The sequence below is a fragment of the Faecalibacterium gallinarum genome (genome assembly GCF_022180365.1).
GTDB classification, from domain to species: domain Bacteria; phylum Bacillota; class Clostridia; order Oscillospirales; family Ruminococcaceae; genus Faecalibacterium; species Faecalibacterium gallinarum.
On the sequence record NZ_BQKV01000034.1, the window covers coordinates 1 to 48,929 of the forward strand.

Consider the following 48,929-nt stretch of genomic DNA (forward strand, 5'->3'; position numbering starts at 1 on the left):
CATTCCCTGGCTGCGAAGCTCTATTATTTCCTTCTCGTGTTCCTGAATGTGGCTGTATTTTCTGGGCATAGCAAAGACCTCCTGTAGTAGTTTTATTCTACCACAGGAGGCCTTCTTTTTTCACTGTCTACTTTTACTGGAGCGGTTCAGTGTGGGGAGGCTCCCTTTGGTTTTTAGAAGAAGATTTTGGCTTACAGACCCATCCGGGGACGGCCGGCGGCTTCCCGGGTGGCCAGGCTGGCGGCAATAAAGGCCTTGAACAGAGGGTGGGCACGGTTGGGGCGGCTCTTGAATTCGGGGTGGAACTGGGCCCCCAGATGGAAAGCCCGGCCCGGGATCTCCACCGTCTCCACCAGACGGCCGTCGGGGCTGGTGCCCGAAATCACCAGCCCGGCGGCTTCCAGCTCGGCGCGGTATTGGTTGTTGAACTCGTAGCGGTGGCGGTGCCGCTCCGAGATCATCTCGGTGCCGTAGCACTCGGCCATCTTGGTGCCGGGCAGAACCTTGCAGGGGTACTGGCCCAGCCGCATGGTGCCGCCTTTGGGGATGTTGCCCTGCTGGTCGGCCATCAGGTCGATGACGTTGTGGGCCCCCTCGGGGGTGAACTCGCTGGAATTGGCATCGGGGTAGCCCAGCACGTTCCGGGCGTACTCCATCACCATGATCTGCATCCCTAAGCAGATGCCGAAGTAGGGCAGGTTATTCTCCCGGGCATACTGGGCGGCCTGGATCATTCCCTCGATGCCCCGGCTGCCAAAGCCGCCGGGCAGGATGACACCGTCCACGTCCCCCAGAACCTTGGCACAGTCGGCCTGGGTTTGCAGCTCCTCGCAGTCCACCCAACGGATCTCTACCTCAGAGTCGTTCTCAAAGCCGGCGTGGTAGAGACTCTCCATCACCGAGAGATAGGCGTCGTGGAGCTTGACGTATTTGCCCACCAGGGCAATGGTGCAGGTGCGGCTCCGGCCGGCGATCCGGGCCACCACCTCTTTCCACTCGGTCAGGTCGGCGGGGGGAACATCCAGCTGCAATTTCTGGACCACCACCTCGTCCAGCCCGTTGGAGTGGAGCATCAGCGGGCACTGGTAGAGGCTGGGCATGGTCAAATTCTCGATGACACACTCGGGCTTTACGTTGCAGAAGGTGCTGACCTTCCGGCGGATCTCGCTGCCCACGCTGCCGTCCGCCCGCAGGATGATGATGTCCGGTGCGATGCCCATGCCCTGGAGCTCTTTCACCGAGTGCTGGGCGGGCTTGGATTTGTATTCGTTGGAACCCGAGATATAGGGTACCAGCACCACATGGATGTAGCAGCAGTTCTCATGGCCCTGTTCGATCCCCACCTGGCGGATGGCCTCCAGAAAAGGCTGGCTCTCGATGTCGCCGGTGGTGCCGCCGATCTCGGTGATGACCACGTCCGCCTGGGTGGAGGCGGCCAGGTTGTAGATATAGCTCTTGATTTCGTCGGTGATGTGGGGGATGATCTGGACGGTCTGGCCCAGATAGGCTCCCTGGCGCTCCTTGTTCAATACGTTCCAGTAGACCTTGCCGGTGGTCAGGTTGGAGTATTTATTCAGATCTTCGTCGATGAATCGCTCATAGTGGCCCAGGTCGAGGTCGGTCTCGGTGCCGTCGTCGGTGACGAACACCTCGCCGTGCTGGAGGGGGCTCATGGTTCCGGGGTCAACGTTCACATAGGGGTCCAGCTTTTGGCTGGCCACCTTCAGGCCGCGGCATTTGAGCAGACGGCCCAGCGCCGCCGCGGTGATCCCTTTGCCCAGACCGGAGACAACGCCTCCGGTCACAAAGATATATTTCGTTGCCATTTTACATTCCTCCCTCATAGTACAAAAAACAAAAATGGAAGGCACGCGGGGTCTGCGTCTGACAGACCGGCGCGCCGGGTCCATCCAAAACTAGTATGCGCCGTCCTCTTCCCAGGCATTAAGAATTTCCTGGGCCACTTCGGCCAGGCTGCGGCGGCTGTCCATGGCCTGCCGCTCGATGGCGTGATGGGCCTCGGCCTCGGTCATGCCCTGGTGCTCGATCAGGCAGCATTTGGCCTGGCTCACCAGCCGGAGCAGGGCCAGCTTTTCCTGCAAGCGGTGGTTTTCCTCCTGCAAATGAAGCAGCCGGTGATTGCCGGCGGCCGCCATCTGGACAGCCTGTAAAAACAGCTGGTTGGTAAAAGGTTTGCTCAGCAGAAGAACCCCCTGGCGGCTCAGACCCTCGGCCAGCTGTTCGGCGGCGGCTGCCTTGGCCAGCAGCAGAACCCCGGCGCTGGTTTTTTCCACCGCGCAGGCGCAGAGCTCGTGGCCGAACTCGTCGGGCAGAGGGGCATTGACGATAATCAGTTCAAAATCCGTTTCCAGAATCCGGCGCCGGGCCTCGGTGCCGCTGGGCACCATCAGGGGGTGGGGGTAGCCCATCTCGGCCAGCCGGGTGGAAAGATATTCGTTGGAGTTTGCGCCTGCACTGACGATCAGAGCACGTCCCATAGCATCCACTCCTTTCCCGCAGTTTGCTCAGATGGTGCAGAAATATCTTGTCCGCTCAAATTCGGCCGGGTCGGCGGCCTGGCGTAGCTCCTCACAGCGGTGAAGCGCCTCGGAGAAATAGCGGCTGGCCAGCCCCTCGGGCAGGCACCGGGCCAGAAACTCGCTCTCCTGGGCGACACGGACGGCCTCTTCCAGGCTTTCGGGCAGGGTTTCCAGCCCCAGGCCCTCGGCCGCCGCCGGGTCAAAGAGATTATTGTTGACGGGGGCGGGCAACTCCAGACGATTCCGGATGCCGTCCAGCCCCGCCGACAGGATCAGCCCGAAGGCCAGATAGGGGTTGCAGGCGGGGTCGGGGCTCCGCAGCTCCATCCGGCAGCTGTCCCCCTGGGCCTGGGGGATCCGCACCAGCTGGCTCCGGTTCTGGCGGCTCCAGCTCACATACCGGGGCGCCTCGTGGCAGCCGAACCGCAGGTAGCTGTTGGGCAGGGGGTTGGTGAAGAGGGCCAGCTCCCGGCTGTGGGCCAGGATGCCCGCCATGAACTGGCCCGCCACGGTGTCCGAGGTGAGATCCCCCTCGAAGAGATTTTTGCCGTCCCGGTAGAGGGAGAGGTTGACATGGAGGCCGCTGCCGGCCTGGTCGGCCAGGGGTTTGGGCAAAAAGCTGGCGTGGAAGCCGCTGCGGGTGGCCACTGCCCGGACCACCTGCTTGAACATCATCACATTGTCGGCGGTTTTCAGGGCCCCGGCGTGGCAAAAGTCGATCTCGTTCTGGCCGTGGCCGCTCTCGTGGTGGCTGTGCTGGGGGACGATGCCCATCCGCTCCATGGTCAGGCAGATGTCCCGCCGGAGGTTCTCGGCGGCGTCCAGGGGGGCAACATCAAAATAGCCGCCCTGGTCCATGGGCACCCGGGTGGGGCGGCCCCGGTCGTCGGTCTCAAAGAGATAGAACTCGCACTCGGCGCCCACGTTGCACTGTAAGCCCAGCTGGTGGAACTGGCGCCCTACCTCCCGCAGGAAACCCCGGCAGTTGCCCCCGAAGGGCTGGCGGCCGGGCCGCTCCACGTCGCAGAAAAACTGCATCACCCGCCCCTCGGTGGGGCGCCAGGGCAGGATGGTGATGGTGGTGGGGTCGGGCCGGAGCACCAGGTCGCTCTCCTCCACGTGCATAAAACCGGGGATGGCGCTGCCGTCAAAGCTGACCCCTTCTTCCAGGGCCTGGGGCAGCTGGCTGGCCAGCACCGCAATGTTCTTCTGGGTGCCGAAGATATCGCAGAAGGCAAAGCGGACAAATTTAACGTCGTTTTCCTCCACAAAGTCGAGGATATCGCGTCGGGATGAATAACTCATAGGGCACCTCCTGGTCCAGAGAGAAAGTTGAAATCAAAAAACCCAAAGGCGCGCTCGCAGACGCGGCGGCCTTTGGGGCAGGGTACAGATTCAATCAGGGGAAAAGGGGCAATAACCCCTTGGTGCTCTTAGACGTAGTAGAGCATCTTGCTGTAGCTGGGCAGAGGCCAGTAGTCCTCGCCGCAGATGGTTTCGGCGTCATCGGCTGCAGCCCGAAGAGCCTCCATCAGGGGCACCACCTTGTCGTGGAAAGCGTTGGCCTTGGCTGCCTGGTCGGGCAGGGCCTGGGCGGCCCGCTCGGCGGCGGCCAGGGCGTCGATGGCGTCGCTCATGTCGTCGGCGTCCTTGGACAGCCGGGCCAGGGTCTTGGTCTCGCTGCGGACGCTCAAACTCTCGCTGACGGCCATCTTGGTGGCGGCGGTGTTGGCCAGCTCGCTCATATAGCTGTTGATGGCGGGCAGCAGCTGTTTGCGGGCCATTTCCAGCATGGTCAGAGCCTCGATGTTGATGATCTTGGCGTAGTGCTCCATCTCCACCTCGTAGCGGCTCTCCATCTCCACCTTGGTCAGAACACCGAACTCCTCCATCAGAGCGATGTTCTTGGGGTCGATCAGAGCGGGCAGGGCGGCGGGGGCGTATTTCTTATTGGGCAGGCCCCGGCGCTCGGCTTCCTGCTCCCACTCGTGGGAGTAGCCGTTGCCGTTGAAGATGACCCGCCGGTGATCCCGGATGGTCCGCTTGACCAGGGCGATGGCAGCCTTGGTGAAGTCCTCGGCGCCTTCCAGCTCGTCGGCGTAGCCCTTCAGCTCCTTGGCCACAGCGGTGTTCAGGATGGTGTTGGCGTCGCTCACGTTCTGGGAGGAGCCGGGCATCCGGAACTCGAACTTATTGCCGGTAAAGGCGAAGGGGGAAGTCCGGTTGCGGTCGGTGGTGTCCTTGCTGAGCTTGGGCAGGACGTCCACGCCCAGATCCATCTTCATCTTGACGGGGCCGGCGTAGGGGGAGTCGGAGGCGATGGCGTCGATGACGGCCTCCAGCTCCTCGCCCACAAAGATGGAGATGATGGCCGGGGGTGCCTCATCGGCGCCCAGGCGGTGGTCGTTGCCCGGAATGGCCACCGAGGTCCGCAGCAGGTCGGCGTACTCATCCACCGCTTTAATGACGGCGGCCAGGAAGATCAGGAACTGCAGGTTCTCCATGGGGGTGTCGCCGGGATCCAGCAGATTCTCCTTGGGGGTGGACATGGACCAGTTGTTGTGCTTGCCCGAGCCGTTGACCCCCTCGAAGGGCTTTTCATGGAGCAGACAGACCAGGCCGTATTTGGGGGCCAGCTTCTTCATCATCTCCATGGTCAGCAGATTGTGGTCGATGGCCACGTTGGTGGTGTCGTAGATGGGGGCCAGCTCATGCTGGCAGGGGGCCACCTCGTTGTGCTTGGTCTTGGCGGGGATGCCCAGCTCCCAGAGCACGCTGTCCAGCTCTTTCATGAAGGCCGAGACCTCGGGGCGGATCACGCCGAAGTAGTGCTCCTCCAGCTCCTGGCCCTTGGCGGCCGGCGCGCCGAAGAGGGTGCGGCCGGTGAGGATCAGGTCCTGGCGGGCCTCGTAGTCCTCTTTCTTGATGAGGAAGTATTCCTGCTCGGGGCCCACGGTGGTGGAGACGTAATCGTCGTCCTTGCCGAAGAGTTTCAGGATTCGGACAGCCTGGTTGGACAGAGCCTTCATGGAGCGGAGCAGGGGGGTCTTTTTATCCAGGGCCTCGCCGGTGTAGCTGACGAAAGCGGTGGGGATGCAGAGCACGTCATCCTTGACGAAGGCGTAGCTGGTGGGGTCCCAGGCGGTGTAGCCCCGGGCCTCGCAGGTTGCCCGCAGGCCGCCCGACGGGAAGGAAGATGCGTCCGGCTCGCCCCGGACGAGCTCCTTGCCGCTGAACTCCATGATGGCGGTGCCGTCGCCCACCGGGCTCAAAAAGCTGTCGTGCTTCTCGCTGGTGATGCCGGTCAGGGGCTGGAACCAGTGGGTGTAATGGGTCGCGCCCAGCTCCATGGCCCAGCGCTTCATGACGCTGGCCACCACGTTGGCCACCTCAAGATCCAGAGGCGTGCCCTTGTGCAGGGTATTTTTCAGGCTCTTGTAGGTAGCGCTCGGCAGGCGTTCCTTCATCACATATTCGTTGAAGACTTTGCTGCCGTAGATTTGCATAACATTGGCTGCCATAAATCCTACTCCTTAACTTGTTTTATAGATACAAAACACAGATCCCAAAGCTGTATTTCCCGGTTTTATCCCGTCCTGGCTATTCAAACGCAAACGGCGCTGCGAGTCAGGAGGTGACCCACAGCGCCGTTGCTGTCTATGGTCTGATTATAGCCCGGCGGGCCCCAAAATGCAATTGACAAATTTTACGATTTTGTCCCGGCGGCATTTTGGAATTTTATTCTAAACGCATTGATGGGACGGAAAAGTACGATTCCACGCGGAAAAGTATGACTCTTGCTCTTTTAAATCACCTGGAAGAGGAAGAATTTCAGGTAATTGGTCTCGGGCACACCCCAGAGGATGGGGTGGTCGGGGGCCTGCTGGCGCACCTCGATCTGGCGCAGCTGGCGGCCGGCATCCCGGGCAGCGGAGCGGAGCATCTTGATGAAGAGCTCCTCGGTGGCGAAGTGGGAACAGCTGGCGGTGGCCAGGTACCCGCCCCGGGGCAGCAGCTTCATGGCCCGGTAGTTGATCTCCTTGTAGCCCCGCATGGCATTTTCCACCGTGCGGCGGGACTTGGTGAAAGCCGGCGGGTCCAGAATAATGAAATCGTAGGGGCTGCCCTCTTTTTCCAGCCGGGGCAACAGCTCGAAGGTGTCCTCGCAGAGGAAGTCCATGTTGGTCAGGCCGTTCCGGGCGGCGTTGCGCTGGGCCATGGCGATGGCGTCGGCGCTGATGTCGGCGGCGGTCACCCGGGCCGCGCCGCCCTTGGCCGCATTGAGGGCGAAGCTGCCGGTATGGGTGAAGCAGTCCAGCACGGTATGCCCGGCGGCCAGCCGGGCCACTGCCTGGCGGTTGTATTTCTGATCCAGGAAAAAGCCGGTTTTCTGCCCGTTTTCAAAGTCCACGTGGTAATATACGCCGTTCTCGCAGATCTCGGTCTGGGTAGAGGCGGGAGGCTCTTCCCCGGGCAGGACAAACCAGCCCTTGTTCTGTTCCAGACCCTCTTTGGCCCGCAGAGCCTCGTCGTTCCGCTCGTAGATGCCGTCGATGGTCTGTCCGTCGGCCCGGAGCACCTCGGCCAGCAGAGGGAAGAGGATCGGTTTCAGCCGCTCCATCCCCACGCTGAGGGTCTGGGTTACCAGAATGTTGTTGAACCGGTCCACCGTTAGGCCGGGGAACTGGTCCGCCTCGCCGAAGATCACCCGGCAGGCGGTCAGGTCCTGGGGCTGGAGAACGGTTTTTCGGTAGGCCCAGGCGTATTCCACCCGCCGCCGCCAGAAGGCCGGGTCAAAGGTGTCGTTGGCGTTGCGGGAAATCAGCCGCACCCGGATCTTGCTGTGCAGCGAGAGGAACCCGGTGCCCAGGTAAGAGCCCTTGGGGCTCACCAGGTCCACCAGGGAACCGTTCTCGGGGGTCTCGTCGGGCTGGGCGAGGATATCGTTTTCGTACAGCCAGGGGTGGCCCCCCGCCAGGGTGGCAGCGGCTTTCTGGTTGACGGTGTAGCAGGGGTAGCTGCGGGATGCTTTCATAGAATTGCTCCTGACATTTTTGTTCCTGTGACCGGGGGAATCTCCGGCGTTTGCGGATTTATTGTATCATAAATCTGTGCTATAATAAATAGCATGCAGCGCCCGCTTTGGGCGTTTTTGCGCACTAAATCGGGGGATGGAGGAAGACAGAATGGAAATTGAACGCAAATGGATGGTGGCCGGCTGGCCGGAGGGCCTGCCTCTTGAGGAAGAATTTTTCATGCGGCAGGGGTATATCAGCGTGCGGCCCACCGTCCGCATCCGGGAGGAAGCCCTCACCGGCGGCAAGACCCAGTGGATTCTCTGTTTCAAATCCGGGGGCGGGCTGGCCCGGGAGGAGATCGAGCGGCCCATCGACCAGACCCTTTTCGAGGAGCTGGCAGCCAAGATCATTGGTAAACCCCTGATCCCGAAGCTCCGCCGCTCCTACCGGCTGGCGGATGGGTGCGTGCTGGAAGTGAACCATGTGGACGAGGGCCAGCCCGGGGAGTTCTGGTACGCCGAGATCGAATACCCCACCATTGCGGCGGCCGAGAATTGGGCCCCCGGGGCGCTGGGCCTCGGGGAATATCTCGCGGACGAGGTGACCGGCCAGCCCGGCCAGAGCATGGGCGAATATTGGGAGCGGACCCGGGGCTGACCGGGCAGGGGAGGAAGTATGAAACGGACGGTTTTTCAGCTCCGGCTGCAATACAATGCGCCGGTGATTTTGACCTTTTTTCTCCTGTCCCTGGGGGCGCTGCTGCTGGACGGGGCGACCGACGGCTGGACCACCACCCACCTGTTCTGCGTCTACCGGTCCTCCCTGCGGGACCCGCTGTTTTATTTCCGGCTCTTTGGCCATGTATTGGGTCACGCGGATCTGGAACACTTTATGGGCAATATGCTCCTTTTTCTGGTGGTGGGCCCGCCCATGGAGGAAAAATACGGCAGCATCCCCCTGCTGAAAGGAATCCTGCTGACGGCCTTTGTATCGGGGGTGCTCCAATGCCTTCTCTTCCCCCAGACAGCTCTGCTGGGGGCCTCGGGCATCGTCTTTATGCTCATCATGCTGGCCTCTCTGGCGGGCGGGACAGGGGGCATCCCTCTGACCATGCTGTTGGTGGCGGCCCTCTATCTGGGGGATCAGATCTACGATGCCCTCTTTGTGCGGGATAATGTGGCCAACTTCATGCACCTTGTGGGCGGCGTCTGCGGCACCGTCTTCGGCTTTGCAGCGGGAGGCCGCCGCCGGGGCCGCCGGTAAAGGTTTCCGGCACACCTTTCCCCCTCTTTGGCATACAAAGGGGGGGAGGAGGAATGCCATTTGGAACAGATTCTTTTGACCGCGGGCCTGATTTTGCTGCCCGCGGCCTGTACTTCTCTGGGGGCGGCGGGGGTGTTCCTGCTGCGCCGGCCCGCCGGGCTGCGGCTGGAGCGGACCCTCACCGGCTTTGCGGCGGGGATCATGCTGGCCGCCAGCGTCTTTAGTTTGCTGCTCCCGGCGGTGGAACGGGCCTCGGCCCAGGCCCTGCCCCCCTGGCTGCCGGCCTCGGCGGGGCTCTGCCTGGGGGCTTTGGGGCTGCTCTGGCTGGAAGAGGCCGCCGGGAACCTGCTGGCGTCGGGGCCGGGGCGGGGCGGCCGGATGATTCTGGCCGTCACCCTTCACAACCTGCCCGAGGGGATGGTGACCGGCCTGGCGGCGGCCCTGGCCCTTTCCGGCACAGGGGATGCGGTGAGCGGGGCTCTGGCCCTGAGCCTCGGCATCGGGCTCCAAAACATCCCCGAGGGGGCGGCCATCAGCCTGCCCCTCCGCCAGCGGGGCCACAGCCGGTTGGGGGCTTTTGGGGTGGGGGTGGCCTCGGGCCTGGTGGAACCCCTGGGGGCCCTGGCTGCCCTGGCCCTGGCGGGCTGGGTCCAGGCCGCGCTGCCCTGGCTCATGAGTGCGGCGGCGGGCTGCATGGTCTGCGTCACCGCCCAGGAGATGATCCCCCAGGCGGTGGCCGAGGACGAACCCGCCGGGGTGGTGAGCATCGTTTTGGGCTTTGCCCTGATGATGGCCCTGGATCTGGCCCTCTAATTTAAAACGACGCGCAGAAAAGCGCCCGGAGCGTTCGGCTCCGGGCGCTTGTGCTTTATGGCTTATTCGTACAGGGGGAACTGCTGGGTCAGGGCCAGAACCCGGGCCGCGATCTCGTCCTTCTTTTCATCGAAGTGCCAGATGCAGTCGGCGATGCAGTCGGCGATGATCTTCATCTCAGCGGGGCCCATGCCGCGGGTAGTGACCGCCGGGGTGCCCAGACGGACGCCCGAGGTGACAAAGGGGCTGCGGGTCTCGCCGGGGACGGTGTTCTTGTTGGCGGTGATGTGGACGGCATCCAGCCGGGCTTCCAGCTCCTTGCCGGTGCACTCTTCTTCCCGCAGATCCACCAGCATCAGGTGGTTGTCGGTGCCGCCGGACACCAGCTTGACCCCGCGGGCCTGGAGGCCGGCGGCCAGGGCCTGGGCGTTCTCCACGATCTTGTGGGCATACTCTTTAAACTCGGGTTTCAGGGCCTCGCCGAAGCAGACGGCTTTGGCGGCGATGACGTGCTCCAGCGGGCCGCCCTGGGTGCCGGGGAAGACCGCCGAGTTGATCCGCTTGGCAAGAACGGCGTTGTTGGTCAGGATCAGGCCGCCCCGGGGGCCCCGGAGGGTCTTGTGGGTGGTGGTGGTCACCACGTCGGCGTAGAGCACCGGGTTCTGGTGGCAGCCGCCCGCCACCAGGCCCGCGATGTGGGCCATATCCACCATCAGGTAGGCGCCGTAGCCGTGGGCGATCTCGGCCAGCTTCTCGAAGTCGATGGCCCGGGGATAGGCCGAGGCCCCCGCCACCAGCATCTTGGGACGGACCTTCTTGACGGCCTTTTCCAGCTCCACATAGTCGATGACGCCGTTTTCGTTAACGCCGTAGGAGGTGAAGTGGTAGTTTTTGCCCGACATATTCACGGGGGAACCGTGGGTCAGGTGGCCGCCCTGGGACAGATCCATCCCCATGACGGTGTCCCCCACATCCAGCAGGGCAAAGTAGACGGCCAGGTTGGCCTGGGCGCCCGAGTGGGGCTGCACGTTGGCGTACTTGGCGCCGAACAGGCGGCAGGCCCGCTCAATGGCGATGTTCTCCACCTGGTCCACATAGACGCAGCCGCCGTAGTACCGCTTGCCAGGCAGACCCTCGGCGTACTTGTTGGTCAGCACGCTGCCCATGGCCGCCATGACGGCGGGGGAGACGATGTTCTCGCTGGCGATCAGCTCGATGTTCTGGCGCTGGCGGGTCAGCTCACGGCTCATGGCTGCGGCCACTTCCGGGTCGAACGCCTGGACCAGCCCGATGGAATCCTGCATTTCCTGATACATATACGAAACCCCTCTCTTTTTAAACTAGAGCGGCATATTCCGCTCTATTGCTTTATCATAGCAAAAAACCGCCGCCCCCACAAGGCCCCGGCGTATTGCAATTTGGCCGCGTTCCGTTTAGAATAGATGAATCAAATGCAAGCAAGGAGGGATTCTGTGACCCTGGAAGAGGAAAAACAGGCCCAGCGCCGCCAGGGGATCGCCGCCCGCCGGGCTCTGACGGACGCCGAGCGGGCCGCCGCCAATGGGGCCCTTTGCGCCGCGCTGGAAGCTCTGCCGGTCTGGCAAAAAGCGAAAACCATCCTCGCCTATGCGGCCTGTGGGGGCGAGGCGGATCTCTCGGCCCTGCTGGAAGCTGCTGCCCGGGCGGGCAAGGCCATCGCCTACCCCCTCTGCGGGGCGGGATACACCATGGAGGCAGCCCAGCCCCTCGGCCCCGAGGGCTGGGAGGTGGGGATGTATGGCATCCGCACCCCCATCCCGGAGAAATCCCGTTTCCTGCCCCCGGAACAGCTGGACCTGATTCTGGTGCCCTGCACCGCCTTCGACGAAACTTGCCGCCGGGTGGGGATGGGCAAAGGCTACTACGACCGCTACCTGCCCCGCTGCCCCCGGGCGTTCAAGCTGGGGATCGCTTTTGAAGTACAAAAAACCGCCCGGGCCGCCGTGGAGCCCCATGACCAGCGGCTGGATGGTTTCCTGACCGAAAGGAGTTTTTATCCATGGAAAAAATGATGGAAAAGCCCTGCACTGAATTTCTGTCTGTCCTGGCCTCCAAAGCCGCCGTCCCCGGCGGCGGGGGCGCCGCGGCCCTGGTGGGGGCGGCGGGGGTGGCCCTGGGGAATATGGTGGGCTGCCTCACCGAGGGGAAGAAGAAATACGCCGCCGTGGAGGCGGACATCCAGCGGCTGAACGCCCGGGCCGGGGAACTGCGCCGGGAGCTGGAGGGATTAGTGGAAGCGGACGCCGAGGCCTTCGCCCCCCTGGCCAAGGCCTATTCCATCCCTAAAGACGACCCCGCCCGGGCTGAGATCATGGAAAAAGCGCTGGACGCCGCCTGCGCGGTGCCCCTGGAAATTTTGGAAAAATGCGCCGAGGGGGTAGCCCTGGCGGAGGAATACGCGGCCAAAGGCAGCGTGCTGGCGGTCTCGGACGCAGGCTGTGCGGCCCTCTTCTGCAAAGCGGCCATGCAGGCCGCCGGGCTGAATGTGGCCATCAACACCCGTCTGATGGCCGACCGGGAGAAGGCCGCCGCCCTGGACAAAAAGGCCGGGGCCCTGCTGGCGGAATATAGCCCCCGCGCCGATGCGGTCTACACCCAAGTGAACGGACAGCTGAAAGGAGAATAAACCCATGGCACAGCTTTTGAAAGGTGCGCCCGTCGTGGCCGCCATGAACGAGAAAAATGCCGCCCGCTGTGCGGCCCTGGCCGCCCGGGGGATCACCCCTACCCTGGCGGTGGTCCGGGTGGGCCAGCGGGAGGACGACTTGGCCTATGAGAAGGGGGTTCTGGCCCGCTGCGGGAAAGTCGGGGTGGCGGTGCGGCCCTTCGTTCTGCCCGCCGAGGCCACCCAGGCCCAGCTGCTGGAAGCGCTGGCCGGGGTGAACGCCGACCGGACCATCCACGGCTGCCTGCTCTTCCGGCCCCTGCCCGCCGGGATGGACGACCGCACCATTCGGGCAGCTCTCGCCCCCGAAAAGGATGTGGACGGCATCACCGACGGTTCCCTGGCCGGGGTGTTCACCGGGACGGGGGAGGGTTTTGCCCCCTGCACGGCCCAGGCCTGCATGGAAATTCTGGATTACTACGGCATCCCCCTGGAAGGCAAACGGGTGGTGGTGGTAGGCCGGAGCCTGGTGGTGGGCAAACCCGCCGCCATGCTGCTGGACCGGAAAAACGCCACCGTCACCCTCTGCAATTCCCGTACCCAGAACCTGCCCGCCCTCTGCCGGGAGGCGGATGTTCTGGTGGTTGCTATGGGCAAACGGGGCTTCATCGGGGCAGACTGCATCCGCCCGGGCCAGGTGGTGGTGGATGTGGGCATCCACGTGAACGAGGAGGGCAAGCTCTGCGGCGATGTCCGCTTTGCCGAGGCGGAGCCTTTGGCCGGGGCCATCACCCCGGTGCCCGGCGGGGTGGGCACCGTGACCACCTCGGTGCTGGTAGAGCATGTGGTTGACGCCGCCCAGCGGGCCAGCGAAAAAGAATAAAACCAAAACAAACAGCGGCTCCCGCTCCAGATCGGAGCAGGGGCCGCCTTATCGTTTATTCGAGTTACAGTTTGCCGATCAGCACCAGAAGCACCGCCGAGGCCATACACTGGAGGATGACCCACCGCATAACCACCTGCTCATCGCTCCAGCCCAGATTTTTCCGGACGTGGTCGTGGAGCGGGGTGCGGGTGTTCTTCAGGATGGAGATGTGCAAAAAGCGCTTGAGGCTGATTTTCAAAATACCCAGGCTGCCGTCTACAATGAACACCAAAGCTGCCAGCAGGAAAGCAAAGGGGTGGCCGCACTTGAGGGCCAGCAAAGCCAGGAAGAAGCCCATAGCCCGGCTGCCTGCGTCTCCCATCAGGATACTGGAGGGCTTGGCGTTGGACCACAGATAGGCCAGCAGCGAACCCGCAAAGACCGCCGCCGCCGTGACATAGTCCCCCAGCTCGTCCGAGTAGGCCAGAGCAAAGGTGCCGATGCTCACCACCGCCAGGCTGGCCGAAAGGCCGTCCACGCCGTCGGTGCAGTTGACCACGTTGATGCTGGCCCAGAACAGGATGACAATCAGCAGCAGATAGATGGGATAGGGGATCTCAAAGCTCCATTCCAGGAAAGATACCCCGCAGCCGTTGAAATTGAGGTATGTAATGCCCGCCAGCGCCGCAATGGCGAAGTCGATCAGGCCTTTTTTGTATTCGTTCCAGGCCTGTTCGGCGGCGTCGTCCAGGTAGCCCGAGAGCATCGAGGCGATGAGCAGGGCCGTGTAGATGACGAATTCGGGCTGGAAGGGCAGGAACGCCAGAGACACCAAAGCGATGCAGAGCACGAAGATCAGCCCCGCGCCCCGGGCTTTGCCCCGGGACTGTTCGCCGTTGACGGCGTAGGCCCGGCCGTGGTCCTGGGGCAGCCGGTCCCGGAACAGGGCGGTCATCAGGGCCGTGAGCACAAAGGCTAAAACAAACGCCAGAGCCTCGACGCCCCGGGGCCCGACGAGGGAGAGCAGCAATGTAACCATCTTCTAAATTCCTCTTTCTGATTGCAGTCTTTCAGGTCTTTACACTGGGCAAAGTGTATCACGCCGCCCCGAAAAAATCAATCCAATCCGCCCGAAAGACCGCTGCTTCCCCCTCATCTGCCCAAAAGCGGCAGAAATTTACCGCCGGCCGTGGAGAATGGGGGAGAGGGATTTATAGATCAGCATGCAGAGCACGGCGTCCAGCAGACCTTTCACCAGGGTGAAGGGCATGTTGAAGATGATCAGGCACTTGATCAGGCTGTCCGCTGCGGGCAGCAGAGCCTGGTACATCCCCAGAATGGCCTCCAGGGGCAGGTTATAGAACTTGACGTAGGCGGGGTAGGTGATAAAGTAGTTCACCGGCACGCTGAGGATGGCCATGGCCACGGCGCCCGCCACCGCGCCCAGGATGGCGGTCTTGCGGGTCTTGTTCCGCTGGTAGATAAAGCCCGCTACATAGGCGAAGATGGCCCCCAGCAGGAAGTTGCACACCTCGCCCACCCCGGCGGTGGAGGTGCCGGGGATGATCAGGTGGAGCAGGTTTTTCACCAGGCTGATGACAATGCCGTACACCGGCCCCAGGGCGAAAGAGCCCAGCAGGGCGGGCAGATCGGAGAAGTCCATCTTGACGAAGGACGGGATGAACATGGGCAGGGAAAAGTCCAGGAACATCAGCACGAAGGCCACGGCCGACAGCATGGCCGCCACAGTGAGATTGCGGATCTGGTTTCTTTGATTCATAAAAAATACCTCCCGGGGCGCTGGGGGCCCCTGATAAAATAATCTGGAAAGCCCTTTTCGTGCGCGATGGAAGGAGGACAAATGATAAAGCGCCCTGCTGCAAAAGCAACAGGGCGCATTGGGACAAACTTGTCTCTCGTCTCTTTCATCCGGACTATACCGTCGGCCCCGGAATCTCACCGGGTCAGCGCCTGCCCTGGGGCAGACGGTCGCGGGCTGTACCGCCGGTGGGGAGTTGCACCCCGCCCTGAAACGAACTTTCTGGCTAACAGGATAGCACATTTTTTCAAAAAATCAAGCCCCCGCCCGGGGCTGATTTGCCCCGGTGTCGAAACTGTGGTACAATGGTCACAGATTGTCGCAGGAGGTAGACCTATGATTTTTACGATCCACGAACTGACCTTTGCGGTTGGTTCTTTTGAGCTGGAGGGCTGGGCAGCCTTTGCGGCCCGGTGCGTCTGCGGGCTGCTGATTTTGCTGGCCGGGTGGCTGGTGCGGCGATGGCTGATGAACCACGCCTTCCCCAAACTCCAGGCCCGCCGGAGGAAAGGGCCTGCCGTGCCCATCCTGCTGCGGGGATTCGCGGCCCCGCTGGGGCGGCTGGCGCTTTTGACGGGGTTGTATCTGGCCCTGGTGACCCTGCCCTGGAGCGTCGCGGTCATCCCGGCCTTTTTCCTCAAACTTTACCGCATCGGGGTGATCGCCTGCCTGTGCCATGGCATGTACAGCGCGTCGGACCTGACGGCTCTGCTGCTCAAGTCCTTCAGCCCCGAGATCCGGGGCAGCGCCACCCTCCAGTCGGTGCTGGTCAAAATCTACAAACTGATGGTGCTGATTCTGGGCGGACTGATGATCGCCCAGGAGAGCGGGCTGCCTGTCTCGGGCCTGCTCACCAGCGCGGGGCTGGTCGGTCTGACCATCTCCCTGGCGGCCCAGGACTCGGCCAGCAACCTCTTCAGCGGGATGGTGATTCTGCTGGAGCGGCCCTTCCACATCGGGGACTGGATCATCGTGGAGGACGTGGAGGGCAAGGTGGAGGACATCAACTTCCGCTCCACCAAGATCCGCGCCCTGGATAACTCCCTCTACATCCTCACCAACAGCAAGGTATGCAGCTCGGTGATCAACAACTGCGCCGAGCGGCAGAAGCGGCTCTATCGCTTTACTCTGGGGGTCACCTACGACACCACCCGCCCCCAGATGGAAAAACTGATGGCCGATCTGACCGATATGCTCAAGGGCTGCCCCGACCTCTACGAGGACTCGGTGATTGTCCGGCTCACCGGGTTTGGAGCATCCAGCATTGACCTTTTGGTCTCGGCCTACGCCCGGACGGCAGAGGTGGAGGAATTCCTGCGGATTCAGAACAGCCTCAACCTCTCCCTGATGGATGTCATGAAGAAGAACGGGGTGGACTTCGCCTTCCCCTCCACCAGCGTCTACGTCGAAAAGATGCCGGCGAAATAACTCCCCAAAACCAAAAAAGACACGGTCCCGGCCCCAGCGGCCTGCTGTGTCTTTTTGTTTGTCTGAGATTATGCCAGGGGTTTCAGATTCTCGTTCAGGGCCACGATGGCGCAGAGGGTGTCCCCGCAGTAGAGGGAGGTGACCCAGCCGCCGTTGGCCCGCCCGCCCCGGAGCTGGACGGCGTCGCCGTATTTCAGCGGGTGGCGGTAGACGATCCGGAAGGAGCGGATCCCCTCTTCTAAAAGGGAGTCGGGCACCAGCTCCAGCGCCAGGTCGAGATAAGCGGTGTTGTGGACATGGCCGTTGTAGTCGATGTCGCTCCGCCGCAAAGCCAGGGGCATCTCGCAGCTGTATTCACTGGGGGCCCGCAGCCGGGGCAGCCGGTTGTCAAAGACTGTCTTCTGTTCGGGCTGATAGCGCTCGGCTTCTTCGGGGCTGGCCTTGGCCACCAGGTTGGTCCGCAGATCCACCAGGGCAAACCGGCCGCTGCCCCGGGCCAGAATGTTGCCCGCGCCGTCCTTCATTTGCAGCTCCCGGCTGGTCCGGCTGGAAGAGTTGGGCCGGAACAGCCAGGTTTCCACCAGCAGTTTGTCCTTGTGGGTGGGGGTTCGCAGAATCTCCACCCGCCAGTCGGTCAGCATCCAGGCGGTGCCGTTGTTAATGCTCCGCTCCATCACCGAAATACCCACCTGTTTGGCGTGGTGGGAACTCACGTTTTCAAAGGCTTTGAGCAGGGCCGAGGGGGTCATCTGACCGTGAAAGTCAAAGTCCTCCACGCGGGGGTAAACAGTCTCGGTAAAAATCATGATATCCTCCTGAAAATAGGGTTGTCACAGGGGCATTCCGGCCCAGGCCAAAAGCCCCTGGATGGCGGCCCAGAGGGGCGGTACCAGAAGCCCGGGCAGGAAATTGGCTACCTTAATGTGGAACTTGTCGCTCATGAAATTGACGCCGATGCAGCCCACCAGCACAAAGCCTGCGGCGCAGATCTGGCGCAAAAGCTCCCCTTGCAGCACCGGCTCCAGCAGCCCGGCGCAGAGGGAGAGCCCGCCCTGGTACAGCACCACCGGAATGGCGGAGAAGAGAACCCCCGGGCCCATGCTGGCCGCCAGCACAATGCTGGTGATACCGTCCAGAACACCCTTGGTGATCAGGGTGCTGGGGTCCCCCAGAAGGCCGTCGTTGATGGCCCCCACAATGGCCATGGCCCCCACGCAGTAGATCAGGGTGCCGTTGACAAAGCTCTGGGCGAAACCCGAGAGGTGGAGCCGCTTCTCCACGAAATCCCCCAGGTGGTTCAGGTGTTCCTCGATTTCCAGGCTCTCGCCCACCAGGCCCCCGAGGATCAGGCTGAACACCAGCATCAACTCCCCCGAGGAGCTGATGGCTCCGGTGGCGGGGTCGGCGGCCAGCATGTTGGACAGCGCCCCATTCAGCCCGATCATAATAACAGCCAGGCCGGTGGCCTGGTGGATGGCGTGTTCCAGCTGGGGGCGCAGGCCCTTTTTCAGGACCAGGCCCACGCAGCTGCCCGCCACAATCATTCCAGCGTTGACAAGTGTACCGATCATGCAGTTTGTTTCCTTTCTCCGCCCCGAAAACCGGGCGGGTGGTTTTTTCTCTCTTTTTCTTTTTTAGTTCATGGCCCCGGCCCGGCGGAACATCTGTTCCACCTGCTGGGCCAGCAGGGCGTGTTCGGGTTGGGTCAGCAGGGGGTCGGCGGCCAGGAGATTCTGAGCCTCCCGCTGGGCGGCGTGGAGGGTGCGGGTATCGTTCATCAGGTTGGCGATTTGCAGCGCGGGCAGGCCGTGCTGCCGGCTGCCGAAAAAGTCGCCGGGGCCCCGGGTTTCCAGGTCGTACTGGGCTACCGCAAAACCGTCGTTCGTGGAGCAGAGGAACCGCAGCCGCTGGCGGACGGCCTCCCCCTCGTGGTCGCTGACCAGGAAACACCAGCTCTCCGCCGCGCCCCGGCCCACCCGGCCCCGCAGCTGGTGGAGGGCGCTCAGGCCGTACCGCTCGGCGTTTTCGATCACCATCACTGTGGCGTTGGGCACGTCCACCCCCACCTCGATGACGGTGGTGGAGACCAGGGCGTCCAGCCGCCCGGCCTTGAAGTCCTCCATGACGGCGGCTTTTTCCTTGGGTTTGAGTTTGCCGTGCATCAGCCCCACCCGGCGGCTCGGCAGCAGGGCTTTGGCGGTCTCTTCGTAGTAGGTTTGGACGGCGTTCAGCTCCCCGGTGGGGCTGTCCTCGATGGCGGGGCAGACGATGTAGACCTGCCGCCCGGTGCCGATTTCCCGATCGAGAAAGCCGTAGAGGTCCCGCCGCTTTTTCCCGGTGAGGCACCGGGTTTTGACCGGGGTGCGGCCGGGGGGCAGCTCGTCCAGGATGGAGATATCCAGATCTCCGTAGATCAAAAGCCCCAGAGTCCGGGGGATGGGGGTGGCGCTCATCACCAAGAGGTGGGGGTTGACGGCCTTTTCCGCCAGGGCGCCCCGCTGGCGCACCCCGAACCGGTGCTGTTCGTCGATGACCGCCAGCCCCAGCCGGGCGAAGTTCACCCCGCTGCTCAGGATGGCGTGGGTGCCCACCACCAGATCCGCCTGGTCGGTCTCGATGGCGGCCAGGGTGGTGCGGCGGGCGGCGGCCTTCATCCCGCCGGTCAAAAAGGCCACCCGAATCCCGAAGGGCTCCAAAAGCCGGTTGAGGGTCTCGGCGTGCTGGGCGGCCAGGATCTCGGTGGGGGCCAGCAGGGCGGCCTGGTAGCCGCTGCGGATGCAGGCCCAGATGGCGGCGGCGGCCACCAGGGTTTTGCCGCTGCCCACGTCGCCTTGCAATAGGCGGTTCATGGAGGTTTCCCCCGCCATATCCGAGAGAATTTCCTCCACCGCCCGCCGCTGAGCTCCGGTGGGGGAGAAGGGGAGGCTATCCCAGAAAGGCCCCGGGTCCACCCGGCGCATGGGGGCGCCGGTGGCGGCGGTGCCCCGGTTTTTCATCCGGCCGATCCCCAGCTGGAGCAGCAAAAGCTCCTCGTAGATGAGCCGCCGCCGGGCCCCGGCGGCCTCCTCCTCGCTGGCGGGGCAGTGGATGGCCCGCACCGCCTCGGCTTTGCCGGGCAGGCGGTATTTTTCCAGCATGGCGGGGGGCAGGGGATCGGCCAACAGTTCCGCATGGGGCAAAAGCTGCCGGATGCACCGGGCAATCACCCCGCTGGAAAGGCCGTCGGTCTGGGGGTAAACCGCCTCCAGCGGCGCGGCGGTGATTTGGGCCTCGGTCCGCACCTGGGGGTTTACCATCCGGCGTTCCAGCATCCCGCCGGTGACAATGCCCTGGAAATAATAAGCCTCGCCTAGTTTCAGCTTGGGGGCTACATAGGGGTTATTGAACCAGACCAGTTCCAGCGTGGAGACATCATCCCCAGCGGTGACCCGTTCCAGCTGCCGCCCGCCGGTGATCCGCCGGCCGCCGGGCTTGGCCAAAACCTCCGCCCGGACGACGCATTCGGTGTCCAGAGGCGCCTCGGCGATGGAATAGGGCCGGCTGAAATCCAGATACCGGCGGGGATAATGGCAGAGCAGGTCGGCTAGGGTGAGGATGCCCAGTTTCTCGAACCGCTGGGCGATCTTGGGGCCTACCCCTTTCAGGTAGCGCACCGGGGTGTCTGGGGTGAGGGTGGTATGATTTTCCGGTTCCATGGGGCGGCCTCCCTTCGTCGGATGGATTTTTGCAGGGCTATTTTGTTATTTTATCACCGGCAGACGGGTTTTTCAACGGAACACCGCCGGACAAAAACAAAAAACCCTCATGCAAATGCATGAGGGTTCTTGGAGGTGGCGACCAGATTTGAACTGGTGGATGAAGGTTTTGCAGACCTTTGCCTTACCACTTGGCCACGCCACCATAATAGGAGCAGAATACCTGCTCCTTATGGAGCGGCCGACGAGGCTCGAACTCGCTACCTCCACCTTGGCAAGGTGGCGCTCTACCAGATGAGCTACGGCCGCATATTTGACGCATTTATCCCTGCGTCCACTCCGGCGGGGAGTGCCCTGAACCAGAAGTTCAAAGTAGGCGGGAGGGGTCAATCTCCCATGTTGGCGACCCGGATCGGGCTCGAACCGACGACCCCCAGCGTGACAGGCTGGTGCTCTAACCAACTGAGCTACCGGGCCATACAGGAACGGCGATTGCCGTTCCAAATGGAGCGGCCGACGAGGCTCGAACTCGCTACCTCCACCTTGGCAAGGTGGCGCTCTACCAGATGAGCTACGGCCGCAAAAAATGGTGCCTCCGATCGGAATCGAACCAATGACACGGGGATTTTCAGTCCCCTGCTCTACCGACTGAGCTACAGAGGCGCACCGGACGCTAGTTATTATACCGCAAAATCCGATTTTGTAAAGGGGGAATTTCAAATTTTTTTGAAAAAATTTGCCTCCCTGCCTAAACCTACGTGCCTGCGCCAAAATGAAAAGCGTTTGACTTTTAGAGCGGCGTTATGGTTAAATTATCTTTTAGAGACTGACAGCACAAGGCCGCCGCCAAATGCGGGCGGCGGGCAGGTCTGGAGGATAGACATGGCAAGAAAAAACGAATATGGAAACGAGAGCATTACCTCTTTAAAAGGGGCAGACCGTGTGCGCAAGCGGCCGGCCGTCATCTTCGGCTCGGACGGAGTAGAGGGCTGCGCCCACTCGATCTTTGAAATTATCTCCAACTCCATCGACGAGGCCCGGGACGGTCACGGCAATGTGATCAACGTCACCCGCTGCAAGGACGGCAGCGTCCAGGTGGAGGACTTCGCCCGGGGCATCCCGGTGGACTGGAACAACGGCGAGAACCGCTACAACTGGGAGCTTTTGTTCTGCGAGATGTACGCGGGCGGCAAATACGGCGAGGGAGCCGACAACTACGAGTTCAGTCTGGGTCTCAACGGCCTGGGCCTGTGCGCCACCCAGTACGCTTCGGCCTGGATGACCGCCGACATCTACCGGGACGGCACCCACTACCACCTGGATTTCGCCAAGGGCGAAAACGTGGGCGGCCTGAAAAAAGAACCTTACAAAGGCCGGCGCACCGGCAGCATCATCCACTGGATGCCGGACGACGAGGTGTTCACCGACATCGACGTGCCCGCCAGCTATTATAAAGATGTGCTCCGCCGCCAGGCGGTAGTCAACGCGGGGCTGACCCTCAATTTCATCGACGAAAAAGAGAAAGACCCCGCCACCGGCAAACCCTGGAAGGAGAGCTACTGCTACCAGAACGGCATCTCCGACTATGTAAAGGAAGTTGCCGGGGAGGACACCCTGACCCCCGTTTTCTCCTGCGAGTCGGAGGCGGTGGGCCGGGACCGGGAGGACCAGCCCGATTATAAGGTAAAGATGAGCGCGGCGTTCTGCTTCTCCAATAAGGTGCAGATGCTGGAATATTACCACAACTCCTCCTGGCTGGAACACGGCGGCAGCCCTGAGCACGCGGTCCGCACCGCCTTTGTCTACCAGATCAATAAGTATCTGAAGGAGAAGAACCTCTATAAAAAAGGCGAGAGCTCCATCAGCTTCCAGGATATCCAGGACTGTCTGGTCTATGTGTCCTCCAGCTTCTCCACCCGCACCAGCTACGAGAACCAGACCAAAAAGGCCATTACCAATAAATTTGTCTCCCAGGCCATGACCGACTTCCTGAAACATTATCTGGAAGTCTACTTTTTGGAAAAACCCGACGAGGCCCAGAAGCTCTGCCAGCAGGTGCTGGTGAACAAGCAGAGCCGGGAGCACGCCGAGAAAACCCGCCAGAGCATCAAGAAAACCCTCTCCACCCAGATCGACCTGGCCAACCGGGTGCAGAAGTTTGTGGACTGCCGCACCAAGGACCCCGCTCGCCGGGAACTGTATATCGTGGAGGGCGACTCGGCTATGGGCGCGGTCAAGACCAGCCGGGACAGCGAGTTCCAGGCCATCATGCCGGTGCGGGGCAAGATTTTGAACTGCCTGAAAGCCGACTACGCCCGGATTTTCAAGTCGGACATCATCGTCGATTTAATTAAGGTTATGGGCTGCGGCATCGAGCTGGGGGGCAAGTACAATAAAGAGCTGGCCACCTTCAGCCTGGATAATCTGCGGTTTAATAAGATCGTCATCTGTACCGATGCCGACGTGGACGGCTACCAGATCCGCACCCTGGTTTTGACCATGCTCTACCGGCTGACCCCCACCCTGATCGAAAAGGGGTATGTCTACATCGCCGAGTCGCCGCTGTATGAGATCAATACCAAGGACCGCACCTATTTTGCCTACACCGAACCCGAGAAGGCGGCCTTTTTGCAGAAAATCGGGAACCAGAAATACACCATCCAGCGCTCCAAAGGTCTGGGCGAGAATGACCCCGAGATGATGTGGCTGACCACCATGAACCCGGACAGCCGCCGTCTGATCAAGGTGATGCCCGCCGATGTGGAGGAGACCGCCCGGGTGTTCGACATCCTGCTGGGGGACAACCTCCAGGGGCGGAAGGATCATATCGCGGCCCACGGCGCGGAATATCTGGACGATTTGGACCTGTCGTAACAGGAGAGAAAGAGAATGGCAAGAAAAACAACCAAAAAAAGTTCGGCGCCGGTGCGCCCCCAGCTGGGGGAGGGGGTGGAGATCCTCAACGCGGGCAGCGTATTGGAGGACCCTATCACCCGCACCCTCGAGACCAACTATATGCCCTATGCCATGAGCGTCATTGTCAGCCGGGCCCTGCCCGAGATCGACGGCTTCAAGCCCGCCCACCGCAAGCTGCTCTATACCATGTACGGCATGGGCCTTTTGAAGGGCGGGCGGACCAAATCCGCCAACATTGTGGGCAGCACCATGCGGCTCAACCCCCACGGCGACGCGGCGATTTATGATACCATGGTCCGAATGGGCCGGGGCAACGAGAGTTTGCTGGTGCCCTTTGTGGACAGCAAGGGCAACTTCGGCAAGGCATACAGCCGGGATATGTCCTATGCGGCGGCCCGTTACACCGAGGCCAAGCTCGACCCGGTCTGTGAGGAGCTGTTCCGGGACATCGACCGGGAAACGGTGGATTTTGTCCCCAACTACGACGGCACCACCACCGAGCCCACCCTGCTGCCGGTGACCTTCCCGACTATCCTGGCCAACAACACTCTGGGCATCGCCGTCGGCATGGCCTGCAACATCTGTTCCTTCAACCTGGCGGAACTGTGCAACACCACCATCGCCCTGATGAAGGATGAGAACCACGACATCGCCACCACCATGCCCGCGCCGGATTTTGCGGGGGGCGGCCAGATCCTCTACAACGAAGCCCAGATGCGGGAGATCTATGAGAATGGCCGGGGCAGCGTCCGGGTGCGGGCCCGGTACAACGCGGTGCCCGGCGAAAATATGATCGAGATCACCCAGATTCCTCCCACCACCACGGTGGAGGCCATCATGGACAAGATCACCGAGCTGGTCAAGGCCGGCAAACTGAAAGAGATCAGCGATATGCGGGACGAGACCGACCTGAACGGCCTGAAACTCACCCTCGACCTCAAGCGGGGAGTGGACCCGGAGAAACTGATGGCCAAGCTCTTCAAGTCCACCCCGCTGGAAGACAGCTTCAGCTGCAACTTCAACATCCTGATTTCGGGCCAGCCCCGGGTGATGGGGGTGCGGGAGATTCTGAAGGAGTGGACTGCCTTCCGGATGGAGTGCGTCCGCCGCCGGACGTATTACGACCTTCGCGGCAAGGAAAAGCGGCTCCACCTCTTGCAGGGTCTGGCCGCCATCCTGCTGGACATTGACAAGGCCATCCACATCATCCGCCACACCGAGGAGGAAACCGAGGTGGTGCCCAACCTGATGATCGGTTTCGGCATCGACGAGGTCCAGGCCGATTATGTGGCCGAGATCAAGCTGCGGCACCTGAACCGGGAGTATATCCTCAAGCGGACGGGCGAGATTGAACAGCTGGAAAAGGACATCGAGGACCTGAACGACATCCTCAAAAAGCCCGCCCGGATCCGCCGGATCATCATCCACGAGCTGGGGGATGTGGCCAAGAAATACGGCGCCCCCCGCCGCAGCGAGATCCTCTACGACCTGCCCGAGACGGGCGCCGACGAGGAGGAGAACAACATCCCCGACTACCCGGTGACCGTCTTCTTCACCCGGGAGGGTTACCTGAAAAAGATTACCCCCCAGAGCCTGCGGGGCACCGGCGCCCACAAGCTGAAAGAGGGAGACGAGATCATCCGCCAGCTGGAAACGAGGAACAACGTGGAGGCCCTCTTCTTCACCGACCAGCACCAGGTCTACAAGAGCCGCCTGAGCGAGTTCGAGGACGGCAAAGTGGGCCAGATGGGCATCTATCTGCCCGGCAAGCTGGGGATGGACGAGGGGGAGAACATCGTCTGGATGCAGCTTACCACCGATTATTCCGGCTGGATGCTCTTCTTCTTCGCGGGGGGCAAGTGCGCCAAGATCCCCCTGGCCTCCTATGCCACCAAGCAGAACCGCCGCAAGCTTTTGAACGCTTACAGCGACAAGGACACCCTGGCCAAGATGCTCTATATCCCCGAGGAGACCGAGATCGCCATCCGCACCTCGGCCGGGCGGCTGCTCCTCGTGGGCACCGCCCAGATCGCCGAGAAAGCCACCCGGGACAGCCAGGGCGTGGCGGTGGTCACCCTGAAAAAGAATCAGAGCATCCTCTCGGTCCAGCCCGCCGATACCCTGGAGCTGGCCAACCCCCACCGCTACCGGGTGCGGAGTCTGCCCGCCACCGGCGCACTGCTGCGGGAAGAGGACGCCGGCGAGCAGCTGAGCCTTTTGTAAGGGGGAGAAAATGCAGAACATCGATTTAATCTGTGTGGGCAAACTCAACGCCAAATACTTCGCCGAGGGGGTGGCCGAGTACCAGAAACGGCTGGCCGCCTTTGCCAATTTCCGGATCATCGAGCTGCCGGAGGAAAAAATCGAGGAGAAAAACGCCTCGGACGCTCTGGTCCGCCGCGCCCTGGAAAAAGAGGGCAAAGCGATCCTCGCCAATGTCCGGAAAGGCGCGGCCCTGGTGGCCCTCTGTGTGGAGGGCAAACAGATCTCCAGCGAGGAGCTGGCGGACTTTCTGGCCCAGCGGGCCGGCAGCGGGGCAGGGGACGTGGCCTTTGTGATCGGTTCGTCTCACGGCCTGGCGGAGGAAGTCAAGCGGGCGGCGGTGCTCCGGTTCAGCATGGGGCGGATCACCCTGCCCCACCAGCTGGCCCGGCTTGTCCTCACCGAGCAGATTTACCGGGCCTGCACCATCAACAGCGGGCTGAAATACCACAAATAAGCGCCCCGCCGCTTGATAATTCGGCCAAAACATGATAGAGTAAAGACACTGCGGCCCCGGTGCGGGGGCGCGCCCGCCGGGAGGGAACACACCGCCGGGATACTATCACAACGACGCGGCAAACCAGCCGCGGACGGAAAGGATGTAACAGTTATGGAACAGAGCGAAAAGACCCTTGATATGATCGTCAATCTCTGCAAGAACCGCGGCTATATCTTCCCCGGTTCCGAGATTTACGGCGGTCTGGCCAACAGCTGGGACTACGGCCCCCTGGGCGTGGAGTTCAAGAACAACGTCAAGAAGGCCTGGCTGAAGAAGTTTGTGCAGGAGAGCCCCTACAACGTGGGCCTGGATGCTGCCATCATCATGAACCCCCAGACCTGGGTCACCACCGGCCATGTGGCCAGCTTCTCCGACCCGCTGCTGGACTGCAAGGCCTGCAAGTCCCGCCACCGCGCCGACAAGCTGATCGGGGATGTGCACCCCGAGGTCAACGTGGACGCCATGAGCTTTGACGAGATGGATGCGTTCATCGCCGAGCACGAGGACGTGGTCTGCCCCATCTGCGGCAAGCACGACTTCACCCCCATCCGCAAGTTTAACCTGATGTTCAAGACCGCCATCGGCGTCACCGAGGACAGCTCTTCCACCTGCTACCTCCGGCCCGAGACCGCCCAGGGCATCTTTGTCAACTTCGCCAACATCCAGCGCACCACCCGCCGCAAGCTGCCCTTCGGCGTCTGCCAGGTGGGCAAGGCCTTCCGCAACGAGATCACCCCGGGCAACTTCACTTTCCGGACCCGTGAGTTCGAGCAGATGGAGTGCGAGTTCTTCTGCAAGCCGGGCACCGATCTGGAGTGGTTCGCCTACTGGAAGGACTTCTGCAAGAACTGGCTGCTGAGCCTGGGCATCAAGGAGGAGCACCTCCGCCTGCGTGACCACGAGCCCGCCGAGCTGGCCTTCTACAGCCGCGCCACCACCGACATCGAGTACGCCTTCCCGTTCACCGAGTGGGGCGAGCTGTGGGGCATCGCGGACCGCACCAACTACGACCTGGGCCGCCATCAGGAGGCCTCTGGCAAGAGCCTGGAGTACTATGACTCCGAGACCAACGAGCACTACATCCCCTACGTCATCGAGCCCTCTCTGGGCTGTGACCGTGTGGCCCTGGCCTTCCTCTGCGAGGCCTACGACGAGGAGCACCTGGTTGACTCCAAGGGCAAGGAGGATGTCCGCACCGTCCTGCACCTGCACCCGGCTCTGGCTCCTTTCAAGTGTGCTGTCCTGCCCCTGAGCAAGAAGCTAGGCGACAAGGCCATGGAGATCCGCAACGAGCTGAGCAAGTACTTCATGGTGGACTACGACGACACCGGTTCCATCGGCAAGCGTTACCGCCGTGAGGATGAGATCGGCACCCCCTACTGCATCACCGTGGACTTCGACACCATCGGCGACGAGGCCAAGGGCATTGTGGCCGACAACTGCGTCACCGTCCGCGACCGCGACACCATGGAGCAGGTCCGTATGCCCATCAGCGAGCTGCGCGCCTGGCTGGAAGAGAAGATCGCCTTCTAATCCTGACCCCGGCAAAAACCTGTATCCTTCCCGGCCCCTGCTGCGTTTGCGGCGGGGGCCGTTTTTATCGCAGTTTGTACACAGAAAATTCGGATTTGCCCGGTGGACAAGGGGATACTACTTGCGCTATACTGGGACCAGAATTTACAGGATGCCGCCCCGGCGGCAGAAAGGAATGATATACCCATGGAAAACTTTGATGTTTTGCTGAAGAAATATGCCGATTTTATCGTCCGTGTGGGCTGCAACGTCCAGCCCCAGCAGACGTTGATCATCAACGCCTCTCTGGAGGCTGCCCCTCTGGCCCGCCTGTGCGTCCGCAGCGCCTTTGAGGCCGGCGCCCGGGACGTCCGGGTGGACTGGTCGGACAGCGCCGTCTCCCGCGCCCGGATGGAGCTGGCCAGCGAGGAGACTCTCTGCGAGGTGAAACCCTACGTCCTGCGCAGCTATCTGGACTACGCCGAGAGCGAGGGCGGGGCCTGTGTGCTCCACCTGCTGGCCGACGACCCCGAGAGCATGGCGGGTCTGGACGGCGGCAAGATCAGCCGGGTGAACGCCGCCCGCCGCAAGGCCCTGATGCCCTGGCGGGAGTACACCATGAACGACCGGATTCAGTGGTGCATCGCCGCCATGCCCAGCAAGCCCTGGGCCAAGAAGATCTTCCCCGAACTGAGCGAGGCAGATGCCGTCGAAAAACTCTGGCAGCTGATCTTTGACGTCTGCCGGGTCTCCGGCGGCGACCCCGTCACCGAGTGGCAGAGCCATCTGGCCCGCCTGGATGAGCTGGGCAAGAAGATGAATGCCCTGGACCTGGAGAGCCTCCACTTCACCAGCTCCAACGGCACCGACCTGACCGTGGGTCTTGCCGACGGCGCCATCTGGGAGAGCGCCGGCAGCAAGAACGAGAAGGGGGTGCCCTTCCTGCCCAACATCCCCACCGAGGAGGTGTTCACGGCCCCCCACAAGGATCGGGTGGAGGGCATCGTCTACGGCACCAAGCCCTATAACTACAACGGCCAGCTGATTAAAGGCTTCCATGTTACCTTCAAGAATGGCCGGATCGAAGAATACGGCGCCGAGGAGAACGAGGCGCTGCTGGGCGAGCTGCTGAACACCGACGAGGGCGCCCGTCACATCGGCGAGGTGGCGCTGGTCCCCGCTTCCAGCCCCATCAACCGGAGCGGCGCGCTGTTCTACAACACCCTGTTCGACGAGAACGCAGCCTGCCACATTGCCTTTGGCGCCAGCTACCCCGGCACCACCGCAGGGGGCACCGCCCTGTCCAAAGAGGAGCTGGAGGCCCGTGGCATGAACCAGTCCACCCTCCACGAGGACGTGATGGTGGGCGCCGAGGACACCGAGATCACCGGCCTGTGCCGGGACGGCCGCACCGTCCAGATCTTCAAGGGCGGCGAGTGGGTGCTCTGATTAGAACCCCATTTTGGGCAAAAATCCTGCCGCAGGCGACCGAATTTCGGGCCTGCCTGCGGCTTTTTGGCCCAAAACGCTTGCATATTTCCGCACGGTGTGGTATATTCTAATAGTACGAATACACGAATTTGGAAAGTGGGCCGCAAGGTCCGCTTTTCTTGTTTCTTTGGAGGTTTTTGGATGGCGAAGCAGTCGGGCGGCAATACCGCGCAACGGGTCGAAGCACTGGTCCGCCCCATCGTTGAGGGGATGGGCCTTCGGCTTTGGGATGTTGTCTTTGAGAAGGAGGGGCCGGACTGGTACCTGCGGGTGCTGATCGATCGGGACGGCCCCATGGATACCGACATCTGTGCAGAGGTCTCTCATGCGCTGGACCCCGTTCTGGACGAGGCCGACCCCATCGAGCAGAGCTACTACCTTGAGGTGGGCAGCCCTGGCTTGGGCCGCCGTCTGACCAAACCCGAGCACTACGACGCGCTCACCGGCCAGAAAATCCGGGTCCGGCTCTACCGCGCCAACGCCGCGGGCCAGCGGGAGTTTGCCGGGATTCTGACCGGCCGGGAGGGCAGCACCGTCACAGTCGAGACCGAGGCGGGCCCCGCATCCTTTGAGCTTCAGGCCGCCAGCATGGTGCGCCTGTGCGACGACGAAGATCTTTTCGGCTGACAAGCCTTTGATTTTGGATCAGAAAACATTGCAGGAGGAATAGACAAAAATGGCAGGCAACAACGAGTTTTTTGAAGCGCTCACCATGCTGGAGCACGAGCGCGGCATTACGGCCCAGTATCTGCTGGAGAAGATCGAGGCCGCGATTGTGATCGCAGTCAAGAAGAACTATGAGGTGGAGGACGACAACGTCCTGGTGGAGATCGACCCCGCCACCGGCAAGTTCAATGTGGCTCTGGTGCAGGACATTGTCCCCGACGAAGAGCTGGAGAACGAGCACACCCAGGTGGCCGAGAGCGATGCCCAGAACATCCGCAAGACCTACAAGGCCGGCATGCGTCTGGTGACCCCCCTCAAGACCAAGGAGTTCGGCCGGATCGCTGCCCAGACCGCCAAGCACGTCATCCGTCAGGGCATCCGGGAGGCCGAGCGGAGCCAGCAGCTCAGCGAGATCCAGTCCAAGAGCCATGACATCGTCCAGGCCACCGTCACCCGGATCGATCCCGAGAAGAAGATCGTCTCCCTGGATCTGGGCAAGGGCGGCGAGGCCATTCTGCCCCGGAACGAGCAGGTGCCCGGCGAGACCTACACCGAGGGCCAGATCCTCCAGGTGTATGTGGTGGACGTTCTCACCGGCGAGCGCGGCCCCCGGGTCATGATCAGCCGCACCCACCCCGGCCTGGTCAAGCGCCTGTTCGAGCTGGAAGTCCCCGAGATCTTCGACGGCACCGTCGAGGTCAAGGCCATCAGCCGGGAGGCTGGTGTCCGCACCAAGATGGCCGTTTGGTCCAAGGACCCCAACGTCAACCCCGTCTCGGCCTGCATCGGCCCCCACGGCGACCGTGTGGCCGCGGTTGTGGAGAAGCTGGGCGGTGAGAAGATCGACATCGTCCGCTGGAGCGAGGATGTCACCGAGTTCATCTCGGCAGCTCTCAGCCCCGCCAAGGTCCTGAAAGTCGAGCTGCTGCCCGGTGAGACCCGCTCTTGCCGTGTGACCGTGCCCGACCAGCAGCTGAGCCTGGCCATCGGCAACAAGGGCCAGAACGCCCGTCTGTGCGCCCGGCTGACCGGCTACAACATTGATATCCGCCCTGAGAGCGGCTACTACGGCGAGGAGGAAGAGAAGCCCGCCGCCGAGCCCGCCGAATAAGTCTCAAATAATCCACGCCAAGGGAGGGAAAACGGATGGCACAGAAAAAGATCCCCATGCGCCAGTGCATCGGCTGTCAGGAAAGCCGGCCCAAAAAAGAGCTGGTGCGGGTGGTTCGGGCCCCTACGGGGGAGATCAGCATCGACGCTGTGGGCAAAAAACCGGGCCGCGGGGCGTATCTCTGCCCCGACCCCGAGTGCCTGAAAAAGGCCCAGAAGAAAAAGGCGCTGGAACGCAGCTTTGAACAGCCTGTTCCCGCCGAAGTATATGAGGCGCTGGCCCTTCAGCTGAGCCAGACGGCCGGAAAGGAGGCGCAGGATGCCCAAACAGAATAAGCCCCAAAAACCTGCCCCCAACCCCGAGCAGGCGCTGTATCAGGCGCTGTCCCTCTGCCGCAAGGCGGGCCAGCTGACCATGGGCTTTGACGCGGTGGAAGAAGCCTGCGTCAAGGGCAAGGCCTGGCTGGTGCTGACGGCATCGGACGCGAGCCCCAAGACCGTGCAGCGGATGAAGAACGCCGTCGGCGATCTGGTCGACGTGCTGCCCATGCCGCTGACGCAGGACCAGCTGGCCGCGGTCTGCCACCGGGCGGTGGCGGTCTATGCGGTAACCGACCGCAACCTGGCGAAGCTCTGTTTCGACCGGCTGACCGACTGCGGCATTATCATGAATGAGGAGGAATTGAGCGAATGATCGTAAAATATAAAGTTGTCGATTTTGCAAAAGACATCAATCAGCCCGTCAAGAAGATCCTGGAGGAGCTGGCCGCCATGGGGAGCACCGGCAAGAAGAACAGCTCCCCCCTGGAGGAGAACGAGCTGAACTACCTGCTGGAGAAGTTCAGCCGCGCCAACAGCGAGACGGATCTGAGCGACTTTTTGAACAGCGGCAAGGCCCAGCCCGCCGAGAAGAAGCCCGAGGCCAAGAAGCCCGCCCAGGCGGAGAAGAAGGCTGCCCAGCCCGCTCCCAAGGCCGAGCAGGCCCAGCCCGCCGGCAATAAGGACGCCAAGCGCGGCCAGAAGAACGACCAGCCCCACAAGAAGCGGGAGGAGAAGACCGTCTCCTTCAGCGAGCTGGCCCGTCAGACCGGCGCCCAGGCTCCCAGCGCTTCCGCCCAGGCCGTGGAGGTTAAGCGGGAGAACAACCAGGTCATGGTGGACACCCGTACGGTGGATATGAACGTGGATCGCTTTGACGCCCGTTACGACGATCTGGCTTCCACCAAGAACACCGAGAACCGCCGCAAGCCCACCCCCCAGGGCAACAAGCAGAAGTTCACCCAGCGCAGCCAGCGCCAGCGTCAGCAGTTCCAGAAGGGCAAGCGGGAGAGCGAGTTCGAGCGTCTCCAGCGTCTCCAGCTGGAGAAGGCCCGGAACGCCCAGCTCAAGGTCATGATCCCCGACGAGATCACTGTGGGTGAGCTGGCCGCCCGCCTGAAACAGCAGGCCAACAAGGTCATCGCCAAGTTCATGCAGCTGGGCGAGATGCACGCCATCAACGACGTGGTGGACTTTGATACCGCCTCTCTGGTGGCCGAGGAGTTCCACGCCAAGGTCGAGCACGAGGTCCATGTGACCATCGAGGAGCGGCTGTTCGTCCAGGAGGAGGACGCCGCCGAGGATCTGGTGGAGCGTCCGCCGGTCGTCTGCGTCATGGGCCACGTCGACCACGGCAAGACCAGTATTCTGGACGCCATCCGCAAGACCAACGTCACCGCGGGCGAGGCCGGAGGCATCACCCAGGCCATCGGCGCTTACCAGGTCAAGATCAACGACAGCGTCATCACCTTCCTGGACACCCCGGGCCACGAGGCTTTCACCTCCATGCGTGCCCGCGGCGCCAACATGACCGACATCGCCGTGCTGGTGGTGGCCTCGGACGACGGCATCATGCCCCAGACTGTTGAGTCCATCAACCACGCCAAGGCCGCCGGCGTCAAGGTGATTGTCGCCATCAACAAGATGGATAAACCCACCGCCAACCCCGAGCGGGTCAAGGAGGGTCTGACCCAGTACGGCCTGGTGCCCGAGGACTGGGGCGGAGACGTGGCCTGCATCCCCGTCTCGGCCCTCACCGGCATGGGCATCAACGACCTGCTGGAGCGGATCGCTCTGGAAGCTGAGGTCATGGAGCTGAAGGCCAACCCCAACCGCCGCGCCAAGGGCGCCGTGGTGGAGGCCCGGCTGGATAAGGGCCAGGGCCCCGTGGCCACCATTCTGGTCCAGAACGGCACCCTGCACACCGGCGACGTCATCATCGCCGGCACCGCCGTGGGCCGTGTCCGCACCATGCGGGACGACAAGGGCCGCAACATCGCCGAGGCGACTCCCTCCACCCCCGTGGAGATCACCGGCCTGACCGCCGTGCCCGAGGCCGGCGACCTGTTCGAGGCCGTCGAGGACGAGCGCCTGGCCCGTGAGCTGGCCGAGAAGCGCGCCGCCGCCGCCAAGGAGAAGCAGTTCTCCGCCTTCCAGAAGGTTACTCTGGATAACCTGTTCACCCAGATGGCCCAGAACGACATGAAGGAACTGGCCATCATCGTCAAGGCCGACGTCCAGGGCTCCGCCGAGGCCGTCAAGCAGAGCCTGGAGAAGATCTCCAACGACGAGGTCCGGGTCCGGGTCATCCATGCAGGCGTGGGTGCCGTCAACAAGTCCGACGTGGACCTGGCCGACGCATCCAACGCCATCATCATCGGCTTCAACGTCCGCCCCGACAACGTCGCCAAGGAAGCCGCCGCTGCCACCAAGGTGGAAATGCGGATGTACCGCGTCATCTACGACGCCATCAACGATGTCACCGACGCTATGAAGGGCATGCTGGCACCCAAGTACCGCGAGGTCGCCCTGGGCGAGCTGCAGGTCCGCCAGGTGTACAAGATCAGCAACGTGGGCACCGTCGCCGGCTGCCGCGTGACCAACGGCAAGATCACCCGGGACAGCAAGGTCCGGGTTGTTCGCGACGGCATCGTGCTGGCCGAGGACGAGATCGCCTCTCTGAAGCGCTTCAAGGATGACGCCAAAGAGGTGGCCGAGGGCTTCGAGTGCGGCGTGACCCTGGCGAAGTTCAACGACGTCAAGGAAGGCGACGTGTACGAAGCATTCAAGATGGAGGAGTACCGCGACTGAGTTTGCCCCCTCCTCCCTAAAGGCTAAAGGAGATAAAAAATGTCGCAGAAGAACATGGGACGGCTGTCCCAGGATATGAAGCGTGAGCTGATCGCCATCATCGGCAAGCTCAAGGACCCTCGGCTGGAGGGCGGCCTTTTGACCGTCACCCGGCTGGATGTGACCCCCGACCTGGATGTGGCCAAAGTCTACGTCAGCGTTATGGGCCGGCCCGATGGGCCCGCCCCGGCCATTGAGGCGCTCAACCGCGCCGCGGGCCACGTGCGTACCGAGGTCAGCCGCAAAATGCACATCCGCAAGGCCCCCCGCTTCATCTTCATCGAGGATGACGGCGCAGCTTATGCGGCCCATATCAATGCGCTTCTCAAGGAGCTGAACGTGGAGAGCACCACCGAGGATTCGGCCGATCAGCCGGAGACCGGGGACGCTGAGTAACAGCTCCGCCTGAGAGGAAAGGATGGAATCGTGGCATGACAGAACAGCTGACTGTGCAGCAGATGGCCGAGCGCCTGCTGGCTGCGGACAACATTTTGATTCTGTGTCATAAAAACCCGGATGGGGATACTCTGGGCTGCGGCGGCGCTTTGTACTATGCGCTGCGGGCGCTGGACCGGACGGCAGGGGTGCTCTGCTCCGATCCGATCCCCCCGCAGTATGCGTACCTGAACCTGCATCTGTACAAAGGGGAGTTTGAACCCTCGCTGGTGGTTGCGGTGGATGTGGCGGGCATCCAGCTTTTTGGCGAGAACAACCGGGTGCCGGAGTTCGCCCGCCATGTGGACCTGTGCATCGATCACCACGCCGGGAACAACGGCTACGCCGAGTACACCCTGCTGGACGCGGGCGCGGCCGCCACGGCCGAACTGCTCTGCGAGGTGATCGAGGCCATGGGGGTGGCCCTCACCCCCCATATTGCGGATTGCCTCTATACCGGCTTGGCGACGGATACTGGCTGCTTCAAATTCTCCAGCACCACGGCCCGGACCCATCGGGTGGCGGCCAAGCTGGTGGAAGCCGGGGCGCACCTGGAAGAGCTGAACACCCTGCTCTTTGACAACAAGTCCCCCGAGCGGATGGAGGCCGAGCGGATCGCCCGGAACCATCTGGAATACTATCTGGATGGCCGCTGTGCTCTGATTTACCTCACCCGGGATGAGATTGCGGCCACCCGGGTGGACCCCGCTGATCTGGAAGAACTCACCAGCCTGCCCATCAGCATTGCGGGGGTCAAGGTGGGGCTGACCCTCCGGCAGCAGCCGGGGGGCAGCTACCGGATCAGCGTCCGCACCGCCAAAGGGGTGGACGCCTGCGCCATCGCCCGGCGCCTGGGGGGCGGCGGCCACGGCCGGGCTGCCGGCTGTGAGCTGCTGGGCAACCTGGAAAACGCCAAGAGCGCCATCCTCGCCGAGGTGGAAGCGGAACTCAATGCCCGGGAGGAAGGCTGATGCAGGGAATCCTGATTGTTGATAAACCCCAGGACTGGACCAGTTTCGATGTGATCGCAAAGCTCCGGGGCGTTTTGGGCACCCGCAAGCTGGGCCACAGCGGCACCCTGGACCCCATGGCCACCGGCGTTCTGCCCGTCTTTTGCGGCGGAGCCAGCAAGGCGGTGGACCTCCAGCTCAACCACGACAAAACCTACCGCGCCGCCCTCCGGCTGGGGGCTCGCACCGACACCGGCGACATCACCGGCCAGGTGCTGGAAACGGCCCCCGTCACCGCCGGGGAGGCGGAGCTGAAAGCAATTTTACCCCAATTCATCGGGCCCCAGATGCAGATTCCGCCCATGTATTCGGCGGTGAAAATCAACGGCCAGCCCCTCTATAAAGCGGCCCGCCAGGGCATCGAGGTGGAGCGGCAGCCCCGTCCCATCGAGGTCTATTCCATCGAATACGAGGGCAGCCCTGCCGCCGATACCTACGAGCTGACGGTCCGCTGCTCCAAGGGTACCTACATCCGTACCCTGCTGGAGGATATCGCCGCGGCCATGGGCCAGAAGGGCACCATGAGCGCCCTGCGGCGGATCCAGGCCGGGGTGTATGGAGAGGCCGACGCCCACACCCTGGAGGAGATTTTGGCCGCCAAAGCGGAGGGCCGGCTGGAGGAGCTGCTGCTGCCGGTGGAGAGCGTTTTTGAATCGCTGCCCCTCTTGACAGTGGCGCTCCGGGTGGAACAGCACCTTTACAACGGCTGCCCCACCAGCCGCTACCCGGCCGCCGACGGGCGGTACCGGGTGCGGAATGAGGCCGGCCAGTTTTTGGGCCTGGCCCGGGTGGTGCAGGGGGTTCTCCGGGTGGAAAAGCTCTTTGTGGAGCGCAGTGCCGGATAAATTTTAAAGGAACAGAAAACCAATGCAGATTTATTCAGAACTTTCGCCCCTTGCCCTGGGCGAGAAACAGGGTGCGGCGGTGGCCATGGGCTACTTTGACGGCATCCACATCGGGCACCGGTCGGTGATCGGCGGAGCGGTGGAGTGGGCCAGAGCCCACAACGCCGCGCCGGTGGTCTTTACCTTCCACCTGCCGATGGAGAACAAAATGAAGGGCAAACGGCTCATCTCCACGGCGGACAAACACCGCCTGATCGAGAGCCTGGGGGTGGAGCACTACCTGGTGCCCGATTTCGAGGCCATCAAGGGACTTTCGGCGGAGGAGTTTGTCCGGGGGATCGTCAAGGACTGCCACGCTCGGGCTTTGTTCTGCGGCGAAAACTTCACCTTTGGGGCCCGCGCTGCGGGCACTCCGGAGATGCTGCGGCAGCTCTGCGCCCCCCTGGGGGTGGAGGTGGTGGTCCTGCCCATGGCCCAGTTTGAGGAAAAACCCGTTTCCTCCACTCGCATCCGCACCGCACTGGAAGGGGGCGACATCCCGGCGGCCAACGCCATGCTGGGCATGCCCTACGCCATCCGGTTCTCGGTCCAGCACGGCAAGGGGCTGGGCCGTACCCTGGGGGTGCCCACCATCAACCAGATCTACCCGGCGGGCTACCAGCTGCCCCGGTACGGCATCTATATTACCCGCACCTGCATCGACGGGGTGTGGTATCCCTCGGCCACCGGCCTGGGCACCCGCCCCACCGTCAACGACGACATCACTCAGGTGACCTGCGAGACCTTTATCCCCGATTTCAAGGGGGATCTCTACGGCCAGGACCCGGTGGTGGAGTTCCACGCCTATCTGAGCCCCAGCAAGAAGTTCGACAACCTGGACCAGCTGCGGGATTGCATCCAGAATGCAGCCCGCCGCGCCCGGGAATATTTCGGCCAGGGCTGAGCACCCCCCGACCCAATAAATCAACAGGCCCGCACCCCGGAGAGCATTGCTCCCCGCTGGTGCGGGCCTGTTTTTATGGAAATGACAGTGGGCTTAAAGGGGAGTCAAAAGGGGAGAGAACTTACTTCCAGAGGGTGGGGTTGCCGTAGCGGGCATCCAGGGCGGCGCTGAACCAGCGGCCGTTCATCACGTTGCGGATCACGCCGGTCTTGACCTCGGCGGGGATGGTGGCGTCGGCGTCCATCCGGTCCATGATGGCGTCGTAGGTGGTGGAGACATCCTTCATGGCCAGAACGTCGTTCAGGGCATCGGCATCCATCACCAGGCTCAGCTTGTTCTCGGGAGTCCAGTTCTGCCAGACCAGGTCGGGGCTCTTGGCGCCGGAGAACAGGGTCTTGATGCCGAAGAGGGAGCCGTCGCTGTTGGGGTTGCCCGAGACCAGGAAGTTCTTTAAGTAGAGGTTGAACTGCTCGGCCATGGCCTGGTAGCCCGCCTGGCTGAAATCGTACATCCCTGCATAGTTGTGGACGGAGGAGAGCATGGGGACAAAGATGCCGTGGAAGGAGCCCAGCACCGGAATGGTGGACAGGCTGGCGTCGGAACCATACTCCACCTGGCACAGGTAGATGTTGGCGTCGTAGTTCTGGTACATGGTCTCGGCGCTGCACTGGGCGTTGAAGATCCGGTACATATCGGAGCCGTACTTGCAGCCGAAATTGTTGGCCGCCTGGACGATTTCGGCGCTCAGACCGGCCATGGCGTCGCTGGAATAGTAGGGGTCGAAGTTATTGAACATGCTGAACTCGGTACTGCCGGTGAGCATGATCAGGGGCACGCTGTTGTACTGGGTGGTGGCAAAACCCTCTTTCGGCAGGGTGACGCCGTCGCCGTACAGATGGGGGAAGGCGCTCATCCGGATGCCCGCGTTGCCCATCAGGGCGCAGAGCCGGGCGGAATCCAGAGAGTAGAGCCAATCCTTCACGTCGGCGCCGGAGGTCATCAGCCAGGCTTTGGCGGAAGCCTCGTCGGCAAACAGGCCATCCTCCACTGCCAGGGGGGCGATGGCCCAGGCAATCTGGCTGGCGCTGGCGGCCTCGTCGGCGATGGTCATGCCGCCCGAGAAGGCAATGGCTTTCTGGAACCGGCCGGTGAACAGGGGGCTCACCAGCATGGCCATGACGTCACGGCCGCCCGCCGAGAAGCCGGAAATGGTGATGTTGTTGGGGTCGCCGCCGAACTGGGCGATGTTCTCCTTGACCCAGTCCAGAGCCTTGGAGATGTCCAGCAGGGTATAGTTGCCAGTGTCATCGGCACCCGTCTGGAGGGCGGGCAGGCAGTTGAAGCCGAACAGGCCCAGGCGGTAGTCCAGGGTGACAAAGACGCAGTCATCCTTCACCACCAGCTCGCTGCCCAGAACCTCCTTGGTGTTGCCGGTCTGGTTGTTGCCGCCGTGGATAAAGACCAGCACCGGCCGCTTATAGGCGTCGGGGGTGGCGTAGACATCCAGCTTGAGGCAGTCCTCGGTGCCGATGGGCCCGTTGCTGTACTGATAGGCCACCTCGCTGGCGGCGGTGCAGTCCTTGGTCTCGGACCAGGGGGCGGGGTCCTGCGGGGGGCACCAGCGCAGATCGCCCACCGGGGCGGCGCCATAGGGGATGCCATACCACACCAGATGGTCGCCGTTGTCCTTGCCCAGAATGGGGCCGAAGCTGGTGTTCCGCAGGGCGGTGATGTCGGGGCGCAGCAGGCCCAGGCAGTTCTCCTCCGGCCCGGCGGCGGAGGCGCTCAGGCTAAAGCCGGCGGCCATGGTGGCGGCCGCAGCCGCTTTTAGGAAATTGCGGCGGGTGATCTTTCTTGCAGTGTTCATAATACGTTCCTCTTTCTCTCTCTTGCCAAGCCGAAACCGGCTTGTGATTTTTTTTGCACAATCTCTCAAAATTGTGCACTCTACATAATGATTATACTATTTGTTCACGACTTTTCAAGATGTTGTGGGAATTTTGCGGAAAAATATAAAATTAACAAAGGCGGGGAACACGCTTGCTTTTTCCTCGGACTTTTGATATAATACATCTGTTACCGTGGCGAGGTTCTGGGGGTATGCCCTGCAACAGGGAAGACCGGTCCCCATTGCTGCGCCGCCGGCAAATAATATTTTATAAAGAGGTACTGTAACATGAACAAGCAGGAAGTTATGGCCAAGGTCGCCCTCACCGAGAAGGACACTGGCTCCCCCGAGGTCCAGGTCGCTCTGCTGACCGCTCACATCAACGAGCTGAACGAGCACCTGAAGAAGAACCCGAACGATCACCACAGCCGCCGTGGTCTGATGAAGATGGTTGGCCGCCGCCGCAATCTGCTGGCCTACCTCCAGAAGAAGGACATCGAGCGTTATCGTGCTCTGATCGCTACCCTGGGTTTGCGTAAGTAATTCAACAAAGAGGGGGCAGGTACCGGTTTTTGGGTGCCTGCCCTTTTGGCTATTCTCCACCAGGAACAAAAAGCCCTCTGCTGCGTGTTGCAGCAGTAAACCGAGCGGCCGGGCGATGCACAGCCGTTGGGTTTATTGCTATAGCTCGCGGCGGCGGCTTTTGGGATAAAACGCGGCGCCCCGGCAGGGCGGCGCTTGATAAAGGACAAGGAGGCAAAAACAATGGCAATCGAATTTGGTTCCCGCAAAGAGACCTTCCCGAACTACAAGGTCTACGAGACCATGCTGGCCGGCCGCCCGTTCAAGGCCGAGATGGGCAAGATGTGCGGCCTGTCCAATGCCAGCGCGATGATCCGCTACGGCGAGACCGTCGTGATGTGCAACGTCACCATGAGCCCCAAACCCCGCGAGGGGGTGGACTTCTTCCCCCTGAACGTGGAATACGAGGAGAAGCTCTACGCCGCAGGCCGCATCCCCGGCAGCTTTATGCGCCGTGAGGGCCGCCCCGGCGAGCGGGCCATCCTGACCAGCCGTGTGGTGGACCGCCCCATGCGCCCCCTCTTCCCCAAAGAGATGCGCAACGACGTCTGCATCACCATGACGGTTATGAGCCTGGACCCCGACTGCAGCCCCGAGATCGCCGGCATGATCGGCGCCTCTCTGGTCACTGCCGTGTCCGAGATCCCCTGGAACGGCCCCATCGGCGGCGTCCAGGTGGGCCTGGTGGACGGCGAAATCGTCCTGAACCCCACCTATGAGCAGCGCCGCCAGAGCGATCTGGCCCTGACCGTTGCCGCCACTATGGACAAGATCGTCATGATCGAGGCCGGCGCCAACGAGGTGGACGAGGATACCATGCTCAAGGCCATCAAGACCGCCCACGAGGAGATCAAGAAGATCATCGAGTTCATCAACCGGATCGTGGCCGAGCGGGGCAAACCGAAGATCGAGTTCCAGACCGTGGGCCTGGATATGGATATCTTCCACGCCATCAAGGAGCAGTATCTGGACGACTTCAAGGCCGCCATGGACACCGACGACAAGAACGTCCGGGACGCTGCCCTGCGGCCCATCATGGACAAGATCGCCGAGCAGTACCCCGACCTGTCCGACGCCGACCTGGAGCTGGTCAGCTATAAGATGCAGAAGTTCGTGGTCCGCCGCTGGCTGCTGGACGAGGGCAAGCGTGTGGACGGCCGCGGCATCAACGAGATCCGTCCCCTGGCCGCCGAAGTGGGCATCCTGCCCCGGGTCCACGGCTCCGGCATGTTCACCCGCGGCCAGACCCAGGTTCTGACCACCTGCACCCTGGGCAGCACCAAGGACAACCAGCTGATGGACGATCTGACCGACGAGCAGACCAAGCGGTATATCCACCACTATAACTTCCCGCCCTACTCTGTCGGCGAGGCCCGTGCACCCCGCAGCCCCGGCCGCCGCGAGATCGGCCACGGCGCTCTGGCCGAGCGGGCTCTGGTGCCTGTCCTGCCCTCTCTGGAGGAGTTCCCCTACACCATCCGCTGTGTGTCTGAGGTCCTGAGCTCCAACGGCTCCACCTCTCAGGCTTCCATCTGCGGCTCCACTCTGGCCCTGATGGATGCAGGCGTGCCCATCAAGGCCCCCGTGGCCGGCATCTCCTGCGGCCTGATCACCGAGGGCGACCGCTGGATGACCATGCTGGACATCCAGGGCGTGGAGGACTTCCACGGCGATATGGACTTCAAGGTGGGCGGCACCCGCAAGGGCATCACCGCCATCCAGATGGACATCAAGATCGACGGCCTGACCTATGAGATCATCGCCGACGCCTTCGAGAAGTGCCGCAAGGGCCGCCTGTATATCCTGGACGAGATCATCAAGCCGGTCATCGCCGAGCCTCGCGCCGAGCTGAGCCGCTGGGCCCCCAAGATGTTCAGCATGATGATCCCCACCGACAAGATCAAGGACGTCATCGGCAAGGGCGGCAAGGTGATCCAGGAGATCTGCGCCAACTGCAACTGCAAGATCGACGTGCAGGAGGACGGCCATGTCTTCGTCTCCGCCGTGGATCAGGAGGACGCCAAGCGGGCCATCTTCACCATCAAGACCATTGTGGAGGATCCCGAGATCGGCGCCATCTACAAGGGCAAGGTCACCCGGCTGATGAACTTCGGCGCCTTCGTGGAGATCGCTCCGGGCAAGGAAGGCCTGGTCCACATCTCCAAGCTGGACACCAAGCGTGTTGAGCGGGTGGAGGACGTGGTGGCCGTGGGCGATGCCATCGTGGTCAAGGTCACCGACATCGACCAGCAGGGCCGCATCAACCTGAGCCGCCGGGACGCTATCCTGGCTCTGGAAGCCAAGAAGAACGCCCAGCAGTAAAAACTGAACCAGTTTATACCGGCTGGATAAAATGAGAAACCCCCTTCGATCGGACCCGCAATCTGCGGCATCTGGTCGAAGGGGGTTTTTTAGTGCGATTGTGGGATGGAAAATTGCGATCTGTAAAATACAAACTATATTTTACTTATCGTAGCGAAGATCCTCGGCGGTGAGATGTTCCAGCACCGGCAGCATGGCAGCGGCCTCCGCTTTGGCGGCGGGCAGATCCATGTCCCGGTAGTTGCCGCACTCCACCTCGCTGGCCCCGGGGATAGCGCCCTCAAAGGCCGCCATAAACCGGAAGGAATCCACCGTCAGGCTCAGAGCCTGGGCGGGGGTCAGGCCCCGGGTCAGCAGGTAAAAGCCGGTGCGGCAGCCCATGGGGCCGACGTAAATCACCGCGTCCTTATACTCGCTGTTCCGGGCGTAGGTGGCGAAGAGGTGCTCCAGGGTGTGGGCCGCGCCGGTGGAGAGGTAATCCCCCTGGTTGGGGCGCTTCATCCGGATGTCCCAGGTCAGCACGTCCCCGTCCTGGCGGCTCAGGTACATGCCCCGGTCCAGTTTGGTGTGGTCCACGCAAAAGCTTGCGATCCGTTCCATGGTGTCAGGCTCCTTTTCTCAGATCTGCAGGGACTGGACGCTGCCGTGGGCGCAGTCCACCGCGATGTCCAGGCCGTCCCGGATGTGGGTGGTGGCGCTGGTGGCGCCCACGATGGTGGGCTTGAGCAGAGCTTTGCCCACGATGGCGGCGTGGCTGTTCATGCCCGGCTCCTCTACCACCAGAGCGGCGGCATCCCGGATATAGGGCATCATGTCGTTGTTGGTGGCGGGGACGACCAGCACCATGCCGGGCTTGAACCGTGCCCGCACCTCTTCCAGAGTGCGGCAGACACAGGCTTTGCCGGTGGCGCTGGAGCTGTCGCAGTCCTCACGCTCGACCCCCACGCCCATGGCCAGGCAGTTGCCCACCATGTGGATCTTGACCATGTTGGTGGTGCCGCTGACGCCCACCGGCACGCCGGCGGTGACAACGGCCAGCTCGCCGTTGTGCAGGTAGCCGTTCTTCTCGGCCAGGGTGGTGGACATCTCGATCAGCTCGTCGGTGCTGTGGGCCAGGGGCATGATCAGCGGGGTAATGCCCCAGGACAGGGCCAGCTGGCGCTGGATCAGGGGCCGCATGACGCAGGCGATGATGGGCTGCACCGGGCGGTACTTGCTCAGCAGGCGGGCGGTGCTGCCGGACTCAGACACGGTGACGATGGCGCTGGCGTTCACGTCCTGGGCGGTCAGGCAGGCCGCGTGGGCGGTGGCGTCGCTGACGCTGGTTTTGTTGGTGACGTTCATCTGGGCCTTCCGCAGGCTGCGGTAGTGGGCCTCGTTCTCGGTGCGCTCAGCGATCAGGGCCATGGTCTTGAGGGCCTCCACCGGGTAGGCGCCCGCAGCGGTCTCGCCCGAGAGCATGATGGCCGAGGTGCCGTCGTAGATGGCGTTGGCCACGTCCGAGATCTCGGCGCGGGTGGGGCGGGGGTTGACCATCATGCTGTCCAGCATCTGGGTGGCGGTGATGATGGGCTTGCCGTAGGAGAAGGACCGGTCAATGATGCTCTTCTGGATGCCGGGCAGCTCAGCAAAATCCACCTCGACGCCCAGATCGCCGCGGGCCACCATGACGGCGTCGGCGGCGGCCAGAATGCTGTCGATGTTGTCGATGCCCTCCTGGTTCTCGATCTTGGCAATGATCCGGATCTCAGAGTCGTATTTGTTCAGCAGGTTGCGGATGTCGTAGACGTCCTGAGCGGTCCGGACAAAGGATGCGGCGATGAAGTCGAAGCCCTGCTCAATGCCGAAGATGATGTCGTCCCGGTCCCGCTGGCTCATATAGGGCATGGACAGGTGGACGCCGGGTACGTTGACGCCCTTCTTGTTCTTGATGGTGCCGTTGTTCAGGACCTCACAGACAATGTCGGTGTCGGTGACCGAACGAATGGACAGCTGAATCAGGCCGTCGTCCAGCATGATGGTGCCGCCTGCAACCACATCGTGGGGCAGGTCCTTATAGGTGATGGAGCAGATCTCGTTGGTGCCCTCCACCTCACGGGTGGTCAGGGTAAAGGTCTGGCCGGCCACCAGCTGCTCTTTGCCGTTGGCAAAATCCTTCAGCCGGATCTCGGGGCCCTTGGTGTCCAGCAGGGCGGCCACAGGCTGGCCCAGCTCCTCACGGATGGCCTTCAGTGCATCCAGACGGCCCTTGTGCTCCTCGTGGGAGCCGTGGGAAAAGTTGAAGCGGGCCACGTTCATGCCGTTTTCCACCAGAGCGCGGAGAACGCCCTCATCGTCTACACCAGCGCCGACAGCGTCTTCCAGGTGGCAGCCAACGAGCGGCTGGTGCCGGTGCCCGAGCTCTACCGCTACTGCGAGATCGCCCGGGAGATGCTGACCGGCAAGTACGGCGTGGGCCGGGTCATTGCCCGCCCCTTTATCGGCGAGACGGCGGATACCTTCGCCCGGACCACCAACCGCCACGACCTGAGCCTCAAGCCCCCCCGCGATACCATGCTGGACATCCTCAAGGCGGCGGGCCGGGATGTCATCGCCGTGGGCAAGATCTATGACATCTTCGATGGCCAGGGCGTCACCGAGAAGATCAAGACCACCGGCAACACCAACGGCATCGCCTTCACCAAGGCGCTGCTGACTCGGGATTTCGAGGGCCTGGCCTTCGTCAACCTGGTGGACTTCGATATGCTCTACGGCCACCGGCGGGATGTGGCGGGCTACGCCGCCGCTGCCACCGAGTTCGACGCATTTCTGGCGGAGTTCATCCCCCAGATGCGGGAGGAGGATCTGCTGATGATCACCGCCGACCACGGCTGCGACCCCTCCTACACCAAGACCACCGACCACACCCGGGAGTATGTGCCCTATCTGGTCTGCGGCAAACCGGTGAAGGCCGGGGTAGACCTGGGCACCCGCCAGGGCTTCGGCACCATCGCGGCCACCGTCTGCGAGTATCTGGGTGTGGATGCTCCCACCCTGGACGGCAAGAGCGTCTGGAACGAAATCAAAGCCTGATTGAAATAAACCAAAGAGAAAACCCCCGGCCCTGGGCAGCTGTCCCAAGGGCCGGGGGCCTTTATTGTTTTGTTGAGGGGGGTCAGGCGGCGGGTTCTGAGGCGGCCGCGTCTGAAGAGGCGGTGCTGTCAGCGGGGGTTTCGCTGGGGGCGGGCTCGCCGCTTACCACCGACTGGATCAGGGCCTGGGCCCCGGCCACCGATTCCTCATCGGGTTTCATCACATAGAGCTTTTGACCCTTGGCGGAATAGCACTGGGTGCTGGAGCTGCTGGAGCCGGTGACGGAATAGCTCTCAATGCTCCACTCGGCAAAGTCGGTCAGCTGCATCCGCACCAGGGCGGCGATCTGCTCGCTGGACAGGCTGGTGACAAAGCAGTCGGAGACGGCGGCCATCAGCCGGGTGTAGCTGGTGAGCAGGGCGGGGGAACGGAGTTTGTCCAGCATGGCCTGGATGACCTTCATCTGGTTGATGCCCCGCTGGATGTCGCCGGTGGCGAAGGCGTGGCGCTCCCGGGCGAAGGCCAGGGCGGCGGCGCCGTCCAGGTGGTTCCAGCCCTCCACAAAGTCGGTGGGATTATAGTAGCCGGGGCTGCCCACCGAGGTGAAGGTGTAGTCGGAATAGACGTCAATGCCGCCCATGGCGTCCACGATCTCCATGAACCCGGCGAAATTGATCCGGATGTAATACTCCACATCCACCCCGTACAGCCCGCCGAGGGTGGCCATGGAGGTCTCGACGCCGTAAAGGCCCGCGTGGGTCAGCTTGTCTTTGCTGTCGGTCCCCGCCAGGTCCACATAGTAGTCCCGGGGCGTATTGATCAGCGCCACCCGCTTGGTCACAGGGTTGACCACCGCCAGAATGTTCACGTCACTGCGGGCGTTCTCGGTCAGCTCGCCCCGGGTGTCCACACCGCTCAGGTAGACCACAAAAGGCTCGGACACAATGGCCTGGGCCTCGGGGCCGACCACTTCGCCGGCGGTCACATTGTCCAGGGCGTTGAGGCCGTGCTCGGCAAAGACACAGCCCACCGCCATGGCCACACTGAGGATCAGGGAGGCGAACCGGGCCAGAAAACCCCGGACTTTATACTGCTGGCACTGCCAGAACAAAAGCCAGATAAGGCCCAGCAGGGCGCCCAGAATCACCAGATAATGCAGGGGCAGCATCTGGGTGCGGTAGAGCTGCACCAGGGCGGCAATGGTCAGAAGCGCTTGTACAAAGAGCATAAAGTAGCCTCGTTTGGGTGGATGAGGGGCGGGCTGAGCGCTCCGGGCCGGGCCGCTGGCAGACCGGCGGCGGGGGGCAGAAGAAGCGCTCGGAGGCTTTTGGTGGGAGTGGGTGTCCGCGCGGAAAAACGCCGAGCTGTCCACTACCACCGGCTCGTCCTCCTCTGGACGGGTGGTGCGCTGGATGCGCCGGGGGTACTGGGGCCCCGAGCCCTGAAATTTGGAATCATCCCGATGTTTCATGAGAGAATCCTTCCATCTCCTTTGATTGAGCTGCCCTTATTCCGCCGGCACAATGGTGAGCACGGCGCGGGCGGGCAGGCAGGTGGCAGATTGGTCCTCGGCGGAAATCCAGCCGAAGCCCTCGCAGATGTGGTCGTGGCAGGGCGAGTCGATGAACCGGGCCGCCCCGTCCTGAACCTGGATGTGGACGGTGAGATAACCGGTGTCGATGTCGTAGGTGGCGTCCTTGTCCAGATCAAAAACAAGTGAGTTGTTGCTGTCGCCGTAGATCAGCTGGGCGGCCAGCTGGGCCTCGGGGTCCTGCTGGGCGGCCCGCAGGCCGAACAAAAGCCCGGCGGCGGCCAGAATCACGGCGGCAAAGATCAGATTGATAAGCAATTTTTTGCGCTGCATGACAAGTTGGTTCCTTTACAGAGAGTGGTGGAGGGGCAGCTGCTCCAGTTCCGCCAGCCAGAGGGCCGCGCTGGCGTCGCTGGGCATCCGCCAGTCGCCCCGGGGCGAGAGGGTCACGCTGCCCACCTTGGGGCCGTCGGGCAGGCAGCTGCGCTTGAACTGCTGGGCGAAGAACCGCCAATAGAAGTTGCGCAGCCATTTGTAGAGCACCTCGTCGGGGTACTCGGCCCGGCCCGCAAAAGCCGCCTTGGCCAGCCGGAAAATCTTGGCCGGCCCGAAGCCGAACCGGAGCACATAATACAGGTAGAAGTCGTGGAGCTCATAGGGGCCCACCAGGTCCTCGGTTTTCTGAGCGATTTCCCCGTCCTTGGCGGGCAGCAGCTCGGGGGAGACGGGGGTGTCCAGAATGTCCAGCAGGACTTTTTGGAGCGCGCCTTCCCCGGCGGCGTCGGCCTCGTACCGGACCAGGTGCCGCACCAGAGTCTTGGGAACCCCGGCGTTGACGCCGTACATGCTCATGTGGTCGCCGTTGTAGGTGGCCCAGCCCAGGGCCAGCTCCGAAAGATCGCCGGTGCCCACCACCAGGCCCCCGGTCCGGTTGGCCAGATCCATCAGTTCCAGGGTACGGACCCGGGCCTGGCCGTTCTCAAAGGTCACATCCAAAACGCTCTCGTCCTGGCCGATGTCTGCAAAATGGCTGTGGACGGTCCGGGCAATGTCGATCTCCTGGAAGCTGACCCCCAGCTCGTTGCAGAGGATCTCGGCGTTGCTGCGGGTGCGCTTGGTGGTGCCGAAGCAGGGCATGGTCACCGCCAGCACGTCGGCGGCGGGGCGGCCCAGCTGCTTCATGGCCCGGACGGCCACCAGCAATGCCAGGCAGCTGTCCAGCCCGCCCGAAATGCCGATGACGGCTTTTTTAGCCCGGGCGTGCTCCATCCGCTTTGCCAGGCCGTCGGCCTGCATGGTCAGGATCAGCTCGCAGCGGGCGGCCCGGCGGGCGGGGTCCCCGGGAACAAAGGGGGCCGGGTCCACCCAGCGGGTCAGGGCCGTTTCGGAGAGGTTCAGGTCAAAGTCCACCGTGACATAGCCGTCGGAGGTGGGCTCAAAGCTGGTGTTTTTGGCCCGCTCGCTCTCCAGCCGCTGGCAGTCCAGCTCGGTTTCGGCGATCTTGCCCCCAAAGGGCAGGGCCTCGGCCAACAGGGTGCCGTTCTCGGCGATCAGGTTGTGGCCCGCAAAGACCATGTCCTGGGTGCTCTCGCCGTGGGCCGCCGAGGCGTAAATGTAGCCGCAGAGCAGACGGGCGGACTGGTTTTCCACCAGGGCCCGGCGGTATTCGGCTTTGCCTACCGTCTCATCGCTGGCCGACAGGTTGGCGATGACGGTGGCCCCGGCCAGGGCGTGGAAGGTGGAGGGGGGCAGGGCGCTCCACAGATCCTCGCAGAGCTCCACCCCCAGCACAAAGCTCTCCAGCTGGCGGCAGCGGAAGAGCAGCGAGGTGCCGAAGGGTACTTCCTGGCCGCAGAGGGTGATCTGCTCCACCTCGCAGCTGCCGGGGGTGAACTGGCGCTTCTCGTAAAATTCGCCGTAGTTGGGCAGGTAGGTCTTGGGGACAACGCCCAGAATCTGCCCGCGGCAGACCACAGCGGCACAGTTGTACAGCTTGCCCCGGACCATCAGGGGCAGACCCACCAGGGCCACCAGATCCAGCCCGGCGCTGGCTTCCAGGATGCGGCCCAGCCCTTCCAGCGCGCCCTGCTGCAAGGTGCGCTGCAAAAACAGGTCGCCGCAGGTGTAGCCGGTGAGGCAAAATTCCGGGAAGACGGCCAGCTTGACCCCCCGCTGGGCGCAGTCCCGCAGCTGGGTCAGGATCTGGTCGGTGTTATATCCGCAGTCTGCCACCCGCAGCGCGGGGGAGAGGGCGGCTGCTTTCAGAAATCCATCTTTCATAGGATGCACATCCTGTCTTTTCTCGTTTTTTGCTGGGTTGCAGCAATACCATAGTATACCACATTCGCCCCCAAACGGAAAGCGAGAGTTGTAAAAACCTTGTGAACCGGCGCGAAATATTGTATGTCCAGAGCCGCAAAAAAACTGCCCGCCCCAGGGTGGATGAACTGCACCCCATTTGTTAGACAGTATGGTATACTGGATAACAAGTGGGGTGTTTTATTATGCCAAAAGGAATACCGAACAAACGCTACACGCCGGAATTTAAGCAACTGGTAGTAGAGACAATGCGAAAGGAACACATAAGTGTTC

At 62.5% G+C, this 48,929-nt stretch carries 40 protein-coding genes, 5 tRNA genes, 1 pseudogene and 1 riboswitch; of the genes and pseudogenes, 24 read left to right on the forward strand and 22 right to left on the reverse strand.

Going from position 1 to position 48,929, the window contains the following annotated elements; genetic code table 11:
• Positions 1 to 191: 191 nt before the first annotated feature.
• The 5 genes from pyrG to JCM17207_RS05760 form a co-directional block, all read right to left on the reverse strand.
• Positions 192 to 1,826 (reverse strand): CTP synthase, encoded by a 1,635-nt coding sequence (gene pyrG, locus JCM17207_RS05740; RefSeq protein WP_238316671.1) that lies wholly within the window; start codon positions 1,824 to 1,826, stop codon positions 192 to 194.
• Between the two features lie 90 nt (positions 1,827 to 1,916).
• Entirely contained in the window at positions 1,917 to 2,498 is a 582-nt protein-coding gene (locus JCM17207_RS05745; RefSeq protein WP_238316672.1) for an ANTAR domain-containing response regulator, read from the reverse strand.
• A gap of 27 nt (positions 2,499 to 2,525) precedes the next feature.
• Positions 2,526 to 3,845, reverse strand: a complete 1,320-nt coding sequence (locus JCM17207_RS05750; protein ID WP_238316673.1) for a glutamine synthetase family protein — start codon at positions 3,843 to 3,845, stop codon at positions 2,526 to 2,528.
• Positions 3,846 to 3,973: 128 nt separating this feature from the next.
• Positions 3,974 to 6,061, reverse strand: a complete 2,088-nt coding sequence (locus JCM17207_RS05755) for a glutamine synthetase III family protein (RefSeq protein ID WP_238316674.1) — start codon at positions 6,059 to 6,061, stop codon at positions 3,974 to 3,976.
• Positions 6,062 to 6,345: 284 nt separating this feature from the next.
• Positions 6,346 to 7,575 (reverse strand): class I SAM-dependent rRNA methyltransferase, encoded by a 1,230-nt coding sequence (locus JCM17207_RS05760; protein ID WP_238316675.1) that lies wholly within the window; start codon positions 7,573 to 7,575, stop codon positions 6,346 to 6,348.
• A 151-nt stretch (positions 7,576 to 7,726) separates the two neighbouring features.
• Here JCM17207_RS05760 and JCM17207_RS05765 point away from each other — a divergent pair, with 151 nt between their 5' ends.
• From JCM17207_RS05765 to JCM17207_RS05775, 3 genes are read left to right on the forward strand one after another with little or no spacing between them, the layout of a single operon-like run.
• The gene (locus tag JCM17207_RS05765) at positions 7,727 to 8,215 is read left to right on the forward strand and encodes a CYTH domain-containing protein (protein WP_238316676.1); all 489 of its coding nucleotides are present in this window, start codon (positions 7,727 to 7,729) and stop codon (positions 8,213 to 8,215) included.
• Between the two features lie 18 nt (positions 8,216 to 8,233).
• Complete coding sequence (locus tag JCM17207_RS05770; protein WP_238316677.1) at positions 8,234 to 8,821, forward strand: rhomboid family intramembrane serine protease; 588 nt, start codon at positions 8,234 to 8,236, stop codon at positions 8,819 to 8,821.
• 60 nt (positions 8,822 to 8,881) lie between these two features.
• A complete protein-coding gene (locus JCM17207_RS05775) occupies positions 8,882 to 9,634 on the forward strand; it encodes a ZIP family metal transporter (RefSeq protein ID WP_238316678.1) in 753 nt (250 codons plus the stop codon).
• A gap of 62 nt (positions 9,635 to 9,696) precedes the next feature.
• Here the strand turns inward: JCM17207_RS05775 and glyA are convergent, their stop codons facing one another.
• On the reverse strand, positions 9,697 to 10,950 hold the full coding sequence (gene glyA / locus JCM17207_RS05780; RefSeq protein ID WP_238316679.1) for a serine hydroxymethyltransferase: 1,254 nt from the start codon (positions 10,948 to 10,950) through the stop codon (positions 9,697 to 9,699).
• 156 nt (positions 10,951 to 11,106) lie between these two features.
• Here glyA and JCM17207_RS05785 point away from each other — a divergent pair, with 156 nt between their 5' ends.
• From JCM17207_RS05785 to JCM17207_RS05795, 3 genes are read left to right on the forward strand one after another with little or no spacing between them, the layout of a single operon-like run.
• A complete protein-coding gene (locus tag JCM17207_RS05785) occupies positions 11,107 to 11,685 on the forward strand; it encodes a 5-formyltetrahydrofolate cyclo-ligase (RefSeq protein WP_238316680.1) in 579 nt (192 codons plus the stop codon).
• Complete coding sequence (locus JCM17207_RS05790; RefSeq protein ID WP_238316681.1) at positions 11,673 to 12,299, forward strand: cyclodeaminase/cyclohydrolase family protein; 627 nt, start codon at positions 11,673 to 11,675, stop codon at positions 12,297 to 12,299. Before JCM17207_RS05785 ends, JCM17207_RS05790 begins: the two co-directional genes overlap by 13 nt.
• 4 nt (positions 12,300 to 12,303) lie before the next feature.
• Positions 12,304 to 13,161: a bifunctional 5,10-methylenetetrahydrofolate dehydrogenase/5,10-methenyltetrahydrofolate cyclohydrolase gene (locus tag JCM17207_RS05795; RefSeq protein ID WP_238316682.1), complete on the forward strand. Its 858-nt coding sequence runs from the start codon at positions 12,304 to 12,306 to the stop codon at positions 13,159 to 13,161.
• Between the two features lie 64 nt (positions 13,162 to 13,225).
• On the opposite strand, the gene JCM17207_RS05800 is transcribed toward JCM17207_RS05795, so the two are convergent.
• Positions 13,226 to 14,182 (reverse strand): phospho-N-acetylmuramoyl-pentapeptide-transferase, encoded by a 957-nt coding sequence (locus JCM17207_RS05800; RefSeq protein ID WP_238316683.1) that lies wholly within the window; start codon positions 14,180 to 14,182, stop codon positions 13,226 to 13,228.
• Between the two features lie 138 nt (positions 14,183 to 14,320).
• Positions 14,321 to 14,923 carry an ECF transporter S component gene (locus tag JCM17207_RS05805; protein WP_238316684.1) on the reverse strand — a complete coding sequence of 201 codons (603 nt, stop codon included), beginning with the start codon at positions 14,921 to 14,923 and terminating at the stop codon, positions 14,321 to 14,323.
• Positions 14,924 to 15,056: 133 nt separating this feature from the next.
• A riboswitch (FMN riboswitch) is annotated at positions 15,057 to 15,182 on the reverse strand.
• A 116-nt stretch (positions 15,183 to 15,298) separates the two neighbouring features.
• On the opposite strand from JCM17207_RS05805, the gene JCM17207_RS05810 reads away from it, so the two are divergent.
• The gene (locus JCM17207_RS05810) at positions 15,299 to 16,390 is read left to right on the forward strand and encodes a mechanosensitive ion channel family protein (protein ID WP_238316685.1); all 1,092 of its coding nucleotides are present in this window, start codon (positions 15,299 to 15,301) and stop codon (positions 16,388 to 16,390) included.
• 68 nt (positions 16,391 to 16,458) lie between these two features.
• Here JCM17207_RS05810 and JCM17207_RS05815 read toward each other — a convergent pair whose 3' ends face one another.
• The 8 genes from JCM17207_RS05815 to JCM17207_RS05850 all read right to left on the reverse strand — a co-directional run bounded on the left by JCM17207_RS05815 (position 16,459) and on the right by JCM17207_RS05850 (position 20,748).
• Positions 16,459 to 17,196, reverse strand: a complete 738-nt coding sequence (locus JCM17207_RS05815) for an acyl-[acyl-carrier-protein] thioesterase (protein ID WP_238316686.1) — start codon at positions 17,194 to 17,196, stop codon at positions 16,459 to 16,461.
• A gap of 24 nt (positions 17,197 to 17,220) precedes the next feature.
• On the reverse strand, positions 17,221 to 17,961 hold the full coding sequence (locus JCM17207_RS05820; RefSeq protein ID WP_238316687.1) for a DUF554 domain-containing protein: 741 nt from the start codon (positions 17,959 to 17,961) through the stop codon (positions 17,221 to 17,223).
• Positions 17,962 to 18,024: 63 nt separating this feature from the next.
• Positions 18,025 to 20,085 (reverse strand): ATP-dependent DNA helicase RecG, encoded by a 2,061-nt coding sequence (gene recG, locus JCM17207_RS05825; protein ID WP_238316688.1) that lies wholly within the window; start codon positions 20,083 to 20,085, stop codon positions 18,025 to 18,027.
• A gap of 130 nt (positions 20,086 to 20,215) precedes the next feature.
• Positions 20,216 to 20,290: transfer RNA gene (locus JCM17207_RS05830), tRNA-Cys, on the reverse strand.
• Between the two features lie 28 nt (positions 20,291 to 20,318).
• Positions 20,319 to 20,394 (reverse strand) — tRNA-Gly (locus JCM17207_RS05835).
• Between the two features lie 91 nt (positions 20,395 to 20,485).
• Positions 20,486 to 20,562, reverse strand: a tRNA-Asp gene (locus tag JCM17207_RS05840).
• Positions 20,563 to 20,590: 28 nt separating this feature from the next.
• Positions 20,591 to 20,666: transfer RNA gene (locus JCM17207_RS05845), tRNA-Gly, on the reverse strand.
• A 6-nt stretch (positions 20,667 to 20,672) separates the two neighbouring features.
• Positions 20,673 to 20,748, reverse strand: a tRNA-Phe gene (locus tag JCM17207_RS05850).
• Positions 20,749 to 20,967: 219 nt separating this feature from the next.
• On the opposite strand from JCM17207_RS05850, the gene JCM17207_RS05855 reads away from it, so the two are divergent.
• From JCM17207_RS05855 to ribF, 14 genes are all read left to right on the forward strand, one after another.
• Positions 20,968 to 22,959 carry a DNA gyrase/topoisomerase IV subunit B gene (locus JCM17207_RS05855; protein ID WP_238316689.1) on the forward strand — a complete coding sequence of 664 codons (1,992 nt, stop codon included), beginning with the start codon at positions 20,968 to 20,970 and terminating at the stop codon, positions 22,957 to 22,959.
• A 15-nt stretch (positions 22,960 to 22,974) separates the two neighbouring features.
• Positions 22,975 to 25,224 (forward strand): DNA gyrase subunit A, encoded by a 2,250-nt coding sequence (locus JCM17207_RS05860; RefSeq protein WP_238316690.1) that lies wholly within the window; start codon positions 22,975 to 22,977, stop codon positions 25,222 to 25,224.
• A gap of 10 nt (positions 25,225 to 25,234) precedes the next feature.
• The gene (rlmH, locus tag JCM17207_RS05865) at positions 25,235 to 25,720 is read left to right on the forward strand and encodes a 23S rRNA (pseudouridine(1915)-N(3))-methyltransferase RlmH (RefSeq protein WP_238316691.1); all 486 of its coding nucleotides are present in this window, start codon (positions 25,235 to 25,237) and stop codon (positions 25,718 to 25,720) included.
• A 153-nt stretch (positions 25,721 to 25,873) separates the two neighbouring features.
• A complete protein-coding gene (locus JCM17207_RS05870; RefSeq protein WP_238316692.1) occupies positions 25,874 to 27,295 on the forward strand; it encodes a glycine--tRNA ligase in 1,422 nt (473 codons plus the stop codon).
• Between the two features lie 186 nt (positions 27,296 to 27,481).
• Positions 27,482 to 28,723, forward strand: a complete 1,242-nt coding sequence (locus JCM17207_RS05875; protein ID WP_238316693.1) for an aminopeptidase — start codon at positions 27,482 to 27,484, stop codon at positions 28,721 to 28,723.
• A 183-nt stretch (positions 28,724 to 28,906) separates the two neighbouring features.
• Complete coding sequence (gene rimP / locus JCM17207_RS05880) at positions 28,907 to 29,392, forward strand: ribosome maturation factor RimP (protein WP_238316694.1); 486 nt, start codon at positions 28,907 to 28,909, stop codon at positions 29,390 to 29,392.
• A 49-nt stretch (positions 29,393 to 29,441) separates the two neighbouring features.
• Entirely contained in the window at positions 29,442 to 30,542 is a 1,101-nt protein-coding gene (gene nusA, locus JCM17207_RS05885; protein ID WP_238316695.1) for a transcription termination factor NusA, read from the forward strand.
• 35 nt (positions 30,543 to 30,577) lie between these two features.
• A complete protein-coding gene (gene rnpM / locus JCM17207_RS05890; RefSeq protein WP_238316696.1) occupies positions 30,578 to 30,877 on the forward strand; it encodes an RNase P modulator RnpM in 300 nt (99 codons plus the stop codon).
• Positions 30,861 to 31,235 carry a L7Ae/L30e/S12e/Gadd45 family ribosomal protein gene (locus JCM17207_RS05895; RefSeq protein ID WP_238316697.1) on the forward strand — a complete coding sequence of 125 codons (375 nt, stop codon included), beginning with the start codon at positions 30,861 to 30,863 and terminating at the stop codon, positions 31,233 to 31,235. The genes rnpM and JCM17207_RS05895 overlap by 17 nt, the downstream gene beginning before the upstream one ends.
• Positions 31,232 to 33,670: a translation initiation factor IF-2 gene (infB, locus tag JCM17207_RS05900; protein ID WP_238316698.1), complete on the forward strand. Its 2,439-nt coding sequence runs from the start codon at positions 31,232 to 31,234 to the stop codon at positions 33,668 to 33,670. Before JCM17207_RS05895 ends, infB begins: the two co-directional genes overlap by 4 nt.
• Before the next feature lie 39 nt (positions 33,671 to 33,709).
• Positions 33,710 to 34,105: a 30S ribosome-binding factor RbfA gene (rbfA, locus tag JCM17207_RS05905; RefSeq protein WP_238316699.1), complete on the forward strand. Its 396-nt coding sequence runs from the start codon at positions 33,710 to 33,712 to the stop codon at positions 34,103 to 34,105.
• A gap of 35 nt (positions 34,106 to 34,140) precedes the next feature.
• On the forward strand, positions 34,141 to 35,115 hold the full coding sequence (locus tag JCM17207_RS05910; protein WP_238316700.1) for a DHH family phosphoesterase: 975 nt from the start codon (positions 34,141 to 34,143) through the stop codon (positions 35,113 to 35,115).
• Positions 35,115 to 35,999 carry a tRNA pseudouridine(55) synthase TruB gene (truB, locus tag JCM17207_RS05915; RefSeq protein WP_238316701.1) on the forward strand — a complete coding sequence of 295 codons (885 nt, stop codon included), beginning with the start codon at positions 35,115 to 35,117 and terminating at the stop codon, positions 35,997 to 35,999. Before JCM17207_RS05910 ends, truB begins: the two co-directional genes overlap by 1 nt.
• 22 nt (positions 36,000 to 36,021) lie before the next feature.
• Positions 36,022 to 36,942, forward strand: a complete 921-nt coding sequence (ribF, locus tag JCM17207_RS05920) for a riboflavin biosynthesis protein RibF (RefSeq protein ID WP_238316702.1) — start codon at positions 36,022 to 36,024, stop codon at positions 36,940 to 36,942.
• Between the two features lie 121 nt (positions 36,943 to 37,063).
• Here the strand turns inward: ribF and JCM17207_RS05925 are convergent, their stop codons facing one another.
• Positions 37,064 to 38,809: a carboxylesterase family protein gene (locus JCM17207_RS05925; RefSeq protein WP_238316703.1), complete on the reverse strand. Its 1,746-nt coding sequence runs from the start codon at positions 38,807 to 38,809 to the stop codon at positions 37,064 to 37,066.
• Between the two features lie 309 nt (positions 38,810 to 39,118).
• On the opposite strand from JCM17207_RS05925, the gene rpsO reads away from it, so the two are divergent.
• Complete coding sequence (gene rpsO / locus JCM17207_RS05930) at positions 39,119 to 39,373, forward strand: 30S ribosomal protein S15 (protein WP_005933138.1); 255 nt, start codon at positions 39,119 to 39,121, stop codon at positions 39,371 to 39,373.
• 222 nt (positions 39,374 to 39,595) lie between these two features.
• Positions 39,596 to 41,734 carry a polyribonucleotide nucleotidyltransferase gene (locus JCM17207_RS05935; protein ID WP_238316704.1) on the forward strand — a complete coding sequence of 713 codons (2,139 nt, stop codon included), beginning with the start codon at positions 39,596 to 39,598 and terminating at the stop codon, positions 41,732 to 41,734.
• A 141-nt stretch (positions 41,735 to 41,875) separates the two neighbouring features.
• Here the strand turns inward: JCM17207_RS05935 and JCM17207_RS05940 are convergent, their stop codons facing one another.
• The gene (locus JCM17207_RS05940) at positions 41,876 to 42,334 is read right to left on the reverse strand and encodes an S-ribosylhomocysteine lyase (RefSeq protein ID WP_238316705.1); all 459 of its coding nucleotides are present in this window, start codon (positions 42,332 to 42,334) and stop codon (positions 41,876 to 41,878) included.
• A gap of 18 nt (positions 42,335 to 42,352) precedes the next feature.
• Positions 42,353 to 44,032, reverse strand: a complete 1,680-nt coding sequence (gene pyk, locus JCM17207_RS05945) for a pyruvate kinase (RefSeq protein ID WP_309295404.1) — start codon at positions 44,030 to 44,032, stop codon at positions 42,353 to 42,355.
• 21 nt (positions 44,033 to 44,053) lie between these two features.
• Here pyk and JCM17207_RS05950 point away from each other — a divergent pair.
• Positions 44,054 to 44,806, forward strand: a pseudogene (locus JCM17207_RS05950) (phosphopentomutase); the annotation flags it as partial.
• 82 nt (positions 44,807 to 44,888) lie between these two features.
• Here the strand turns inward: JCM17207_RS05950 and JCM17207_RS05955 are convergent.
• Genes JCM17207_RS05955 through JCM17207_RS05965 form a run of 3 tightly spaced genes read right to left on the reverse strand, consistent with a single transcriptional unit; the run spans position 44,889 to position 48,617 of the window.
• Positions 44,889 to 46,277: an LCP family protein gene (locus tag JCM17207_RS05955; RefSeq protein WP_238316706.1), complete on the reverse strand. Its 1,389-nt coding sequence runs from the start codon at positions 46,275 to 46,277 to the stop codon at positions 44,889 to 44,891.
• Positions 46,278 to 46,313: 36 nt separating this feature from the next.
• Entirely contained in the window at positions 46,314 to 46,670 is a 357-nt protein-coding gene (locus JCM17207_RS05960; RefSeq protein WP_238316707.1) for a NusG domain II-containing protein, read from the reverse strand.
• A 15-nt stretch (positions 46,671 to 46,685) separates the two neighbouring features.
• Positions 46,686 to 48,617, reverse strand: coding sequence for an NAD(+) synthase (locus tag JCM17207_RS05965; protein ID WP_238316708.1), 1,932 nt, complete (start codon positions 48,615 to 48,617; stop codon positions 46,686 to 46,688).
• Positions 48,618 to 48,929 lie beyond the last annotated feature (312 nt).

Bases quoted from the DNA above. Each gene is read 5' to 3' on its own strand.
- pyrG (WP_238316671.1), bottom strand. From the start codon at position 1,826: ATGGCAACGAAATATATCTTTGTGACCGGAGGCGTTGTCTCCGGTCTG.
- JCM17207_RS05745 (WP_238316672.1), bottom strand. From the start codon at position 2,498: ATGGGACGTGCTCTGATCGTCAGTGCAGGCGCAAACTCCAACGAATAT.
- JCM17207_RS05750 (WP_238316673.1), bottom strand. From the start codon at position 3,845: ATGAGTTATTCATCCCGACGCGATATCCTCGACTTTGTGGAGGAAAAC.
- JCM17207_RS05755 (WP_238316674.1), bottom strand. From the start codon at position 6,061: ATGGCAGCCAATGTTATGCAAATCTACGGCAGCAAAGTCTTCAACGAA.
- JCM17207_RS05760 (WP_238316675.1), bottom strand. From the start codon at position 7,575: ATGAAAGCATCCCGCAGCTACCCCTGCTACACCGTCAACCAGAAAGCC.
- JCM17207_RS05765 (WP_238316676.1), top strand. From the start codon at position 7,727: ATGGAAATTGAACGCAAATGGATGGTGGCCGGCTGGCCGGAGGGCCTG.
- JCM17207_RS05770 (WP_238316677.1), top strand. From the start codon at position 8,234: ATGAAACGGACGGTTTTTCAGCTCCGGCTGCAATACAATGCGCCGGTG.
- glyA (WP_238316679.1), bottom strand. From the start codon at position 10,950: ATGTATCAGGAAATGCAGGATTCCATCGGGCTGGTCCAGGCGTTCGAC.
- JCM17207_RS05790 (WP_238316681.1), top strand. From the start codon at position 11,673: ATGGAAAAAATGATGGAAAAGCCCTGCACTGAATTTCTGTCTGTCCTG.
- JCM17207_RS05795 (WP_238316682.1), top strand. From the start codon at position 12,304: ATGGCACAGCTTTTGAAAGGTGCGCCCGTCGTGGCCGCCATGAACGAG.
- JCM17207_RS05800 (WP_238316683.1), bottom strand. From the start codon at position 14,182: ATGGTTACATTGCTGCTCTCCCTCGTCGGGCCCCGGGGCGTCGAGGCT.
- JCM17207_RS05805 (WP_238316684.1), bottom strand. From the start codon at position 14,923: ATGAATCAAAGAAACCAGATCCGCAATCTCACTGTGGCGGCCATGCTG.
- JCM17207_RS05810 (WP_238316685.1), top strand. From the start codon at position 15,299: ATGATTTTTACGATCCACGAACTGACCTTTGCGGTTGGTTCTTTTGAG.
- JCM17207_RS05815 (WP_238316686.1), bottom strand. From the start codon at position 17,196: ATGATTTTTACCGAGACTGTTTACCCCCGCGTGGAGGACTTTGACTTT.
- JCM17207_RS05820 (WP_238316687.1), bottom strand. From the start codon at position 17,961: ATGATCGGTACACTTGTCAACGCTGGAATGATTGTGGCGGGCAGCTGC.
- recG (WP_238316688.1), bottom strand. From the start codon at position 20,085: ATGGAACCGGAAAATCATACCACCCTCACCCCAGACACCCCGGTGCGC.
- JCM17207_RS05855 (WP_238316689.1), top strand. From the start codon at position 20,968: ATGGCAAGAAAAAACGAATATGGAAACGAGAGCATTACCTCTTTAAAA.
- JCM17207_RS05860 (WP_238316690.1), top strand. From the start codon at position 22,975: ATGGCAAGAAAAACAACCAAAAAAAGTTCGGCGCCGGTGCGCCCCCAG.
- rlmH (WP_238316691.1), top strand. From the start codon at position 25,235: ATGCAGAACATCGATTTAATCTGTGTGGGCAAACTCAACGCCAAATAC.
- JCM17207_RS05870 (WP_238316692.1), top strand. From the start codon at position 25,874: ATGGAACAGAGCGAAAAGACCCTTGATATGATCGTCAATCTCTGCAAG.
- JCM17207_RS05875 (WP_238316693.1), top strand. From the start codon at position 27,482: ATGGAAAACTTTGATGTTTTGCTGAAGAAATATGCCGATTTTATCGTC.
- rimP (WP_238316694.1), top strand. From the start codon at position 28,907: ATGGCGAAGCAGTCGGGCGGCAATACCGCGCAACGGGTCGAAGCACTG.
- nusA (WP_238316695.1), top strand. From the start codon at position 29,442: ATGGCAGGCAACAACGAGTTTTTTGAAGCGCTCACCATGCTGGAGCAC.
- rnpM (WP_238316696.1), top strand. From the start codon at position 30,578: ATGGCACAGAAAAAGATCCCCATGCGCCAGTGCATCGGCTGTCAGGAA.
- JCM17207_RS05895 (WP_238316697.1), top strand. From the start codon at position 30,861: ATGCCCAAACAGAATAAGCCCCAAAAACCTGCCCCCAACCCCGAGCAG.
- infB (WP_238316698.1), top strand. From the start codon at position 31,232: ATGATCGTAAAATATAAAGTTGTCGATTTTGCAAAAGACATCAATCAG.
- rbfA (WP_238316699.1), top strand. From the start codon at position 33,710: ATGTCGCAGAAGAACATGGGACGGCTGTCCCAGGATATGAAGCGTGAG.
- JCM17207_RS05910 (WP_238316700.1), top strand. From the start codon at position 34,141: ATGACAGAACAGCTGACTGTGCAGCAGATGGCCGAGCGCCTGCTGGCT.
- truB (WP_238316701.1), top strand. From the start codon at position 35,115: ATGCAGGGAATCCTGATTGTTGATAAACCCCAGGACTGGACCAGTTTC.
- ribF (WP_238316702.1), top strand. From the start codon at position 36,022: ATGCAGATTTATTCAGAACTTTCGCCCCTTGCCCTGGGCGAGAAACAG.
- JCM17207_RS05925 (WP_238316703.1), bottom strand. From the start codon at position 38,809: ATGAACACTGCAAGAAAGATCACCCGCCGCAATTTCCTAAAAGCGGCT.
- rpsO (WP_005933138.1), top strand. From the start codon at position 39,119: ATGAACAAGCAGGAAGTTATGGCCAAGGTCGCCCTCACCGAGAAGGAC.
- JCM17207_RS05935 (WP_238316704.1), top strand. From the start codon at position 39,596: ATGGCAATCGAATTTGGTTCCCGCAAAGAGACCTTCCCGAACTACAAG.
- JCM17207_RS05940 (WP_238316705.1), bottom strand. From the start codon at position 42,334: ATGGAACGGATCGCAAGCTTTTGCGTGGACCACACCAAACTGGACCGG.
- pyk (WP_309295404.1), bottom strand. From the start codon at position 44,032: ATGAACGTGGCCCGCTTCAACTTTTCCCACGGCTCCCACGAGGAGCAC.
- JCM17207_RS05955 (WP_238316706.1), bottom strand. From the start codon at position 46,277: ATGAAACATCGGGATGATTCCAAATTTCAGGGCTCGGGGCCCCAGTAC.
- JCM17207_RS05960 (WP_238316707.1), bottom strand. From the start codon at position 46,670: ATGCAGCGCAAAAAATTGCTTATCAATCTGATCTTTGCCGCCGTGATT.
- JCM17207_RS05965 (WP_238316708.1), bottom strand. From the start codon at position 48,617: ATGAAAGATGGATTTCTGAAAGCAGCCGCCCTCTCCCCCGCGCTGCGG.